48 protein-coding genes are annotated in these 56,762 nt (G+C 72.1%); 23 read left to right on the top strand and 25 right to left on the bottom strand.

The features are described from left to right. Window positions 1-470, bottom strand: a 470-nt coding sequence (locus JYK17_RS11260) for an AMP-binding protein (protein WP_222810282.1), incomplete at its 3' end; no start/stop codon positions are given. A 113-nt stretch (window positions 471-583) separates the two neighbouring features. Here JYK17_RS11260 and JYK17_RS11265 point away from each other — a divergent pair. From JYK17_RS11265 to JYK17_RS11275, 3 genes are all read left to right on the top strand, one after another. Continuing rightward, window positions 584-1,411: a response regulator transcription factor gene (locus JYK17_RS11265; protein WP_108006618.1), complete on the top strand. Its 828-nt coding sequence runs from the start codon at window positions 584-586 to the stop codon at window positions 1,409-1,411. 162 nt (window positions 1,412-1,573) lie between these two features. Further along, window positions 1,574-4,375 carry a helix-turn-helix transcriptional regulator gene (locus JYK17_RS11270; RefSeq protein ID WP_108006620.1) on the top strand — a complete coding sequence of 934 codons (2,802 nt, stop codon included), beginning with the start codon at window positions 1,574-1,576 and terminating at the stop codon, window positions 4,373-4,375. A 203-nt stretch (window positions 4,376-4,578) separates the two neighbouring features. Next, a complete protein-coding gene (locus tag JYK17_RS11275) occupies window positions 4,579-5,370 on the top strand; it encodes a S1 family peptidase (protein ID WP_108006624.1) in 792 nt (263 codons plus the stop codon). A gap of 255 nt (window positions 5,371-5,625) precedes the next feature. Here JYK17_RS11275 and JYK17_RS11280 read toward each other — a convergent pair whose 3' ends face one another. Then, window positions 5,626-6,492 (bottom strand): LysR family transcriptional regulator, encoded by an 867-nt coding sequence (locus JYK17_RS11280; RefSeq protein WP_108006626.1) that lies wholly within the window; start codon window positions 6,490-6,492, stop codon window positions 5,626-5,628. Window positions 6,493-6,557: 65 nt separating this feature from the next. Here JYK17_RS11280 and JYK17_RS11285 point away from each other — a divergent pair, with 65 nt between their 5' ends. Beyond that, window positions 6,558-7,205 (top strand): LysE family translocator, encoded by a 648-nt coding sequence (locus JYK17_RS11285; RefSeq protein WP_222810283.1) that lies wholly within the window; start codon window positions 6,558-6,560, stop codon window positions 7,203-7,205. A 73-nt stretch (window positions 7,206-7,278) separates the two neighbouring features. Here the strand turns inward: JYK17_RS11285 and JYK17_RS11290 are convergent, their stop codons facing one another. After that, window positions 7,279-8,430: a winged helix DNA-binding domain-containing protein gene (locus tag JYK17_RS11290; RefSeq protein WP_372465069.1), complete on the bottom strand. Its 1,152-nt coding sequence runs from the start codon at window positions 8,428-8,430 to the stop codon at window positions 7,279-7,281. A gap of 187 nt (window positions 8,431-8,617) precedes the next feature. Between JYK17_RS11290 and JYK17_RS11295 the strand changes: the two genes are divergently transcribed. Both JYK17_RS11295 and JYK17_RS11300 read left to right on the top strand, forming a co-directional pair. After that, the gene (locus JYK17_RS11295; protein WP_128801575.1) at window positions 8,618-9,757 is read left to right on the top strand and encodes a magnesium and cobalt transport protein CorA; all 1,140 of its coding nucleotides are present in this window, start codon (window positions 8,618-8,620) and stop codon (window positions 9,755-9,757) included. Between the two features lie 176 nt (window positions 9,758-9,933). Further along, a complete protein-coding gene (locus JYK17_RS11300; RefSeq protein ID WP_108006632.1) occupies window positions 9,934-10,374 on the top strand; it encodes an Immediate-early protein 2 in 441 nt (146 codons plus the stop codon). 48 nt (window positions 10,375-10,422) lie between these two features. Here JYK17_RS11300 and JYK17_RS11305 read toward each other — a convergent pair whose 3' ends face one another. The 4 genes from JYK17_RS11305 to JYK17_RS11320 all read right to left on the bottom strand — a co-directional run bounded on the left by JYK17_RS11305 (window position 10,423) and on the right by JYK17_RS11320 (window position 15,824). After that, entirely contained in the window at window positions 10,423-11,880 is a 1,458-nt protein-coding gene (locus JYK17_RS11305) for an NCS2 family permease (RefSeq protein WP_108006634.1), read from the bottom strand. A gap of 169 nt (window positions 11,881-12,049) precedes the next feature. Continuing rightward, entirely contained in the window at window positions 12,050-14,434 is a 2,385-nt protein-coding gene (locus tag JYK17_RS11310) for a xanthine dehydrogenase family protein molybdopterin-binding subunit (protein WP_222810336.1), read from the bottom strand. A 5-nt stretch (window positions 14,435-14,439) separates the two neighbouring features. After that, window positions 14,440-14,934, bottom strand: a complete 495-nt coding sequence (locus tag JYK17_RS11315; protein ID WP_108006636.1) for a (2Fe-2S)-binding protein — start codon at window positions 14,932-14,934, stop codon at window positions 14,440-14,442. Beyond that, a complete protein-coding gene (locus JYK17_RS11320) occupies window positions 14,934-15,824 on the bottom strand; it encodes an FAD binding domain-containing protein (protein WP_108006638.1) in 891 nt (296 codons plus the stop codon). The genes JYK17_RS11315 and JYK17_RS11320 overlap by 1 nt, the downstream gene beginning before the upstream one ends. A 345-nt stretch (window positions 15,825-16,169) precedes the next feature. On the opposite strand from JYK17_RS11320, the gene JYK17_RS11325 reads away from it, so the two are divergent. Together JYK17_RS11325 and JYK17_RS11330 are read left to right on the top strand one after the other, a co-directional pair. Continuing rightward, complete coding sequence (locus JYK17_RS11325; protein WP_128801580.1) at window positions 16,170-17,843, top strand: PucR family transcriptional regulator; 1,674 nt, start codon at window positions 16,170-16,172, stop codon at window positions 17,841-17,843. Window positions 17,844-18,009: 166 nt separating this feature from the next. Further along, entirely contained in the window at window positions 18,010-18,777 is a 768-nt protein-coding gene (locus tag JYK17_RS11330; RefSeq protein ID WP_164932139.1) for a hypothetical protein, read from the top strand. A 746-nt stretch (window positions 18,778-19,523) separates the two neighbouring features. On the opposite strand, the gene JYK17_RS11335 is transcribed toward JYK17_RS11330, so the two are convergent. Continuing rightward, entirely contained in the window at window positions 19,524-19,688 is a 165-nt protein-coding gene (locus JYK17_RS11335) for a hypothetical protein (RefSeq protein ID WP_222810284.1), read from the bottom strand. A 61-nt stretch (window positions 19,689-19,749) separates the two neighbouring features. Beyond that, the gene (locus tag JYK17_RS11340) at window positions 19,750-20,607 is read right to left on the bottom strand and encodes a GntR family transcriptional regulator (protein ID WP_108006644.1); all 858 of its coding nucleotides are present in this window, start codon (window positions 20,605-20,607) and stop codon (window positions 19,750-19,752) included. A 127-nt stretch (window positions 20,608-20,734) separates the two neighbouring features. Between JYK17_RS11340 and JYK17_RS11345 the strand changes: the two genes are divergently transcribed. Next, complete coding sequence (locus JYK17_RS11345; protein ID WP_234548219.1) at window positions 20,735-21,655, top strand: (2Fe-2S)-binding protein; 921 nt, start codon at window positions 20,735-20,737, stop codon at window positions 21,653-21,655. Window positions 21,656-21,958: 303 nt separating this feature from the next. Beyond that, window positions 21,959-23,002 carry a DUF2637 domain-containing protein gene (locus JYK17_RS11350; RefSeq protein ID WP_108006646.1) on the top strand — a complete coding sequence of 348 codons (1,044 nt, stop codon included), beginning with the start codon at window positions 21,959-21,961 and terminating at the stop codon, window positions 23,000-23,002. 124 nt (window positions 23,003-23,126) lie between these two features. Here the strand turns inward: JYK17_RS11350 and JYK17_RS11355 are convergent, their stop codons facing one another. After that, on the bottom strand, window positions 23,127-23,576 hold the full coding sequence (locus JYK17_RS11355; RefSeq protein WP_128801582.1) for an ATP-binding protein: 450 nt from the start codon (window positions 23,574-23,576) through the stop codon (window positions 23,127-23,129). A 181-nt stretch (window positions 23,577-23,757) separates the two neighbouring features. On the opposite strand from JYK17_RS11355, the gene JYK17_RS11360 reads away from it, so the two are divergent. Then, the gene (locus tag JYK17_RS11360; RefSeq protein WP_164932140.1) at window positions 23,758-23,913 is read left to right on the top strand and encodes a hypothetical protein; all 156 of its coding nucleotides are present in this window, start codon (window positions 23,758-23,760) and stop codon (window positions 23,911-23,913) included. 7 nt (window positions 23,914-23,920) lie between these two features. On the opposite strand, the gene JYK17_RS11365 is transcribed toward JYK17_RS11360, so the two are convergent. Together JYK17_RS11365 and JYK17_RS11370 are read right to left on the bottom strand one after the other, a co-directional pair. Further along, complete coding sequence (locus JYK17_RS11365; protein ID WP_222810285.1) at window positions 23,921-25,663, bottom strand: pyruvate dehydrogenase; 1,743 nt, start codon at window positions 25,661-25,663, stop codon at window positions 23,921-23,923. A gap of 75 nt (window positions 25,664-25,738) precedes the next feature. Then, entirely contained in the window at window positions 25,739-27,226 is a 1,488-nt protein-coding gene (locus JYK17_RS11370) for a protein phosphatase 2C domain-containing protein (RefSeq protein WP_108006650.1), read from the bottom strand. 444 nt (window positions 27,227-27,670) lie between these two features. Here JYK17_RS11370 and JYK17_RS11375 point away from each other — a divergent pair, with 444 nt between their 5' ends. From JYK17_RS11375 to JYK17_RS11385, 3 genes are all read left to right on the top strand, one after another. Then, window positions 27,671-28,660, top strand: a complete 990-nt coding sequence (locus JYK17_RS11375; protein WP_222810286.1) for a helix-turn-helix transcriptional regulator — start codon at window positions 27,671-27,673, stop codon at window positions 28,658-28,660. Window positions 28,661-28,719: 59 nt separating this feature from the next. Continuing rightward, complete coding sequence (locus JYK17_RS11380) at window positions 28,720-29,202, top strand: DUF456 domain-containing protein (protein ID WP_108006654.1); 483 nt, start codon at window positions 28,720-28,722, stop codon at window positions 29,200-29,202. A 117-nt stretch (window positions 29,203-29,319) separates the two neighbouring features. Beyond that, window positions 29,320-29,688, top strand: coding sequence for a PPOX class F420-dependent oxidoreductase (locus JYK17_RS11385; RefSeq protein ID WP_108006657.1), 369 nt, complete (start codon window positions 29,320-29,322; stop codon window positions 29,686-29,688). 40 nt (window positions 29,689-29,728) lie between these two features. On the opposite strand, the gene JYK17_RS11390 is transcribed toward JYK17_RS11385, so the two are convergent. The 6 genes from JYK17_RS11390 to JYK17_RS11415 all read right to left on the bottom strand — a co-directional run bounded on the left by JYK17_RS11390 (window position 29,729) and on the right by JYK17_RS11415 (window position 37,328). Further along, window positions 29,729-30,235: a methylated-DNA--[protein]-cysteine S-methyltransferase gene (locus JYK17_RS11390; protein WP_108006659.1), complete on the bottom strand. Its 507-nt coding sequence runs from the start codon at window positions 30,233-30,235 to the stop codon at window positions 29,729-29,731. A gap of 3 nt (window positions 30,236-30,238) precedes the next feature. Beyond that, a complete protein-coding gene (locus tag JYK17_RS11395) occupies window positions 30,239-31,636 on the bottom strand; it encodes a bifunctional transcriptional activator/DNA repair enzyme AdaA (RefSeq protein ID WP_222810338.1) in 1,398 nt (465 codons plus the stop codon). 143 nt (window positions 31,637-31,779) lie between these two features. Next, a complete protein-coding gene (gene rsgA, locus JYK17_RS11400) occupies window positions 31,780-32,904 on the bottom strand; it encodes a ribosome small subunit-dependent GTPase A (protein WP_108006663.1) in 1,125 nt (374 codons plus the stop codon). Window positions 32,905-33,106: 202 nt separating this feature from the next. Then, the gene (locus tag JYK17_RS11405; RefSeq protein ID WP_222810287.1) at window positions 33,107-34,597 is read right to left on the bottom strand and encodes a cellulose-binding domain-containing protein; all 1,491 of its coding nucleotides are present in this window, start codon (window positions 34,595-34,597) and stop codon (window positions 33,107-33,109) included. A gap of 217 nt (window positions 34,598-34,814) precedes the next feature. Next, on the bottom strand, window positions 34,815-36,152 hold the full coding sequence (locus tag JYK17_RS11410) for a radical SAM protein (protein WP_128801584.1): 1,338 nt from the start codon (window positions 36,150-36,152) through the stop codon (window positions 34,815-34,817). Between the two features lie 168 nt (window positions 36,153-36,320). Beyond that, window positions 36,321-37,328, bottom strand: a complete 1,008-nt coding sequence (locus JYK17_RS11415) for a hydroxyacid dehydrogenase (protein WP_108006669.1) — start codon at window positions 37,326-37,328, stop codon at window positions 36,321-36,323. Window positions 37,329-37,455: 127 nt separating this feature from the next. Between JYK17_RS11415 and JYK17_RS11420 the strand changes: the two genes are divergently transcribed. The 6 genes from JYK17_RS11420 (at window position 37,456) to JYK17_RS11445 (ending at window position 46,386) form a co-directional block, all read left to right on the top strand. Then, a complete protein-coding gene (locus tag JYK17_RS11420) occupies window positions 37,456-38,709 on the top strand; it encodes an FAD-binding protein (RefSeq protein ID WP_222810288.1) in 1,254 nt (417 codons plus the stop codon). A 166-nt stretch (window positions 38,710-38,875) separates the two neighbouring features. Beyond that, window positions 38,876-40,123: an ROK family transcriptional regulator gene (locus JYK17_RS11425; RefSeq protein WP_108006675.1), complete on the top strand. Its 1,248-nt coding sequence runs from the start codon at window positions 38,876-38,878 to the stop codon at window positions 40,121-40,123. 237 nt (window positions 40,124-40,360) lie between these two features. Then, window positions 40,361-41,626: an ABC transporter substrate-binding protein gene (locus JYK17_RS11430; protein ID WP_222810289.1), complete on the top strand. Its 1,266-nt coding sequence runs from the start codon at window positions 40,361-40,363 to the stop codon at window positions 41,624-41,626. Window positions 41,627-41,646: 20 nt separating this feature from the next. Next, on the top strand, window positions 41,647-42,615 hold the full coding sequence (locus JYK17_RS11435) for a carbohydrate ABC transporter permease (protein WP_222810290.1): 969 nt from the start codon (window positions 41,647-41,649) through the stop codon (window positions 42,613-42,615). Beyond that, window positions 42,612-43,481 carry a carbohydrate ABC transporter permease gene (locus JYK17_RS11440; protein WP_128801589.1) on the top strand — a complete coding sequence of 290 codons (870 nt, stop codon included), beginning with the start codon at window positions 42,612-42,614 and terminating at the stop codon, window positions 43,479-43,481. Before JYK17_RS11435 ends, JYK17_RS11440 begins: the two co-directional genes overlap by 4 nt. A gap of 25 nt (window positions 43,482-43,506) precedes the next feature. Next, on the top strand, window positions 43,507-46,386 hold the full coding sequence (locus JYK17_RS11445; RefSeq protein ID WP_222810291.1) for a glycoside hydrolase family 2 TIM barrel-domain containing protein: 2,880 nt from the start codon (window positions 43,507-43,509) through the stop codon (window positions 46,384-46,386). Here JYK17_RS11445 and JYK17_RS11450 read toward each other — a convergent pair. From JYK17_RS11450 to JYK17_RS11460, 3 genes are read right to left on the bottom strand one after another with little or no spacing between them, the layout of a single operon-like run. Further along, window positions 46,370-47,614 carry an MFS transporter gene (locus tag JYK17_RS11450; RefSeq protein WP_222810292.1) on the bottom strand — a complete coding sequence of 415 codons (1,245 nt, stop codon included), beginning with the start codon at window positions 47,612-47,614 and terminating at the stop codon, window positions 46,370-46,372. The genes JYK17_RS11445 and JYK17_RS11450 overlap by 17 nt on opposite strands. 53 nt (window positions 47,615-47,667) lie before the next feature. Further along, window positions 47,668-49,023, bottom strand: coding sequence for an MFS transporter (locus tag JYK17_RS11455; RefSeq protein WP_222810293.1), 1,356 nt, complete (start codon window positions 49,021-49,023; stop codon window positions 47,668-47,670). Beyond that, window positions 49,020-49,616: an ArsR/SmtB family transcription factor gene (locus JYK17_RS11460; RefSeq protein WP_222810294.1), complete on the bottom strand. Its 597-nt coding sequence runs from the start codon at window positions 49,614-49,616 to the stop codon at window positions 49,020-49,022. Before JYK17_RS11460 ends, JYK17_RS11455 begins: the two co-directional genes overlap by 4 nt. A 279-nt stretch (window positions 49,617-49,895) precedes the next feature. Between JYK17_RS11460 and JYK17_RS11465 the strand changes: the two genes are divergently transcribed. The 3 genes from JYK17_RS11465 to JYK17_RS11475 are packed head-to-tail and all read left to right on the top strand — an operon-like array spanning window position 49,896 to window position 52,921. Continuing rightward, window positions 49,896-50,714 carry an alpha/beta fold hydrolase gene (locus JYK17_RS11465; protein WP_222810295.1) on the top strand — a complete coding sequence of 273 codons (819 nt, stop codon included), beginning with the start codon at window positions 49,896-49,898 and terminating at the stop codon, window positions 50,712-50,714. A 50-nt stretch (window positions 50,715-50,764) separates the two neighbouring features. Beyond that, entirely contained in the window at window positions 50,765-52,153 is a 1,389-nt protein-coding gene (locus tag JYK17_RS11470; protein WP_146191684.1) for a prenyltransferase/squalene oxidase repeat-containing protein, read from the top strand. Between the two features lie 42 nt (window positions 52,154-52,195). Beyond that, window positions 52,196-52,921, top strand: coding sequence for a hypothetical protein (locus JYK17_RS11475; RefSeq protein ID WP_108006693.1), 726 nt, complete (start codon window positions 52,196-52,198; stop codon window positions 52,919-52,921). Window positions 52,922-52,991: 70 nt separating this feature from the next. Here JYK17_RS11475 and JYK17_RS11480 read toward each other — a convergent pair whose 3' ends face one another. The 4 genes from JYK17_RS11480 to JYK17_RS11495 form a co-directional block, all read right to left on the bottom strand. Further along, a complete protein-coding gene (locus JYK17_RS11480; protein WP_181362337.1) occupies window positions 52,992-53,411 on the bottom strand; it encodes an NUDIX hydrolase in 420 nt (139 codons plus the stop codon). An 82-nt stretch (window positions 53,412-53,493) separates the two neighbouring features. Beyond that, complete coding sequence (locus JYK17_RS11485) at window positions 53,494-54,270, bottom strand: isocitrate lyase/PEP mutase family protein (RefSeq protein ID WP_108006697.1); 777 nt, start codon at window positions 54,268-54,270, stop codon at window positions 53,494-53,496. Continuing rightward, entirely contained in the window at window positions 54,267-54,731 is a 465-nt protein-coding gene (locus JYK17_RS11490) for a hypothetical protein (protein ID WP_108006699.1), read from the bottom strand. Before JYK17_RS11490 ends, JYK17_RS11485 begins: the two co-directional genes overlap by 4 nt. Before the next feature lie 9 nt (window positions 54,732-54,740). Further along, entirely contained in the window at window positions 54,741-56,531 is a 1,791-nt protein-coding gene (locus JYK17_RS11495) for a DUF2264 domain-containing protein (RefSeq protein WP_234548214.1), read from the bottom strand. Between the last annotated feature and the right edge of the window lie 231 nt (window positions 56,532-56,762).

Here is a 56,762-nt window from a genome sequence, read left to right on the forward strand (position 1 = left end):
GGGACGTCGTCGAACTTGGCGGTGTCCTCGGCCCGTACGACGACGTGCTTGACGCGGCCCCGGTCGACGCGGTCGCGCAGATCGGCGGGGCCGAGCAGCGGGGTGGCCGGGATGACGACGGCGCGCAGCTTCATCGCGGCGAGCGCGGTCTCCCACAGCTCGACCTGGTTGCCGAGCATGACCAGGACCCGGTCCTCGGGGCCGACGCCCAGGTCGCGCAGCCAGTTGGCCACCCGGGCGGAGCGCTCGGACATCTCCGCGAAGGAGACGCGGACCTCGCCGCCGTCCTCCTCGACGATGTGCAGGGCGGTGCGGTCATTGCCCTCGGCGATGACGTCGAACCAGTCGAGCGCCCAGTTGAAGTGTGCGGGCCGGGGCCAGCTGAACCCTTCGTACGCGTTCGCATAGTTCTCGCGGTGCTCCAGCAGGAAGTCCCGCGCGCTGCGGAAGAGCTCCGTCGCCGTCGTCATCTCTCCTCCTCGTGCCGGACCATTGCCGGGCGCCTGTCTGTCATCGTGTAATCCGTGATGCAGGTCTCACTACCCCCGAACGGGGGTGTGTGCTGCAAGGAAAGGGCAAGCAGGTGACAGCAGACGCGGCCGCGGGCATCGAGATTCGCAGTGCGCTGGCACGGCTGCGGCGCACGACCCGGCTTCCGGTCGCCTTCGGCGGTCTGGTGGAGCCGGGGCGGCAGCAGGTGCGCATCAGCGAACTGAGCGGCACGGCCACGCTCGCGCTGAGCGGGCTGCCGGTGAGTTCCGGCAACGGCCTGGGCGGCCGGGCGGTCGCGCTGGCCAGGCCGTGCGCCGTGACGGACTACTCCTCGTCGCGGCAGATCAGCCATGAGTACGACATCCCGGTCGCCACGGAGGGGCTGCGGTCGATCCTCGCGGTGCCGGTGGTGGTACGACGCCGGGTGCGGGGTGTGCTGTACGGCGCCCTGCGCACCGCCCAGCCGCTCGGCGACCGCACGCTGGACGCGGCGATGGAGGCCGCGCGGGACGTGGAGCAGGCGCTGGCCGTCGGGGACGAGGCGCGGAGCCTGGCGGCGGCCGCCCAGGCGGGACCGGCTCTCGCGTCGGGCGCCGCCTGGGAGCAGGTGCGGGAGGCGCATGCGGCGCTGCGGGCGCTGGCCCCGCGGATCGCGGACCCTGGGCTGCGGGCGGAGCTGCTCGACGCGTGCGAGCTGCTGACGCCGGACGCGCCCGGCGGGGCGGTGCGGCTGGCGCCCCGGGAGCTGGATGTGCTCGCCTGTGTGGCGGCCGGGGCCACCAACTCCGCGGCGTCGGAGCGGCTGGGTCTGCGGCCTGAGACGGTGAAGAGCTATCTGCGGTCGGCGATGCGCAAACTGGGCGCCCACACCCGGGGAGAGGCGGTCGCCACGGCGCGGCGCACCGGGCTGCTTCCGTAGCCCGCGGCAACCTGCTGCCCGGGTCGGTTTTTCATTCGGCCGGGCTTTGAATTGGCATATGCTGCACCATTGTTATATCCCTCACCGTACAGTCCGTCCGAATTTCAAAGAGACATTGCCTAGAATTTGGCCCGGACACGACACGTGGAGGGGAGCGGACCCGTGCGAGGGGACTTCAAGGAGCCTGCCGGTCGCCGCTCCGACCTGGTCATCGGCAGACAGGAGCTGCTCGGCGCGGCGCGTGAGCAGCTCGGCCGCGGCGGGAGTGTGCTGCTGCACGGCCCCGCCGGAATAGGAAAGTCGACCGCTCTGCGGGCATTGGCCTCCGAATACGGGACAGCCGGCCGCACCGTGTTGCGCTGTTCGGCCACCGAGTCCGAATCCCATCTCCCGTTCCTGGCCCTGGCGGACCTGTTCGGCCTGGTGGCGGACGAGGTGTCCGGACGGCTGCCCGCCGCCCAGCGCACCGCCCTGGAGTCGGCCCTCACCGGCCGGGGAGAATCGACCCTGCAGCGGGACGGACTGGCCCTGCGCCTGGCCGTGCTCTCCGTCCTGCGCGCGCTGGCCGCCGAGGGCCCCGTCCTGGTCGTCGCCGACGATCTGCAGTGGCTGGACTCCGCGAGCGCCGAACTCCTCGGCTTCGCCGCCCGCCGCCTGGGCGACACCCCGGTCCAACTGCTGTGCGCGGTACGGACGGATGGCCAGGAGTACGACCAGCACCTGAGCGCATCGCCCCCGGACACCCTGGCCGTACGGCTCGGCCCGCTCTCCCGCGCCCAGGTCTCCACCCTCCTCGACCACCGCGGCTACACCGGCCTGCCCCGCTCCACGGTCCGCGACATCCACCGCACCAGCGGCGGCAATCCGCTCTTCGCCCTCGAACTGGGCCGCGCCCTGGCCGAGAACCCCACCCCGCCGCGCCCCGGCGAACCGCTGCCCGTGCCCACCTCGCTGCGCGCCCTGGTGCTCAACCGGCTGGAGATGCTCTCCGCCGAGGCCCGCCGCACCCTCCTGGTGGCCAGCGCCGGCGCCCGCCCCACGCTGGCCCTGCTGCACGCGGCGGGCCGCGACAACGCCGAGGCGGAGACGGCCCGGGCGGCCGAACTGGGGCTGCTGGCAACGGAGTCGGAGGGCCCCGCCGTACGCTTCGCGCATCCGCTGGTCTCGGCCGCGCTGTACGCGGAGGCGCCCGTGCAGGACCGGCGTGCCGCGCACGCGGCGCTGTCCACGGCGGCCTCCGACCCGATCGAGCGCGCCCGGCATCTCGCCCTCGCGACCACCGGCACCGACCCGGAGGCCGCGGCCCGGCTCGCCGAGGCCGCCGCGCTCGCCCGGGACCGCGGGGCGCCCTCGGTCGCCGCGACGCTCGGGCTGCTCGCCGCCCGGCACACCCCGCCCGAGGGCGAAGTCGATCCCGACGAGCGCCGGTTGCAGGCCGCGGAGGACGCGATCACCGCCGGCGAGGTGGACCTGGCCCGAGACATCGCCCGGGACGTGCTGACCCGGGCCACCGCGCCCGCGGACCGGGTGCGGGCCTGGATGGTGGTCATCGAGGCGGCCGGGCAGGCCCTCGGCGACGTCGACACCGTCTACCCGCAGGCCCTCGCCGACGCCGGCGACGACCCGGCGCTGCTGGCCCAGGTCCACTACCAGCTGGCCTGGCGCGGACTGGTCGTGGAGGGCGACTTCGCGGAGGGCCGGGAGGAGGCCGCGCACGCGGCGGAGCTGGCCGCGCGGGCCGGAGACCGCCGTACCGAACTGCTCGCGCTCGCCTTCCAGGCGCAGACCGAGACCCTGATGGGCCACCCGGACGCCCCCGCGACCATCAAGCGCGCGCTGAAGGAGCCCCAGGACCCGCAGGTGGCCTGCCATCACAACGGCGCGGGCGCCACCCGCTACCGCTGGCTGATCATGAGCGACCAGCTGCCCGAGGCCCGCAGCACCGTCAACGCGCTGCTGCGCGAGGTGCGCAGGCGCGGCATGGTCGAGAGCGAGGTGCACTTCGTGCGGCTGCTCGCCGAGACCGAACTGCGCTCCGGGCACTGCGGACGCGCCCTGGACCTGGCGCACGAGAGCATGCGGCTGGCCCGCGACTCCGGGATCGGCGAGATACCGTCCGCCGTGCTCGACTCCCTCGCCGAGGCCTCGGGCGGCGACCCGGACCGGGCGCTCGCGCTCGCCCGGGAGGCGGTCGAGCAGGCCGAGCAGGTCGGCGACCAGATGTACGTCTCCCGGGGACTGACCGCGCTCGGGCACGCCCAACTCGTCGCCGGGGACGCCGAGGGCGCGGTGCGCTCGCTGCGCCGGGTGCGCGATCTGGAGCACGGGCTCGGCATCAACGACCCGGCACGCGGCCGCTGGCACGGCGACCTCGCCGAGGCCCTCGTGCGGATCGGCGAGATCGACGAGGCGCAGCAACTCCTCGACGGGGCGCGCGCCCACGCGCTGCGGCTCGGGCGCGAGAGCGTGCTGGGGGTGCTCGACCGGGCCGAGGCACTGGTACGGGCCGCGCGCGGCGAGCACGACGCCGCGCTCGCCCAGCTGACGTCGGCACAGGACCGGCTGGCCAAGCTCGGGTACGGCCTCGAGGAGGCGCGCGCCGCGTTCGCGATGGCCTCGCTGCGCCCCGGCCGCCCCGGCCCGACGTCGTACGACGAGGCGGCCCGGCTCTTCCGCCGCTGCCGGGCGCTGCCCTGGGTGCGTCAGGTGGAGGCGGCCGCCGCGGCGAGCCTGACGGAACCGATCGCCCCCACCGGTGCGTCGGAGGGTCTGGAAGGGCTGGCCGCGATGGAACGGCAGGTCGCCGCGCTCGTCATGGAGGGCGCGACCAACCGGGAGATCGCCGCGCGCCTGTTCATCAGCGTCAAGACGGTCGAGGCGACCCTGACCCGGGTCTACCGCAAGCTGGGGATCCGCTCGCGCGTGGACATCGTCCGTTTGGCGGCTGCACGGCGCGCGAAGTGACGACGCGCCAGGTTAACTGAGGCGGACCGAGGGTTTTCCCTCACCCAACCCCCTAGGGGGTTCCCTCATTGGGGGCCGGGGGCTGCGGGTCCTAGCGTGATGGGCGTGCCGCTCGCCCGGGCATACGGGGGTCGGTCCCGCGACCCCCGTGCTAAACCCCCACCCGCGCGACCCCCCACCGGCAACCCCCACTGAGGAGACTCATGTCCGGGTCCAACCGTGCCAGAAAGACCGCAGCGGTCGCTGCGGCGGCCGCGACGGCGGCCGTCACCGCACTGCTCTGCGCGCCTTCCGCGGCAGCCGCGCCCCAGCCCATCGTGGGCGGCACCACAACCACCACAACGGCCTACCCGTTCGTCATGCAGATCACCGACGCCTCGCAGAACCAGTTCTGCGGCGGCACCCTCGTCTCGGCCACCAAGGTGGTCACGGCCGCCCACTGCATGGCCGGCGAGAGCCCGAGCGGTGTGCGGGTCGTCGGCGGCCGCACCTATCTGAACGGCACGAACGGCACGGTCGGCAAGGTCAGCAACATCTGGGTGAACCCGGACTACACGGACGCCACCAACGGGGACGACGTGGCCGTCCTGACGCTGTCGTCGCCGATGCCCTACACGCCGGCGTCGTACGTCAGGTCGTCGGACACCTCCGTCTACGCGTCCGGCACCAGCGCCCGCATCCTCGGCTGGGGCACCACCTCGGAGAACGGCAGCTCCTCCAACCAGCTGCGGACCGCGACCGTGCCGATCGTGGCCGACTCCAGCTGCCAGAACTCCTACGGTTCGGACTTCGTCCAGTCCGACATGGTTTGCGCCGGATACTCCTCCGGCGGCGTAGACACCTGCCAGGGCGACAGCGGCGGTCCCCTGCTCATCGGGGGCGTCCTGGCAGGGATCACTTCCTGGGGCGAAGGGTGCGCGGAGGCGGGTTACCCGGGTGTCTACACCCGGCTGACCACCTTCTCGGATCTGGTGGCCGAGCAGATCGGCTCGTGATCCGCCAGACCTCCTGAGCACCCCTCAGGTGAGAGACAAGGGGGCGTTGCGGGCTTCCACGAGCAGCCCGCAGCGCCCCCTTTCCATGTGGTCCGCCCACCCGGGGAGCGCCACTACCAACGCCTTCGTCGACACGTATCGCATCTAGGCATGACTGAACTCCCCTGAGCGCGGAGCCCGTTCGGCTTCTTCCCGGTGCGACCAGTCCACCGCGCCGGACGTCCGCGACCAAGAGGCAGACCGCGACCGCAGCGATCAGTTCCCGTGATCGCGGCAGGCCAGCAGCAGGGTTCGCAGATGCGGCGGCGGGTCGGCGGTGGGCACGGCGAGGCCTGTCGGCAGGGCGAGGCCGGGGGCGGTGAACCGTACGAAGGCGACGCGGGGGCTGCGCAGCACGCGCGCGTGGGAGGCGTAGACGACGGTCCACAGCGGCCGGACGCCGATGGCGGCGAGGGTGTCCTGCAGGGAGCCGCTCACCGGTCCCGGCAGCGGCTCGAAGCCGGCCTCGCGGCAGGCGCCGACGACTAGGTCGACCAGGGGCGGGTTGTTGCGGCGCTCGGTCAGGCTCAGGGGCAGCCGGGCCAGTTCCGCCAGAGCGACCTCCTCGCGCGCGGCGAGCGGATGCCCGGCCGGGAGCGCCGCCACCAGGGGGTCGGGCCACAGCGGCAGTACCCGTACGCCCGGCACCGGGTCGACCGCCCGGACGAACGCGGCGTCCAGCTGACCGCCCGCGACCCGGGCCAGGCGCTCGCCGGCCGGCAGCGAGAACAGCTCGATCGGCACGTCCGGCGCACGGCGCGCGAACGCGGCGAGCACCCGGTCGAGATGCGTGCCGAGCCCCGTACTGGTGCCGATTCTCAGGCCCGGCGGCGGGGCGACGGCGGCCCGTGCCTCCTCGGCCGCGGCCAGCACCGCCCGCGCCTTGGGCAACAGCCGCTCCCCGGCCGCCGTGAGCCGTACCCGACGCGGGGTGCGGTCGAACAGCTCGGCCCCCAGCTCCCGTTCCAGGCGCTGTATCTGCATGCTCACCGCCGACTGCACGATGTGCAGCCGCTCGGCCGCCCGCCCGAAGTGCAGCTCCTCGGCCACCGCGACGAAGTAGCCGAGCTGCCTCAGTTCCATGGGTCCGACTCTAGAGGGGACGGGCCGGCGGCTGTTTCAATGAGCGGCCGATGGGAGTGATGAGCATGGTGTCCACGGACCGTTTCCTCGCCTTCGCCGCGATGTCCCTGCTGGTGATCGTGATCCCGGGGCCCAGCGTGCTCTTCGTCATCGGCCGGGCGCTCGCGCACGGCCGCCGCACCGCCGTGGCGACCGCGATCGGCAATGTCTTCGGCTCGTACCTGCTGGTGGTGGCGGTCGCGGTCGGCATCGGCTCGCTGGTGGAGCGCTCCGTGACGGTCTACCTGGCGGTGAAGCTGGCGGGCGCGGCCTATCTCGTGTACCTGGGCGTGCAGGCGTTCCGGCACCGCAAGGAGCTGAAGGCGTCGATGATCGCCACCCGCCCGGTCCGGCCCGCGCGCGGCGATCTGCGGACCGTCCTCGACGGGATTCTGGTGGGCCTCACCAACCCGAAGGGGGTCGTGTTCTTCGCCGCCGTGCTGCCCCAGTTCGTCGACCACCCGGCGGGCCATGTCCCGGTGCAGATGCTCCTGCTGGGTCTGATCCCCATCTCCATCGGCCTGGTCACGGACACCCTCTGGGGCCTGACGGCCTCGGCGGCCCGCGCCTGGTTCGCCCGCTCCGACCGCCGTCTGTCACTGATCGGCGGCGCGGGCGGCTTCACCATGATCGGGCTGGGGCTGACGGTGGCGGTGACGGGGCGCGCGGACTGAGAGGCAACCGCGGAGCGGGAGTCGCACGCGGACCGGGAGTCGCACGCGGACCGGGAGTCATGCGGACCGGGAGTCAGGTGATCACCGTCCCGAACCGGATGTCGTACGACGACTGCGGATGCATGGCCGTCAGCATCCGCTCGCCCTCCCGCACCAGCTCCTCCCGCACCAACTCCTCCCGCGCGCCCTTGCCGAGCGCGCCGAAGGGCTCGATGAGCAGGGCGTCGTCGGTCAGCCTCCACACCCCGGCCAGGAAGCCGTCGACGAGGAAGGTGCGGTGGACCGTGTTGCCCACCCAGCTGCGGCCCCGGTACTCGGCGGGCACGACGCGGGTGCGGTCGGCGTGGGAGAGGAGCAGGTTGTCGAACTCGGGCAGGAAGCGCGGCGGGGCCGGGGTGTCCGCATCAGGGCGGGGCGCGTCGGGCAGGTCGAAGAGCTCGGCGCCGTTCTCGTCGCGGAAGGTGACGAGTTCGGGGCGCAGCCGCTCGAAGGCCTCGCGCAGCCGGGTCAGTCCGGCCCAGGTCTGCATGTCCTTGACGGAGGCGGGGCCGAACGCGGCCAGATAGCGCAGCACGGTCGCGTCAAGGCTGGGTGCCGGCCGGGCCGCGCGGCCCAGCCAGTGCTCGGCGGTGGTCAGGGCGACCTGCCCGCTTCTGCCCCACAGCCCGCGCGGGGTGACCTGGACCAGCGGCAGCCGGCAGCGCGCGGCGATGCCGAGGGACTGCGGGTCGGCGTCCGGCCACTCGGCGAGCAGGGCCTCGCGCAGTTCCTTCATCGTGCGCGGCTCGGCCTCGACCAGCTCCCGCGCGAGCCGGGCGAGCCGGTCCAGGTCGACGCCCTCAAGTCCCTTGCGGAAGGCGCTCAGTTCACGGTCGCGGGCCGGCTGGACGAGCGGGCGCAGGGTGAGGCAGTCGTCGGCGGTGTGGGTGTGGATGGTCGAGCGCATGGTGACGATACGGACGACGTTCCGGTCCGCCATCAGCGTGGACAGATCCTCGGGCCGGAAGCCGTCGAGGCGGGCGGTGAGCGCGTAGTAGGGCGGTTTGACGTTCTGCGCCTGGAGCCCGAGCAGATGCCCGACGGCGGCCTCTGCGCCGAGCGGGGACCGGCGCAGCAGCAACTGCCGTGCGAGGGTGGCGCGGTTGAGCTCGCGCCTGCCGAGCACGGGGCTCGCCGCGCTCGTCGTCCTCTGCATGGTCCGCTTCGTCGTGCTCCGCTTCGTCATGCTCCGAAGCTAGCGGCGCTTGCGGACACCTGCTGTCCGCAACGCTCACCGCGCTCCGGAGCAGCGGCTCCTCCGGCCGTCATTCGCCCCGTATATCCTGCCCCCGATCACGCCAGCCCCAGGTACGACCCGGGAGGCGGCCGCACGCCGAGGCGATGCGCCCTCCCCCCTGAGCGGGAGGTGCCCCATGGCCGCCGACAACGCGCGCAAGTCCGTCTGGCGCCGCGCACTGACCCCGCCGCAGCCGCCCTCGCCGCCGACGACCGGGCAGCCGACCGATCCGGCACCCGCGGAGCCGACGGAGGTGGCCAGCGTCGTCCAGGCGGCGCTGTACCGCGACGGCGTGCGCGTCTCCTCCCCGGCCACCCTCGCCGACACCTTCCGCGAACTGCGCGAGGAGCCCTCGGGTATGGCGTGGATCGGCCTGGCCCGCCCCACCGAGGGTGAACTCCTCTCCCTGGCCGCGGAGTTCGATCTGCACCCGCTGGCGGTCGAGGACGCCATGGAGGCGCATCAGCGCCCGAAGCTGGAGCGCTACGGCGACACCCTGTTCGTCGTGCTGCGGGCGGCCCGCTACCTCGACGCCCTGGAGGAGGTCGACTTCGGCGAGCTGCATGTGTTCGTCGGGCCCGACTTCGTCATCACGGTCCGCCATGGAGCGGCCCCCGATCTCTCCGCGGTCCGCCACCGCATGGAGGAGTCCACGGAGTTGCTGAAACTGGGCCCGGAGGCGGTGCTGTACGCCATCCTCGACGCGGTCGTCGACGGGTACGCCCCGGTCGTCGCCGGCGTGCAGAACGACATCGACGAGATCGAGACCGAGGTCTTCCGCGGCGACCCCGAGGTCTCCCGCCGCATCTACGAACTCTCGCGCGAGATGGTCGAGTTCCAGCGCGCCACCCGCCCCCTGGTCGGCATGTTGCACGGTCTGATCGCCGGGTTCTCCAAGTACGGCACGGACGACGAACTCCAGCGCTATCTGCGGGACGTGGCCGACCATGTCACGCACACCAGCGAGCGCGTCGACGGCTTCCGGCAGGCCCTCACCGACATCCTCACGGTGAACGCGACCCTGGTCACCCAGCAGCAGAACGCGGAGATGCGGGCGCTGGCACAGGCGGGCTTCGAGCAGAACGAGGAGATCAAACGGATCTCGTCGTGGGCGGCCATTCTGTTCGCGCCGACGCTGGTGGGCACGATCTACGGGATGAACTTCCAGCACATGCCCGAGCTGAGCTGGACCTTCGGCTATCCCTTCGCCATCGGCCTGATGGGCGTGGTCTGCTTCAGCCTGTACCTGATCTTCAAACGGCGCGGCTGGCTGTGAGCGCCCGGTGCGGCGGGCGCCCAGGTGGCCGCCATCCGCGGTGACGCACGGCACGGTCCTCGTGAGGGTGCCGTAGCCGTCCTTTCTACGCAGTCTGGCGCGCGCCGCGCTGGTCCAAGTGCGTGACGCGCGACTGAACCCCCCTGTGAGCAGCTCGGATTACTTACGATCGTCTCGTGGTCAACTTCCTTCTCCAGCGCACGGCTCCGCTCCCCCTCGACGAGGCGTGGCGCCGTCTCACCGCATGGCCCCGCCACGGCGACGTGGTCCCGCTGACCCGGGTCAGGGTGGTCACGCCCGCGCCGACGGACGTGGGTACGGTCTTCGTCGCCCGGTCCGGGCTGTGGCCGCTCGTCTTCGAGGACCCGATGGAGGTCACGGTGTGGCGGCCGCCGACGGAGACCGAGGCGGGGCTGTGCCGGCTGGAGAAGCGGGGGCGGGTGATCGCGGGCTGGGCGGAGATCGAGGTCGGGCCGGGGCCGGGGGGCCGTAGCCGGGTGGTCTGGCGCGAGGAGCTGGACGTGCGCTTCCTTCCCGGCTTCCTCGACGCGCTCGTCGCACCCGTCGCCCGGTGGATGTTCGGACGGGCGGCCAACCGCCTGCTGAGAACGCCGTGAGGCCGGCCGGCCGGCCGGCCGGCGGGGTCACCGCCGGCCGGGCCGCGGTCAGTGCACGCCCATCCAGCTCTCGATCGGGTTGAGGGAGAAGTAGACCAGGAAGATCACCGTCAGGCCCCACATGAAGGCGCCGATCTCCCGCGCCTTGCTCTGGGCGATCTTGATGGCGACGTAGGAGACGACTCCGGCCGCGACGCCCGCGGTGATGGAGTAGGTGAACGGCATGATCACGACGGTGAGGAAGACCGGGATCGCGGTGGCGCGGTCGGCCCAGTCGACGTGGCGGGCGTTCATCATCATCATGGCGCCGATGACCACCAGGGCCGCGGCCGCGACCTCGCCGGGGACGATCGCCGTCAGCGGGGTGAAGAACAGACAGGCCGCGAAGAACAGGCCGGTGACCACCGAGGACAGGCCGGTGCGGGCGCCCTCTCCGACGCCGGTCGCGGACTCCACGAACACGGTCTGACCGGAGGCGCCCGCGACGCCGCCGATCGCGCCGCCCGCGCCGTCGATGAACAGCGCCTTGGACAGGCCCGGCATCCGGCCCTGCTCGTCGGCCAGCTTGGCCTCGGTGCCGACGCCGATGATGGTGGCCATGGCGTCGAAGAAGCCCGCCAGCACCAGCGTGAAGACGATCATGCCGACGGTCATCGCGCCGACGCTGCCCCAGCCCCCGAACTCCACCTTGCCGAAGAGCGAGAAGTCCGGCATGGAGACCGCGCTGCCGTGCAGTTCGGGAGCGCCGCTCGCCCACTGCTTCGGGTCGATGACACCGAGGGCGTTGAGGACGACGGCGGCGACGGTGCCGCCGACGATGCCGATCAGGATCGCGCCGGGGGTGCCGCGGGCCTGCAGCATGAAGATCGCGAGCAGGGTGAGGGCGAACAACAGCACGGGCCAGCCCGCGAGTTCACCGGTCGCCCCGAGGGTGACGGGGGTCGCCTTGCCCTGGTGCACGAACCCGGCTTTCACCAGGCCGATCAGCGCGATGAACAGCCCGATGCCCATGGTGATCGCGTGCTTGAGCGCGAGCGGGATCGCGTTCATGATCATCTCGCGCAGGCCGGTGACGACCAGCAGCATGATGACCACGCCGTACATCACGCACATGCCCATGGCCTGCGGCCAGGTCATCTGCGGGGCCACCTGCGAGGACAGCACGCCGGAGACGGACAGTCCGGCGGCGAGGGCGAGCGGCACCTTGCCGAAGAAGCCCATGAGCAGCGTGGTGAAGGCCGCTCCGAACGCCGTCGCGGTGATCAGGGCCTTCTGGCCGAGCGTGTCCCCCGCCGCGTCCTTGCCGGACAGGATCAGGGGGTTGAGCAGGAGGATGTACGCCATCGCCATGAAGGTGGTGACGCCACCGCGCACTTCGCGCGCGACGGAGGATCCGCGCTTGGTTATGTGGAAGTAACGGTCGAGCCAGGACCGGCCGGCCGGGACGCGGGTTCCTTCACCCGCGTCGGCGGCGGCGGTCGCCGGCTTCAGGGACTGCTGGGTCATGTGGGGCCTACTCCCAAGGTTCACAGGGGCACCCGTCAACGCCTGCGGCGTATGCGGGATTTGGGATGGTGCTGCGGCCGCACGACCCGGGGGACGGCCCGAGACGAACGAACTGGGGTTTCCGGGCGGCGCGGAGTGTGTGACGTTCCGTGCGCCGCCCGGAGGTCTTTCACACGGTTCCGGTGAGGTGCTCGGGCCGGACCGGGGTCCTGTTCAGTTCGAGCCCGGTCGCGTCGCGGATCGCCGCGAGCACGGCCGGGGTCGACGACAGGGTCGGTGCCTCGCCGACGCCGCGCAGCCCGTACGGCGCGTGGTCGTCGGCGAGTTCGAGCACGTCGACGGGGATGGTCGGCGTGTCGAGAATCGTGGGGATCAGATAGTCCGTGAAGGAGGGGTTGTTGACCTTCGCGGTCGCGGGGTCGACGACGATCTCCTCCATCACCGCCATGCCCAGGCCCTGGACGGTGCCGCCCTGGATCTGGCCGAGGACGGAGAGCGGGTTGAGCGCCTTGCCGACGTCCTGCGCGCAGGCCAGTTCGATGACCTTGACCAGGCCGAGCGCGGTGTCGACCTCGACGACGGCGCGGTGCGCGGCGAAGGAGTACTGGACGTGGCCGTTGCCCTGGCCGGTGCGCAGGTCGAAGGGCTCGGTCGGGCGGTGGCGCCACTCCTGCTCCACCTCGACGGCCTCGCCCTCCAGGACGTCCACCAGGTCGGCGAGGACCTCGCCGCCGTCGGTGACCACCTTGCCGCCCTCCAGGCGCAGTTCGGCGGTGGCCCAGGCCGGGTGGTAGCTGCCGAACTTGCGCCGGCCGATCTCCAGCACCCGCTCGCGCACCAGCTCGCAGGCGTTCTTCACGGCGCCACCGGTGACGTAGGTCTGCCGGGAGGCCGAGGTCGAACCGGCCGAGCCCACCTGGGTGTCGGCGGGGCGGATGGTCACCTGCGCGACGCCCAGTTCGGTGCGGGCGATCTGCGCGTGGACGGTGACACCGCCCTGGCCGACCTCCGCCATCGCCGTGTGCACGGTGGCGACGGGCTCGCCGCCGACGACCTCCATGCGCACCCTGGCGGTGGAGTAGTCGTCGAAGCCCTCGGAGAAGCCGACGTTCTTGATGCCGACGGCGTAGCCGACGCCGCGTACGACGTCCTCGCCGTGGGTGGTGTTGGACAGACCGCCGGGCAGCTGCCGTACGTCCGCGCCCTCGCTGGACTCCCACTGGCGCTCCGGCGGCATCGGCATCGCCTTGACGCGGCGCAGCAGTTCGGCGACCGGGGCCGGGGAGTCGACCGGCTGCCCGGTCGGCATGAGGGTGCCCTGCTCCATGGCGTTCAGCTGCCGGAACTCCACCGGGTCCAGGCCCAGTTCCCTGGCCAGTTTGTCCATCTGTGCCTCGTAGGCGAAGCACGCCTGGACCGCGCCGAAGCCGCGCATGGCGCCGCAGGGCGGGTTGTTGGTGTAGAGGGCGAGGGCCTCGATGTCGACGTCGTCGATCACGTACGGGCCTGCCGACAGGGAGGCGGCGTTGCCGACGACGGCCGGGGAGGCGGAGGCGTAGGCGCCGCCGTCCAGGACGATCCGGCACTTCATATGGGTCAACTTGCCGTCGCGCGTGGCCCCGTGCTCGTAGTGCAGCGTGGCCGGGTGGCGGTGGACGTGCCCGAAGAAGGACTCGAAGCGGTTGTAGACGATCTTGACGGGCCGGCCGGTGCGCAGGGCGAGCAGACAGGCGTGGATCTGCATCGACAGGTCCTCGCGCCCGCCGAACGCGCCGCCGACGCCGGACAGCGTCATGCGCACCTTGTCCTCGGGCAGGCCGAGCACGGGCGCCATCTGGCGCAGGTCGGAGTGGAGCCACTGGGTGGCGATGTAGAGGTGGACGCCGCCGTCCTCCTCCGGGACCGCGAGACCGGACTCGGGGCCGAGGAACGCCTGGTCCTGCATGCCGAAGGTGTAGTCGCCCGTGACGATCACGTCGGCGCGCCTGGCCGCTGCGGCCGCGTCGCCGCGGACGATGGGCTGGCGGTGGACGATGTTCGGGTGCGGGACGTGTCCGGCGTGGTGGTCGTGGCGGTTCTCGTGGACGAGGACGGCGTCGGGCGCGGTCGCGGAGGCCTCGTCGGTGATGAGGGGCAGTTCGCGGTACTCGACCCTGATTTTCGCGGCGGCGCGGCGCGCGGTCTCCGGGTGGTCGGCGGCGACGATCGCGACCGGTTCGCCGTGGTGGCGCACCTTGCCGTGCGCGAGGACCGGGGTGTCGCGGATCTCCAGGCCGTAGTGGCGCACCTCGGTCGGCAGGTCGTCGTAGGTCATGACGGCGTGGACGCCCGGGGTGGCCAGGGCCTCGCCGGTGTCGATGGAGACGATCTCGGCGTGCGCGACGGTGGAGCGCAGGATCTGGCCCCACAGCATGTCCTCGTGCCACATGTCGGACGAGTACGCGAACTCGCCGGTGACCTTCAGGGTGCCGTCCGGGCGGAGCGTGGACTCGCCGATGCCGCCCTCGGCCCGCGAGCCCTGGGTGATCGTGGTGGGAGCCTTGTCGGAGGGCATGCGGGTCACACCGCCTCCTGCTGCCGGGCGGCCGCGAGGCGCACCGCGTCCATGATCTTCTCGTAGCCCGTGCAGCGGCACAGATTGCCCGACAGGGCCTCGCGGATGTCCTCGTCGCTCGGGTTCGGGTTGCGCTCCAGCATCTCGTCGGCGGCGACCAGCAGACCGGGTGTGCAGAAGCCGCACTGGACGGCGCCGGCGTCGATGAACGCCTGCTGGACGGGGGCGAGTTCGCCGTCCTCGGTGCGCCGCCCGGCGAGCTGCGCGAGGCCCTCGACGGTGACGACCTCGCGGCCCTCGGCCTGGCCTGCCGCGACCAGGCAGGAACACACCGGCACCCCGTCGAGGCGGACCGTGCAGGAGCCGCACTCGCCCTGCTCGCAGGCGTTCTTGGAGCCGGGCAGGCCCAGGCGCTCGCGCAGGACGTAGAGCAGGCTCTCGCCCTCCCAGACGTCGTCGGCCTGCTGCGGGCGTCCGTTGACGGTGACGTTGACGCGCATCATGCGGCTCCCTCCGTGAGGCGGCGGGCGCCGCGGTACGACTCCCACGTCCAGGTGAGCGTGCGGCGGGCCATGACGCCGACCGCGTGGCGCCGGTAGGCCGCCGTGCCCCGGACGTCGTCGATCGGGTTGCAGGCGCCGGAGCAGAGCTGCGCGAACTGCTTCACGACCGACGGAGGGACAATCCGTCCGTTGTCCCAGAAGCCGCCCTCGTCGAGCGCCGCGTTCAGGAACTCCTCCGCGGCCCCGGCCCGCACGGGCGTGGGCGCGGCCGAGCCGATGCCGGTGCGGACGGTGCGGGTCGCCGGGTGCAGCGCGAGACCGAAGGCGCACACGGCGATCACCATGGCGTTGCGGGTGCCGACCTTGGAGAACTGCTGCGGCCCGTCGGCCTTCTCGATGTGCACCCACTTGATCAGCTCGTCCGCGGCGAGCGCGTTGCGCTTGACGCCGGTGAAGAACGCGTCGATCGGGATACGGCGGCTGCCGCGCACCGACTCGACCTCGACCTCGGCGCCGGCCGCCAGCAGGGCGGGGTGGGCGTCGCCGGCCGGGGAGGCGGTGCCGAGGTTGCCGCCGACGCCGCCGCGGTTGCGGATCTGCGGGGAGGCGACGGTGTGGGACGCGAGGGCGAGCCCCGGCAGCTCGGCGCGCAGGTTCTCCATGATCTTCGTGTACGGGACGGAGGCACCGAGCCGTACGCTCCGCTCGCCGACCTCCCATTCGTAGAGGTCGGCGATGCGGGTCAGATCGAGCAGGTGCTCGGGCCGGCGGTGGTCGAAGTTGATCTCGACCATCACGTCGGTGCCTCCGGCGATCGGCACAGCGGCGGGGTGCTCCGCCTTCGCGGCGAGCGCCTCCTGCCAGCTGGCGGGGCGAAGGAAGTCCATGGCCGGCTCTCTTCTGCGTCTCGTGGTCGTACGGATCGAGCCAGATCCTGTTCGGCGGGCGGTCCGGCTCGTTCACGTGCTGTTCACGCGGAACGCAGTCAGTACACAGCGCCGTGCTCCGCCCGGGTCAGTCACGGAAACCATGAAGGAGTTGGCTGGCCAGGCCGGGCATCTTGTAGATTCGTATGAACGGAGGTCCTCAGCTACCTCTTCGTTCTCCTGTAAAAACGCAGGAAACAACCAGGCGATCGAGGGATGCGCCGCGCGCAGCGGTCGCCGGGCTCCTTCCACCGCACCTCCTCACCATCATCGTAGATTTCGAGACAAAGAACGGCGGCGACGAGAATGCGGCTGCGCGCACTGCTGGACACCGACGCGCTGGGCCTGCGGCTGCTCGGCGGCGAGGACGAGCTGGACCGCACCGTGCGCGGGGTGATGACCACCGACCTGAGGGACCCCAGCCGGTATCTGTCGGGCGGCGAGCTGGTCCTGACGGGGCTGGCCTGGCGCCGCGACGCCGACGACTCCGAGCCGTTCGTACGGATCCTGGCGCAGGCCCAGGTGGCGGCCCTGGCCGCCGGTGAGGCGGAGCTCAGGGGCATCCCGGACGATCTCGTCGCGGCCTGCGTACGGCACCGGCTGCCGCTGTTCGCGGTGGACGAGTCGGTGGCGTTCGCGACGATCACCGAGCATGTGGTGCGGCAGGTGTCCGGGGAGCGCGCCGGGGACCTCGCGGCCGTCGTCGACCGGCACCGGCGGATGATGACCTCGGGTCCCGCGGGTGGCGGCCCGGACGTGGTCCTCGACCTGCTCGGCTCGGACCTGGACCTGCGGGCCTGGGTGCTCTCCCCCACCGGCCGCCTCATCGCGGGCCCCAAGGCCGCGGGGCCGGGGATGCCCGCCGACCGCTGCGCCAAGCTGGCCGCGGAGCACCTGGCCGCCGCCCGCACGGGCCGGCGCGGACCGCACCGGGTGACGCTCGGCCCGGCCACGTACAGCCTCTTCCCGATCCGCTCCAGCGGACGGTCCGCGCAGGCCTCGCGGGACGTGCGCGAGACGGTGCTGTCGGACTGGCTGCTGGCCGTCGAGGCGGACGCCGGGGACTGGCCCGCGGAGCGGCTCGACCTGCTGCAGGGCGTCACCCAGCTGATCTCGGTCGAGCGGGACCGCAGGGACGCGGCGCGCACGGTGCGCAGACGGCTGGCGCAGGAGGTCCTGGAGCTGGTGCAGACGGGCGCGGCGCCCGCCGAGATCGCCGCCCGGCTGCGGGTGGCCGCGCCCGTACTGCTGCCGGGTCTGGGGGCCGCCCCGCACTGGCAGGTGATCGTGGCCCGCGTGGACTGGGCGGACTCGGACATCGAGGCCGGGCCGGTCGCGCAGTCGCTGCTGGAGGAGATCCTCGTCGACCCGCAGGCGACGGGCCCCGAGCCCTCCGACCGGATCGCCGTGGCCCACACCGGCGACGAGGCCGTCGCCCTCGTACCGCTTCCGGCCGTCTCGGCGGAGCACGACGGCTCCGAGACCGGCATCCTCGCCGACGTGCTGCTGGAGACCGTACGGGACCCGCTGTCGGCGGGCCTGGACGACGACGGGCAGGTCACGCTCGGCGTCAGCGCGGCCGTGCACTCGGCGGAGGGGCTGCGCGGGGCGCTGGAGGAGGCACGGCACGCCCGGCGGGTGGCCGCGGCGCGGCCCGGACGGGTGTGCGCGGCGGGGCATCAGGAGCTGGCCTCGCACGTGCTGCTGCTGCCGTTCGTGCCGGACGACGTCCGCCGCGCCTTCACCGCCCGGCTGCTCGATCCGCTGCGCGACTACGACCGCCGTCACCGCGCCGAACTGATCCCGACGCTGGAGGCCTTCCTCGACTGCGACGGCTCCTGGACGCGCTGCGCGACCCGGCTCCACCTGCACGTCAACACGCTGCGCTACCGCGTAGGGCGAATCGAGCAGTTGACGAGCCGTGATCTCTCGCGGCTGGAGGACAAGCTCGATTTCTTCCTGGCACTGCGGATGAGCTGAGGTCACCGGCACGTGACGGAGGTGGCACCAAGTGCCGTCACCGTCCCACGACTTTGTGAAATCCTTCACCCACCCCCTTGGCCGGGCCCCGGAATTCGTGCTGAGATGCCGCCACCACTCATAGCTCGATGGCGTGCTCGGGGAGGGCAACGTGGCGCATACCGCCATGTCTGGTAACGGAACGACCGCTGGTGACGATCCCCTCCAGACCGCGGTATGGCGGCTGCGCTCACGCGCCTGCTGGGCCGACGCGGCCGCGCTGCTCCAACCCGGTACCGCGGATGCCGCGTTGCAGCGGGCCGCGCTGCTGGTCGAACGGTGTCTGTACACCGAGCAGGGCTGGGAGGAGGCCGAGGACGCGCTGCGCACGGCCGAGGCGCTGGCCCACACCGACGACGAGCGGGGCGCGGCCGCTTGTGAAAGAGGGCACCTTGCGTACGCGGCAACACTGCACGGAGTGCGCGACCGGGTGGACGAAGCGCGCTCGGCGCTGGGCCGGGCGGCGGCGCTGATCGCTCCGGGCGCGGCGGGCCGCGCGATGCTGGACTTCCGGCGGGGCCTGCTCGCGGAGAACCTCACGGGATCGCCGCAGGCCGCCCGGGCGGCGTTCCGGCGGGCCCACGCGGCCGCCACCGCGCACTCCGACCCGCTGCTGCTGTCGTTCACCTGGCGCCATCTCGCCGGACTCGCCCTGCGGGAGGGCGAACTGGCCGAGGCCCGCCACGGCTTCGCCGAATCCCTGCGCATCCGCGAGGAGTTGGGCTACCTGGTCGGCACGGCCCCGGCCCTGGTGTCCCTGGCCGACACCGAGGCGGAACCGGAGGCCTCACGCCTGCGCGAGGAGGCGCGACGGCTGTTCCGACTCCTCGGGGGCGTACCGACCTGGCTGGCCCGGCAGTTGGCCCCACCGACGCCGGGGGCGGCCACGGCCTGACCGGCCGGGCGGCGGGCTGAGCTGACCGGCAGCGAGCTCGAGTTGCCCGGCAGCGGCCTGACCGGCCGGGCGGCGGCCTGACCTGCCGGCGGCTAGCTTGAGTTGCCTGGCCACGGCCTGAGTTGCCCGGCGGCGGCCTGACCTGCCCAGCCACGGCCTGACTGCCCGGCGGCGGACCTGAGCTGCCCGGCGGCGACCTGACCTGGGGCAGCGGCCTGACCGGACCGGCGGCGGGCCTAAGCTGCCCCGCCACGGCCTGACTGCCCGGCGGCGACCTGAGCTGCCCGGCAGCGAGCTTGACTTGCCCGGCAGCGACCTGACCTGGGGCGGCGGCCTGAGCTGTCCGGCCACAGCCTGACCGACCCGGCGGCGGGCCTGAGCTGCCCAGCCACCGCCTGACCGGCCCGGCCACAGCCCGACCGGCCCGGCCGCGAGCTTGAGCTGCCCGGCCACAGCCTGACCTGCCCGGCAGCGGCCTGACCTGCCCGGCGGCGGACCTGAGCTGCCCAGCCACGGCCTGACCGGCCCGGCGGCGGGCCTGAGCTGCCCCGCCACAGCCTGACCGACCCGGCAGCGGCCTGACCTGCCCGGCGGCGGCTCGGCGGCCTTGGCGGCTGCGGGTCTTCACCAGCGGCTGCGAGCCTGCCGCAGCCGCTGCGCGACGGCCGGCCGGCGGCCACGGACCTGCCCCAGCTGCTGCGCGCCTGCCCCAGCGGTCGCGGACCTGCGGCGGCAGGTGCCTGGAGCTAGCCCAGCACCCAGTCGCGCACTGCGGTGTCGCGGGCGAGGACGACGACCACGACGACCAGCAGGAGGAACGGCACGAGGCCGCCGCCACGGCCCCGGTGCCCGGCGGGAACCGCCCCCGGCGCCGGCGACGGCCTGACCGGCCCCAGGTTCTGTACCCGCACCGGGGCTCCTCAACGGGCGCACCGAGCGGCCCGCCTGCCGCTGAGCGGCGGTCTCAGTCGGTCACAACGCCCCGGTGAAATGCTCCCCCACCAGTCCCCGCACCACGTCGAGATCGCGGGCGATCAGCGCGTCGAGCAGGGAGGTGTGTTCGGCCGCGTCCGCGACGAGGTCGGCGCGGCCGCGGGTGGCGGGGGCGCCGACCAGGGGCCACTGGGCGCGGCGGTGGAGGTCGTCGGCGATCCGGACGAGTTGTTCGTTGCCGCAGAAGGACAGCAGTGCGCGGTGGAAGGTGCGGTCGGACTCGGCGTAGGTGGCGCGGCAGCCGGAGGATGCGGCGCGGACCGTCGCGTCGGCCAGCGGCCGCAGCTCCACCCAGCGTTCGGCCGGGACCGTACGGGCCAGGCGCAGCACCACCGGGACCTCGATCAGCGCCCGGACCTCGGCCAGTTCGGCCAGTTCGCGGGTGCCGCGCTCGATCACCCGGAAGCCCCGGTTGGGGATCACCTCGACCGCCCCTTCGAGCGCGAGCTGCTGCATCGCCTCCCGGACGGGCGTCGCGGAGACCCCGAACCGCTCGCCCAGGACCGGCGCCGAGTACACCTCCCCCGGCGTCAGCTCGCCCGCGACCAGCGCGGTGCGCAGCGCGTCGAGGATCTGACCGCGCACCGAGGACCGCTGCACGGGGCGGGGGCGGGGGTAGGGCTGCTCGCTGTGGGTGTGCTCGCCGCGAGTGGCGGCGGCGACTTCCGCGCCCCGGTCGCGCCGGTCCCGGTCGCGCCTGTCCCGGTCACGCCGGTCCCGGTCACGCCGGTCCCGGTCGACGTCCGCCGCGGCGGGTTGCTGCGGCACCCTGGGCGCGGCGGCCGTCCAGCCGTCCGGAATCCCCGTCACCGCCGAGCCCGGCGTACTCCGCCTCACGGGTCCTCCTCCGGACGTGTCGGTACTTGGGGTCATTACGACGGGTTGTTACTCGTCCGTCAAGCACCATAAGCGCACGAGCCGTCAGTTCAAACCTCCACGATCTTGGGTAAGGTAAGGCTCACCTATGAACGACCTCGATCGGCGGTCCCGCATGCCCGTGCACCCACCCGTGCCCCGCTCGGCGCTCACGGACGCGTACACCCGGCTGACCGAGGCTTTTCCGGCCCTGGGGATCACGGAACTCGGAGCGGAGGACCCGACGCCGCGGTCCGGCGGCTGGATCACCACCGCCTCGCTCGCCGAGGGCGGCACGGCCCTCGACGCCTTCCTGGAATGGGACGACGCACAGGTACGGCGCGACTACGGAACGCGGGCGCGGCCGGACGTCGTGGCGAGCTTCGGACTGCACCGGTACGCCTGGCCGGCCTGCCTGCTGATCACCGTGCCGTGGTTCCTGCAGCGCCGGGTGCCGCGCCTGCCGGTGGCCCGAGTGTCCTACGACCGCACCGCGCCCGGCCTCCCCATGGGCCGCATGGCGGTGCGGCCGGCCGGCCTCGCCTGTCTGCCCGGCGACCCGGCCGCCGCGCTGCCCGGCGCGTACGTCGTCGCCGACGAGGAGGCGCTGCGCACGCAGGTGCGCTCCGCCGTGGCCGAGCACCTGGAACCCGTCCTCGCCGCGTTCGGACCGCGGATGCGCAGGCGCGGGCGGGCCCTGTGGGGCATGGCGACCGACGAAATCGTCGAGGGCCTGTGGTACGTCGCCCATCTGCTGGGCGAGGAGCGGCGGGCGATGCGCGAACTGGAGGCGCTGCTGCCGGGCGCCACCGAGCCGTACGCCGGCTCCGCCGCCTTCCGGGAGCTGACCGGACCGGACGGCGAGACTCCCCCGGTGCCGGACAAGGCATGGGGGGACCCCGGGCTCACCCGGGACCGCACGAGCTGCTGCATGTTCTACACGGTGCGCCCCGAGGACACCTGCGCCACCTGCCCGCGCACGTGCAACGTTAGCCGAGCCACCAAGTCGCTGGCCGCCGCCGCGAGTTGAGGCCCCCTCAGGCAGGTCCGGCGCCCGCCGTCCCGTAAGATCAACGACGCACGAGGCACCCTCCGGGTTACAGGTAATTCACAACTTCCTCACTTGCCGCAGGAACTTTCCGTGGAACCACCCGTACGGGTAGTCTTATTCGAACTCAACTCCCGCCCCTCAAGCGGCAGTTCGAGCAGAACGCTGCCATGGGCATCCCCTTGCACTTCCTTGGCGGCCTCTTGCCCCGAAACCCCCTGAGGGCCGGAGGGATTGGGCCACTATGGCGGGCGTTACGCCCTATCCCAATGCAAGGGACCCCAGATGAGACTGACCGACATATCGCTGAACTGGCTGCTTCCGGGCGCCGTCTTGCTCCTGGGCATGCTGGCGGCGGTGGCGGTGCTCGCGCGCAGCAAACGGTCGGGGGAGCACGCGAAGACGGACGACTCGTGGGAGCGCAGCGAGGAGCGCCGCAGGCGCAAGGAAGCCGTATACGGCACCGCCTCCTATGTCCTGCTGTTCTGCTGTGCGGCGGTCGCCGCGGCACTCTCCTTCCACGGTCTGGTCGGCTTCGGCCAGCAGAACCTCGGCCTCGCCAACGGCTGGGAGTACCTGGTGCCGTTCGGCCTGGACGGCGCGGCCATGTTCTGCTCCGTGCTCGCGGTGCGCGAGGCCAGCCACGGTGACGCCGCCCTCGGCTCCCGGATACTGGTGTGGACGTTCGCGGGCGCCGCGGCCTGGTTCAACTGGGTGCACGCACCCAGGGGCGTCGATCACGCGGGCGCCCCGCAGTTCTTCGCCGGCATGTCGCTCTCGGCGGCCGTGCTGTTCGACCGCGCGCTGAAGCAGACCCGCCGCGCCGCACTGCGCGAGCAGGGCCTGGTCCCGCGTCCGCTGCCGCAGATCCGTATCGTCCGCTGGCTGCGGGCCCCCCGCGAGACCTACAAGGCCTGGTCGCTGATGCTCCTGGAGGGCGTGCGCAGCCTGGACGAGGCGGTCGACGAGGTGCGCGAGGACCAGCGCCAGAAGGAGGCCAACCGGCTGCGCCGGCGCGAGCACGACCGTCTGGAGCGCGCCCAGCTGAAGGCGATCAGCCGGGGCCACCGCGGGCTCATCGGCCGCGGCGGCGGCCGCCAGGCCGAGCCCCAGGCGCTGGAGCGCGCCTCCGCCTCGGTCACCGCGGAGCCTGCCATATCGACCCCGGAACCGCTGCCCGTACGCTCTCGTCCGTCCCTGCAGCCGGTCCGCAAAGGAGCCGCTGAGCCGGTGACCGTCGACCTCACCGCGGAGGACGACACCCAGGCGCTGCCGCGCCTGGACTCCCTGGAGCGCAAGCTCAAGGACCTGGAGCAGCAGTTCGGCTAGGAACGGCCGACACGGGAAGGGGCGTGACCCGCGGGTCACGCCCCTTCCCGTTGCCCGGGGAGTCCACGCCCTTCCCGTTGCCCGGGGGTGTCAGGTGCCCCGGGCAACGGGACGTTCAGGCCGCTCAGGCCGCCCCGGCGTCCAGTTCGAACCACACGGCCTTGCCCACCCCGTGCGCCCGGACCCCCCATGCGTCCGCGAGGGACTGCACCAGCACCAGGCCTCTGCCGTGCGTGCCGTCGTCGGAGTTCGCCATGCGCAGCCTGGGTCTGCGGGCCACGAAGTCCCTTACCTCCACCCTGAGTCCACGGGGTGAGACCGTGGCCGTCAGGATCGCGTCGGTGTCGGTGTGGATGAGTGCGTTGGTGACGAGTTCGCTGGTGAGCAGCTCCGCCACGTCGGACCTGCCGGGCCTGCCCCACTGCCGCAGCAGGTGGCGCAGCGCCCTGCGCGCCTCCGGTACCGCCCTGAGGTCCGCCCGTTCGAGTCTCTGCCGCAGCTGGGCCGTTCGCGCCTGCCCCGTGCCGTCTGCCGTTTCCTCCGCCGTTTCCGCCGAGAAGGCCCCGATCGCCATGGGACCGCCCCCTCGCGCCTGCCTCTTCATGACCCCCGCCCGCGTGCCGATGTCGGTCCCCTCCGTGTCGAACACGTTCACGAGGATGCTTGCCCCTCTGAGCGCGCGGCAGTCATGTCGAACGCTGAACGACCAGGCGTTCGGCCACGGATGCGCCGATTCCGGCCGGGTGACCGACAGTGTGGGCACTCCTGTCCGAGCGTCGAGCGGGCCGCCGTACACGAAGGGACTGCCCTACGACGCCCCGGACGTGCCGTTGAAAGGCCTCTTCGGCTGCACCGCCGCCTTCCCGCAGCTCGCGAAACTGGCCGGAATCCGTTGGTGGAAGGGCAGCTGAGGCACCGTCATGGCCGGGGCATGTTGCGGATGTTGCTGCGGGCCATCTGCACCATGCGGCCCACGCCGCCGTCGAGGACGATCTTGGAGGCGGAGAGCGCGAAGCCGGTCACCATCTCGGCGCTGATCTTCGGCGGGATGGACAGGGCGTTGGGGTCGGTGACGATGTCGACGAGGGCCGGACCCTTGTGCTTGAAGGCGTCCTTGAGGGCGCCGGGCAGGTCCTTGGGCTTCTCCACCCGCACGCCGTGCGCCCCGCAGGCGCGGGCCACGGCCGCGAAGTCGGGGTTCTTGTTGGTGGTGCCGTAGGAGGGAAGACCGGCGACCAGCATCTCCAACTCGACCATGCCGAGGGAGGAGTTGTTGAAGAGGACGACCTTGACCGGGAGGTCGTACTGCACCAGGGTCAGGAAGTCACCCATCAGCATGGAGAATCCGCCGTCCCCGGACATCGACACGACCTGCCGCTCACGGTCGGTGAACTGGGCGCCGATCGCCATCGGCAGCGCGTTCGCCATCGAGCCGTGGGAGAAGGAACCGATGATGCGGCGGCTGCCGTTGGGCGAGATGTAGCGCGCGGCCCAGACATTGCACATGCCCGTGTCGACGGTGAACACCGCGTCGTCGTCGGCCAGTTCGTCCAGCACGGAGGCCACGTACTCGGGATGGATGGGCACGTGCTTGTCGACCTTGCGCGTGTACGCCTTCACCACCCCCTCCAGCGCGTCCGCGTGCTTCTTGAGCATCCGGTCGAGGAAGCGCCGGTTGCCCTTCGGCTTCACCCGCGGGATCAGACAGCGCAGCGTCTCCCGTACGTCTCCCCACACGGCCAGGTCGAGCTTGGAGCGGCGTCCCAGGTGCTCGGGCCTGACGTCGACCTGGGCGATCCTGACGTCGTCGGGGAGGAACGCGTTGTACGGGAAGTCGGTGCCGAGCAGGATCAACAGGTCGCATTCATGGGTGGCTTCGTATGCGGCGCCGTAGCCGAGCAGGCCGCTCATGCCGACGTCGTAGGGGTTGTCGTACTGGATCCACTCCTTGCCCCGCAGCGCGTGTCCCACCGGTGACTTGATCTTCCCGGCGAACTCCATCACCTCGGCGTGCGCACCCGCCGTGCCACTGCCGCAGAACAGAGTGACCTTCTGGGCCTCGTCGATCATCTCGACGAGGCGGTCGATCTCGCTGTCGCCGGGGCGCACGCTGGGCCGTGCGGTGACGAGCGCGGTCTCGGCGGACTTCTCGGGGGCGGGCCGGCCCGCGATGTCGCCGGGCAGGGACACCACGCTGACGCCGCCGAGCCCGACGGCGTTCTGGATGGCGGTGTTCAGCAGTCGCGGCATCTGCTGCGGGTTGGAGATGAGTTCGCTGTAGTGACTGCACTCCCGGAACAGCTGGTCGGGGTGGGTCTCCTGGAAGTAGCCGAGGCCGATCTCGCTGGACGGGATGTGCGAGGCCAGGGCGAGGACCGGCGCCATGGAGCGGTGGGCGTCGTAGAGGCCGTTGATGAGGTGGAGGTTGCCGGGGCCGCACGAGCCCGCGCAGGCGGCGAGCTTCCCGGTGATCTGGGCCTCCGCACCGGCAGCGAAGGCGGCGGTCTCCTCGTGGCGGACGTGCACCCAGTCGATGGCGGAGTTGCGGCGTACCGCGTCCACCACCGGGTTGAGGCTGTCGCCGACGACGCCGTAGAGTCGCTGGACTCCGGCGCGGGCGAGGATGTCGACGAACTGCTCGGCGACGTTCTGCTTGGCCATGGCTGTCTGTGCCCTTCGGTCTCCGCGGTCCGACTTTCGGATCCCTCCGGGTCCATCAATCCACAGCGCGGGCGCTCACGCCTCCCAAACGGCGGCAGCCGTACGGTCGTCCGAGTAACCCTTGACCCTGACTTGGGTGTCGGCGAGGAACGTGGCCAGTCCGGGCGGGGTGGGGCCGCACCACCGGGTCGCCAGGTGGCGGCACAGGTCGGGCTCGCCGCGCAGCGGCTCCGCGAGACCTCCGGTGCACATCAGCAGCACATCACCCGGGTGGGCCACGGAGGCACGGAACCGGAAGGGCTCGTGGGGCGGTTCGGGCGCGGGCTCGTAGGGGCTGGGCGGTGTCGGGATGCCCAGGTCCATGGTGAGACGGTCGCCCTCGGGCGTCTCGGGGGGCAGTGAGCCGAAGCCGACCACGGGGTCGCCGGTGGCCTCGGAGACCCGCGGCTCGATGTCCTGCCAGTCGCCGTCCCGCAGCCGGAACAGTCCGCCCGCGCCCACCCCGAAGAACACGCGGGTACGGCACTGCGGATCGGCGGGCAGCAGCAGGCAGCGCAGGGTGGCGGCGTACTCCTCCGGCTCGATGCCCTGCTCGGCGGCGCTGGCGCGCAGCTTGCCGAGGCTGCGGTCGGTCAGCCGGTGCAGACCCGACTTGAGGTCGCCGCGCCTGGCCGCCCCGATGTCCTCCGCGAGCCGCGCGTGACTGCGGCCGACGGCCCGGCCGATCCAGTGGCAGGCCTCGGCGGCGGCCCGGTGCGCGCCCGGTGTGGCGCGGGCGCCGGTGGCCATCGCGACGAGGATCAGCGCCTGGTCGCCGGTGCCGAAGCGGGCGGTGAGCAGGGAGTCGCGGCGTGGCTCGCCGCGGTAGCGCGCGGAGTCGCCGCGCACGGAGGCGGCGCGCACGGTGCAGGCGCCGTAGCGGGCGCCGTCGAGAACGGTGTCGGCGACCAGGTCGTCGAGGTCGTCCGGGTCGGCGGGCGGCAGCGCGGTGGGTTCGGCCTCGTAGGTGGGCGGGCCCGAGCCGACGTAGTCCACCGGGTCCGGCGGGAGGGCGGGCAGGTCGACGCGGGTGGCGGTACGGGGGGTGTGCGGTGCGGGGGCGGGGGCGTCGAGCAGGTCGTCCTCGGCGCGTTGTGTCGTCGGGGTGCCCGGGGCGGCGTCCGTCGTCGATGTGGCGGGCGGGGCCGTCGCGGCGGGGGTCTCCCTGGACGTGTGGCCGTCGGCCGGGGCGGCGAACGTCGTCGGGCCGGTGGGGGCGGCCGGTGCGGGCTCGTCCACGGTCATGGCCGGCGAGGGCTCCCACGGTGTGCGCTGCGGGACGATGCCGGCACGGGGCGGCGGCGAGGTCGCCTCGGCCCTGCCGTTGTCAGGCAGGTCGTAGTCATCCCCGCTGTTGTTGATCCCGCCGTTGTCCGCCCCGCCCACGGCTCCCGCCGCCGAGGCGAAGCGGTCGTCCAGGGTGTCGGGCACGGGTGTGGGGCCCGTGTCCTCGGTGGTCTCGTCGTACAACTGCCCCCACCAGTCGTCCTCGTGACCCGTGGGACTTCCCCCCTGCTGGCTCATGCCCCCAATTGTCCACCGCGCGGGCCGGATGAAAACGGGGCATCAGGAAAATCCAGGAGTGAGTGGTCGAACTGCGGTGCGTCAAGGCCGCCGGGCGGTTCCACCCCCCACGGGAGAACCGCCCGGCGACGCCGAGTGATCCGGGCCCGGATCCCCTTCGCGCCGACGGAGCGCGTCGGCACGTCTCGGGCCCGGATCACGTCCGGGGGTGACCGGATCGCGCCAAGAACGCGATCGATCCGGCTCCGAGCGTGACCGAAGTCCCTGGAGATCAGCTGTGCGTCGCCGTCCCGTCCCCCGTCGGACACAGACGCTGATCAACACAGGCGTGACCCCACCTTGGCAGAGTGCCGGGTGATACGGCGATGATGTGCCGAGGCGGGTTTGCGCCGTGGCTGTTTTCCGCCACGGCGGTGCACCGAGGACGTGGGAGGGCGGCGGCCGATGCTGGGCGTGCTGGGGCTGGACAAGACACACGAGTCGGCGTACCGGGCACTGGTGTCCGTGGGCGCGGCGGATCTGCCCGATCTCGCCCGGCGGCTGGCCCTCGGCGAACCGGACACCGAGCGCGCGCTGCGCCGCCTGGAGCGGCACGGCCTCGCCGCCCAGTCCTCGGCCCGGCCGGGACGCTGGGTCGCGGCCCCGCCCGGGGTGGCGCTCGGCGCACTTCTGACCCAGCAGCGGCACGAGCTGGAGAAGGCGGAGCTGGCGGCGGCCCTGCTCGCCGAGGAGTACCGGGCGGCGGCGGCCGAGCCCGCGGTGCACGACCTGGTCGAGGTGGTGACCGGCGCCGCCGCTGTCGGCCGGCGTTTTCTGCAGCTGCAGCTCGGGGCGAGCGAGGAGGTCTGCGCCCTGGTCACCGGCGCCCCGGCCGTCGTCACCGGGGCGGACAACGACGCGGAGGAGCAGGCGGCCGGGCGCGGGGTCCGCTACCGCGTGGTCGTCGAGCGCTCGGTGCTCGACCTGCCGGACGGCATCACCGAGCTGTCCGCCGCGCTCGGCCGGGACGAGCAGGTGCGCGTGGTGGACACGGTGCCGACCAAGCTGGTGGTGGCGGACCGGACGCTCGCCCTGGTGCCGCTCAGCACGCACACGGCGGAGCCCGCGGCGCTCGTCGTCCACGAGAGCGGGCTGCTGGAGCTGCTGTCCGGGCTGTTCGAGTCGGTGTGGCGGGACGCGCTGCCGCTGCGGATCGGCGCCACCGGTGTCACCGAGCAGGAGCCCGACGGCCCCGACGCCACGGATCTGGAGGTGCTGTCCCTGCTGCTGGCCGGGCTGACGGACGCGAGCGTGGCGAAACAGCTCGACCTGGGCCTGCGGACCGTGCAGCGCCGGGTGAAGCGGCTGATGGAGCTGACCGGGGTGACGACCCGGCTGCAGCTGGGCTGGCACGCGTACGAACGGGGGTGGGTGGCCCGCGACCGGGAGGCGTGAGTCACCGGGTGCGGCCTTGTTGAACTGCGGCTTCTCCCAGTCTCCTGCACCCTGGTCAGATGGGACTGTGGGACCTCCTCCTGGTCGGCCTGGTCCTCCTGCTCGGCCTGTGCGGAGTGCTGGTGCCCGGGTTGCCGGGGTCGTGGCTCGTGTGGGCCGCGGTGATGTGGTGGGCCCTGAAGGATCCGCAGCCGGTGGCGTGGTGGGTGCTGGTGGGGGCCACCGTCGCGCTGTTCGTCTCCCAGGTGGTGCGGTGGGCGCTGCCGCCCAGACGGCTGCGCGCGGGCGGTGCCACGCCCCGCATGGCGGTGTTCGCGGGGGTCGGGGCGTTTGCGGGGTTCTTCCTGATACCGGTCCTCGGCGCGATCCCGGGCTTCCTGGGCGGCATCTACCTGTGCGAACGCCTCCGCCTCGGCCGCCACGGCGAGGCCATGGCCGCGCTGCGGACCGCGATGCGCTCGGGCGGCTCCAGTGTGCTGGCGGAGCTGTTCACCTGCCTGCTCGTCGCCGGGGCGTGGCTGGGGGCGGTGATCTGGGGGTGACGTAGGGCAGTGTGTGACATAGGACTGTGCGTGGCGTGGGGCAGTGTGTGACGTAGGACAGAGGAACCATGGCGTGGGCCCGATGTGCTTGCGGGGCGGGCGTGTTTGGGTGGGGGCATGAGCGGATTCAGCGAGGCCGAGCGCGCGTATCTGAAGTCGCAGCGGCTGGGGCGGCTGGCCACCGTCGACCCGCACGGACAGCCGCAGGCCAACCCGGTCGGCTTCTTCCCGCAGGACGACGGCACCATCCTGATCGGCGGTGTGGCGATGGGCCGCACCAAGAAGTGGCGCAACCTGCGGCAGAACCCCAAGGTGGCCCTGGTCGTCGACGACATCGTCAGCCTGCGCCCCTGGAGGGTGCGCGGTATTGAGATCCGTGGTGAGGCCGAACTCCTCGTCGGGCCGCACGAGTTGGGCCCGCACTTCAGCGAGGAGGTGATCCGCGTCCACCCGCGGCGGATCCACAGCTGGGGCCTGGAGGACTGACCCCCCGGGGCGCCGGGGGGCGGGACCCCGGGCGCGGGCTTCAGAGCACGTCAGGCACGCCCTGGAGGCTCCCCTCCAGCGTCAGCAGCCGTACCTTCCGTTCGAGTCCGCCCGCGTAACCGGTCAGCGAGCCGTTCGCGCCGATCACCCGGTGGCACGGGCGGACGATCAGCAGCGGGTTGGCGCCGATCGCACCGCCGACCGCGCGTACGGCGGCCCGGGAGGCGCCGATACGGGCGGCGATCTCGCCGTACGTCGTGGTCGCCCCGTAGGGAACGGAGTCCAGGGCGGCCCAGACCTGCTCGCGGAACTCGCTGCCCGCGGTGCTGAACTCCAGCCGGAATTCCTTCAGTTCACCGGCGAAGTAGGCCGCCAGTTGTTGCTCGGCGGCGGCGAAGGGCGCGGGTTCTTGGCGCCAACCGTCCTGCACCGTACGGCCGTTCTTCTGTCCGGGCACGGAGACTGAGGTCAGGGCGCCGTCGGGGTCGGCGGTCAGGAGCAGGGGGCCGACGGGGCTGTCGACTCGGGTCCAGAGCGTGGTCGTCACAGGTCAGTCCAACTCTCCTGCTGCGCGCAGGTGTTGCAGGGCGTACGAGCGCCAGGGGCGCCAGCTGTCGGGTACGTCGAGGCCGGGCGGGGCGACGTCGGGGTCGGCTAGGGCACGGGCACGGATGACGGCGAGCGTCTCCGCGTCCATCCCGGGCAGTGCCGACAGCGCCGCCTGCGCGTCCTCGCGGTCGGCGCCCGGGTCGAGCCGCAGGGCGCCGTCGGCCAGGGCGGCGGTGAGGGCGCCGAGCACGCCGTGGGGTTCGGCGCCGGCGAGGACCGCCGGTTCCGGGAAGAGATGGGTGAGGCTGCCGGAGGGCGCGTCCAGCGCCTTGCCGTAGCGGGCCACCAGCCGCTGCGCCCCCGCCGTCCCCGTCATGGCCCGGACCGCCACCTCCTCGGCGTCGGCGGCGCCGGGCGAGCGCAGCCCGGGGCGGGCGGCGACCAGCGGGGCGAGCCGTTCGTCGGCGCCGAGCCGCTCGTCGACGGCGTACGGGTCGGCGTCGAGGTCGAAGAGGCGCCGCAGCCGGCCGACGGCGGTGGTCAGGTCGCGCGGGTCGGTGAGGTGCAGGCGGGCGTCCAGCCAGCCGCCGGGATGCGAGCCGGAGGCGGACTTCACGGTCCCGGCCCGCTCGTCGACGGCGACGATGCCGGTGCCGTGCGGCAGCCGGAGCGTACGGCGGTAGGTGCGGCGCCCCCGCTCGCCGCTGACCTCTTCGACGCCGGGCACCGCCTCGTCCGCCAGCAGGTCGAAGACCGTGCCGGACTGGTACGGCCCCCGGAAGGCGAGCCGCAGCGGGATCTCCGCGCTCGGGGCGGCGGCGCGCCGGCCGCCGCGCCCTCCGTTCGGTGCGGTGGCCCGCAGTTCGCTGGGCGTCGCCGCGTACACCTCGCGGATGGTGTCGTTGAACTGCCGCACGCTGGCGAACCCGGACGCGAACGCGATCTCGGTGATCGGCAGGTCGGTCGTCTGCACCAGCACGCGCGCGGTGTGCGCCCGCTGGGCCCGCGCGAGGGCGACGGGCCCGGCGCCGAGCTCGGCGGTGAGCTGGCGCTGCACCTGGCGGGCGCTGTAGCCGAGGCGGGCCGCGAGCCCGGCCACACCCTCTCGGTCGACGATTCCGTCCCCGATCAGCCGCATGGCCCGGCCCACGACATCCGCACGCACGTTCCAGTCGGCCGACCCGGGCACGGCATCCGGACGGCACCGCCGACAGGCCCGGAACCCCGAGCCCTGCGCAGCGGCGGCCGTCGCGAAGAACCGCACATTACGACGCTTCGGCGTCACCGCCGGACAACTGGGCCGACAGTAGATCCCGGTCGTCTCGACGGCAAAGAAAAACTCCCCGTCGAACCGACCATCCCGGCTCCGCACGGCTTCGTACCTGGCGTCTTCGTCCATCACACGTCCAGTCTCCGTCAGCCCGCCACCGCGAGCTGGCGGAAATCGGACACGACGGTGCGGGGGCACGGGACGTGGCCTTGCCGGGCGGGACGGCAGTCCTCCCCGGCCATAGCCCCGCAGGGATCCCCCCTGGGGGCCCGTCAGCGGCGCCCCCGTTTGGCTTCCATTGCCGCCCTGCCCTCCGCCCCCTTGCGCTTCCAGTCCCGTCGGAGTTCTGCGCGGGCGCGGGCGTCGGTCTTGGCGACGATCCACTGGTTCTCGCGCAGGAGTTTGCGGTAGCTCTCCAGGCGGCGGACAGGGAGCTCTCCCGAGTCGACCGCGGCGAGCACCGCGCAGCCCGGTTCCGCGCCGTGGGCGCAGTCGTGGAAGCGGCACTGGGCGGCGAGCTCCTCGATCTCGGCGAAGACCTGGCCGACGCCGGTCTCGGCGTCCCACAGGCCCACGCCCCTGAGCCCGGGGGTGTCGATGAGGACGCCGCCGCCCGGCAGGGCGAGCAGGTTGCGGGTGGTCGTCGTATGGCGGCCCTTGCCGTCGACGTCCCGAGTGGCCTGCACGTCCATCACGTCCTCGCCGAGCAGGGCGTTGGCGAGGGTGGACTTGCCCGCGCCGGACTGGCCGAGCAGCACGGACGTACCCGCGCAGACGAGCGCGGCGAGGGTGTCGAGCCCGTCGCCGTCGACGGCGCTGACCGACAGCACGCTCACCCCGGGCGCCGAAAGCTCCACGTCCCGCACCAGATGCGCGCACGTGACCGGGTCGGGCACCAAATCGGCCTTGGTGAGCACGACGAGCGGCTGCGCACCCGACTCCCAGGCCAGGGCGAGGAAGCGCTCGATACGGCCGAGGTCGAGCTCGGCGGCGAGGGACACGGCCACGATCGCGTGGTCGACGTTGGCGGCGAGGATCTGCCCCTCGGACCGCTTGGAGGAGGTGGAACGCACGAAGGCGGTACGGCGCGGCAGATACGTCCGTACGTAGCGGGGGTTGCCCGCGGGTTCGACGGCGACCCAGTCGCCGGTGCACACCACCCGCATCGGGTCGTGCGGGGTGACGAACGCGGTGTCGGCGCGTACGAGCCCGTCGGCGGTGACCACGTCGCACTGGCCGCGATCGACCCGGATCACCCGCCCCGGCAACAGGCCTTCGGCGCCGTAGGGGGCGAACTCGTCCGCCCACGCGTCGTCCCAGCCGTAGGGCACGAGCGCGGAGTAGGCGGAGAAAGCTGAAGTGGTGGAGCTGGAGCTGGAGTTGGAGCTGGAAGTCAAGACAGACCCTTCACAGGGGCGGCCCCGGCACAGCGGTCTACGGAGTCAGCCGGCGGCCACGGAGGTGGACTTGATGAACTGGATGCGGGCACTGCTCATCGCCATGACAGCCATCGGTCGACACCTCCTCGCGTCGTTGAGTTCCCGGTTCAATTCCGGTCGTCGAGCCGTCGCAACGGTATCCCGTCGCGACGGCAGCGCGTCAACCGGTTTTCGTGCAGGCGTGGCCGTTCAGCGTGAAGCCGTACGGCGGGGAGTTCTTGCTCTGCCAGGACGCCAGGAAGCCGAAGGTGAGGGTGCCGCCGGCGGAGACGGAGCTGTTGTAGTCGGCGGCGGTGGCGGTGACCCGGGAGCCGGTCTGGGCGACGGTCGCGTCCCACATCTGGCCGACCTGCTGGCCGTCCGGGAAGGACCACGCCACCCGCCAGGTGTCGAGGGCGTCGGTGGTGGTGACGGAGACGGTGGCCTGGAATCCGTCGGGCCACTGGCTGTCCAGCCGGTACGCGACCGTGCAGGCGGCCGGTTCGCTGCGGTCGGGGACCGGCTTGCCCGTGGCCGTCGAGGAAGTCGAGGAAGTGGTGCCCTGGGGTTCCGGGTCGGAGTTCCTCGCGCCCGAGGCGGTCTTCGGCTCGGCGCGCGTGGTGGACGGTGACGGGGTGACGGACGGCGACGCGGTGACGGAGGGCAGGGACGGCCGGGGAGCCGCCACAGGGGAGCTGTCGGCCGGCGAGTCCCCCGCCGCATCGTCGTCGCCGGAGCCGAACGGCATCAGCGACACGGCCAGCGCGAGCAGTGACACGGCGACGGCGGCGGCGAGCAGGCCGCCGCGCAGGACGCGCACTCGGTTCGTACCGTTCTTCGGCTCGCCGCCCTCGCCGTCGGCCGGTTCCGGGCGCCCGGCGCCGAGCCGCACCTCGGCCGCGCGGCGGCGGCGCTCCAGATAGGCGAGCGCGCCCCAGCCGATGACCCCGCCGGCGAGGGCGGCGGACAGTCCGCCGCCCTGCGGGCGCAGACCGGCGGCGGTCTCCGCGCAGTCCACGCAGGTGGCCAGGTGCCGCGAGAGGTCGGCCGGGACGTCGGCGGCGGGTGAGCGGGTGACCGCGTCGAGGAGCCGGGCGTAGCTGCGGCACTCCGTGTCCATCGGTGTGTCGCGCTGGGCGCGGCGACAGCGGTCGCGGAACAGGCCGCGCACCTGGGTGAGTTCGTCGGCCACGGAGGCGGGGTCGAGGCCGAGCCTGCGGGCCGCCACGGGCAGCGGCAGCGCCTCCACCTCGGCCAGCCACAGCAGCGCCGCGTCCGGTTCCTGCAGATCGCGCAGCGCGCGCAGGGCGAGCGGGCGGCGCAACGGGAGTCCGGTGTAGCGCGCGGGCTTGTCCGAGTTGAGCCACAGGCGCAGGTCGGGGTCGAGGTCGTGTCCTCGTCCGCCGGCCTCCCAGGCCGCCGCCGTGGTGCGTACGGCGGTCAGCAGCAGGGGTATCGCGGGCAGGCGGGGCGAGCGGCGGCCGCCGCTGCGGGCGCCGCTCGCCCCGGTGGCGCGGACCTCGCCGATGCCGAGCGCGAACGCCTCGGTGGCGAGTTGGGTGGCCGGGGCCGAGCCCGCGGTGCACAGGTCGGCGTAGGAAAGGACCGCGTCCCAGCACTCGGAGAACAGCGCGGCCTCGGCGGCGTCCTTCGGGGTCGGCAGGTCGGGCATGGGTCTCCTGCATTCACAAGCGAGGTCAACTCACCATGTCGGCAAAGGAGTTGGGGGGAACCTCGCGGCAGGCAGGAGCCTTGCACGTATCTCTCGCGACTGACAAGCGCTGTGTTCGGTTGTCCCGGCAGACACCTGCGCGGCCCGTGGCGCGGCCCAACTCCAGCCTCACGTACGCAAGGAGACCATGTTTTGACTCACCGTGCCCAGGGGTCGCTCAGACCTCCGCCGCCTTCGCCGACTCCACCTCGTCCCGGGCCGGAAGGCTGTCCATGAAGGAGCTGACGGAGAAGACGGCGCGGCCGGGTCCGGGCGGGCCGTAGCCGGGGGGCGAGGACAGGCCGAAGTCCTCCATGGTCTGGCGGTAGGCCTGCAGCAGCCGGATGTGGTACTCCAGCGGGGCGCCGTCGGGGTTGGTCTTGCCGAGCGGGGTGGTGGGCTCGGGGCACCAGGTGGTGAAGCGGGGCGTGATGCCGTGCGACATGAAGAACCGCAGTCCCTCGGTGGTGGAGGCGATGGCCTCGTCGACGGTCTTGAAGCCGAAGGGTTCGGCCATCTCCACGCCCGCGACGAAGTTGGGGATGACGTTGCGCGCGCCGAAGACGTCGGCGGAGTCGAGGATGCGCTTGTGCCACTCGTCCCGGCCGACGTACCGCTCCTTGCCGGGGCAGTACATCTTGAACAGATACTCGTCCCACACCTCGAAGTTGGGGTGGTAGATCTGCACACCGTAGTCCTTGAACCGCTGCACGTCGTCCTTGGGCAGCGCCTGTGCGACGACCTTGCCGATCCAGCGGCCCGGGAAGCGCTCCTCGATGGCCTTGGCGTAGTGCCCGTAGAAGTCGGCCTCGTCCCGTCCGGAGACGGTCTTGGTGATCGCGCCGCCGGTCAGCGTGTAGGCGGTGGACGCCTTGGCGGTGTCGTACCGGTCGATGATCTCCAGCGCCTCCAGGACCTCTTCCACGTCCTTGACGCCGGTGTACGGCCGCCCGGCCGCCTTGTGCTGGCGCCAGTTGTGGTTGATGTCGCAGTACTGGCACTCCTCCTTGGCGCCGAAGTACTGGCAGACGCGGAAGACGGTGAGGTAGATGAGGTAGCCCCACTGGATGGTGGGGGCCACCTCCATCACGGACTTCCCGTTGGAGAGGGTGTGCCGGTAGTACTCGGGCATGGGCGGCACGCCGACGTCCGAGATCCGCTTGCCGTCCAGGTAGAGGCCGAGCACGCCGTGCTCGTCGGCGGCGACGCGGTAGGGCGAGGCCGGGTTCACGCGCACGGAGACGACGGTACGGCGCAGGTCGTACGGTCCGCCGGTGAGGATGATCTCCTCCGGCGGGCGCCGCAGAGCGGCCTCGCCCAGCTCCGGCAGTGTCTGGTGGTCGAAGGAGAAGATGAAGTAGGACTTCGGCTTGACCTCGCCGGACTCGTTGTCGCTCAGCGCGGACGGGTCGAAGGCCACGCCTCCTCGCAGCAGGTCCTCCTTGAAGACGGCTTCCCGCGGTACATGCGGGAACCGCTCCATCAGATCCTCGACCAGTGCGGTACGGCTGCCCATCCCCACGCTCCTCCCGGTTCGGACGTACGACTCCTCACGGTATGCCCTCGCCCGTGCGTCAGCCGTGGCGGGGCCCCCGACGGTGCGCAACATGTCCCGGTACGGGAGGTTTGGCGGGAGCAGCGGGCCGGGCACGGGGGTGCCTCAGGCCCAGGTGAGTGGCAGGGCTCACGCCTCCCGCTCCAGCGCCTCCGGATTCACCGCGTACGCCAGCTCCTCGCCCCGCACGAAGCGTGCCGCCTCCTCGGCGACCACGCGGCCGAGGCGGGCGACCTCGTTGCCGAGGGAGCCGGCGAGGTGCGGGGTGACGAAGGCGTTCGGGAGGGTGTGGAGGGGGGAGTCGGCGGGGAGCGGCTCGGGGTCGGTGACGTCGAGGATCGCCGCGAGGCGGCCAATGCGCAGTTCCGCGGTGAGCGCCTCGTGGTCGACCAGGGCGCCGCGGGCCGTGTTGATCAGGACCGCGCCGTCGGGCATCAGGGCCAACTCGCGGCGGCCGATCATGTGCCGGGTCTCGGGGGTCGCGGGTGCGTGCAGCGTCACGATGTCCGAGGTGCGCAGGAGGTCGTCCAGGGCGAGCAGGGGGACGCCGAGGGCGGCGGCCCCGGCCTCGTCCACGTACGGGTCGGTCAGGCTCGGGCGCAGGTCGAAGGGGCGGAGCAGCTCCAGCAGGCGGCGGCCGACGCGGGAGGCGCCGACGACGCCCACCCGGCGGCCGTGGTTGCCGATGCCCCGCACGAGCTCCCAGCCGGGGTGGGCGCCCCCTGTCCGCAGCCGCTCCCGGGAGGCGAAGGCGTCCTTGCCCGCCAGCAGGATCATGGCGAGGGTGTACTCGGCGACCGGGACCGCGTTGGCGGCGGCCGCCGAGGAGACCGCGATGCCGCGCCGCCACACGTCGGGGGTCGTGAAGCCCTTGACCGAGCCGGCCGAGTGCAGGATGGCCCGCAGCTTCGGTGCCGCGTCGAGGACGGCGGTGTCCAGGCGGGGGCAGCCCCAGCCGGTGACCAGGATCTCGGTGCGGGCCAGGACCGCCCGGACGCTGGGGTCGCCGAAGTCGCGGACCACCGTGTCCGGGTCGATGTCCACGCTCTCCCGGAGCTGTGCGAGCACCTCCGGCGGGAAGACCTGCGGGACGTTCTCGGCGGTCATCGCGAACAGCGCCTGGGGACGCTCGGGCAACGGAGTGGCCTTCCCGCTGGGCGGCCCATGGACCACGGCACGTGAGCCATGGGGAAAACGCTCTCTAAAGTAGGCGGGTGCGCAGGGAACGGTCAACGCGCACATACTCCGCGGAGGGGCGGCAGGCATGACGGACACGGTCACCAACTGGGCGGGCAACATCACCTACCGGGCGAAGGAGCTGCAGCGCCCGCGCTCGCTCGACGCGCTGCGGGCCCTGGTGGGTGCGAGCGCGAAGGTGCGGGTGCTGGGCAGCGGGCACTCGTTCAACGAGATCGCCGAGCCCGGCCCCGAGGGTGTCCTGGTCTCGATCGCCGACCTGCCGCCGGTGACGGACGTGGACACCTCGGCCCGTACGGTACGGGTCAGTGGCGGGGTCCGGTACGCGGAACTGGCCCGCGCGGTGCACTCGCGCGGGCTCGCCCTGCCCAACATGGCGTCCCTGCCGCACATCTCCGTCGCCGGCTCGGTCGCGACCGGCACCCATGGCTCGGGGGTGCTCAACGGCTCCCTCGCGTCGGCCGTACGGGAGGTGGAGCTGATCGTGGCGGACGGCTCGACGGTACGGATCGCCCGGGGCGACGACCGCTTCGAGGGCGCCGTGACCTCGCTGGGTGCCCTGGGCGTGGTGACGGCCCTGACTCTCGACCTGGAGCCCGCCTACGAGGTCGAGCAGCATCTGTACACCGAACTCCCGCTGGACGGAATGGACTTCGGGACCTTCGAGACGATCATGGCGTCCGCGTACAGCGTGAGCCTGTTCACCGACTGGCGCGCGCCGGGTTTCCGGCAGGTGTGGCGCAAGCGGCGCAGCGACCAGCCCCTGCCCGACTTCCCGTGGGCCGCGCCCGCGACCGAGAAACTGCACCCGGTGCCAGGCATGCCGGCGGTCAACTGCACCGAGCAGTTCGGGGTGCCCGGGCCCTGGCACGAGCGACTGCCCCATTTCCGGGCCGAGTTCGTCCCGAGCAGCGGGGCGGAGCTCCAGTCGGAGTACCTCCTGCCCAGGCCCCTCGCCCTGGACGCGCTGCACGCACTCGACGCGATCAGCACGACGCTCGCGCCCGTGCTCCAGACCTGCGAGGTGCGCACCGTGACCGCCGACGCGCAGTGGCTCAGCCCCGCGTACGGACGGGACACCGTGGCGCTGCACTTCACCTGGATCGAGGACACCCGAGCCGTACTCCCGGTGGTGCAGCGACTGGAGCAGGCCCTGGACACCTTCGAAGCACGGCCGCACTGGGGAAAGGTGTTCACCGCCCCGGCACCCGCCCTGCGCGACCTCTACCCCCGGCTGGACGACTTCCGCACGCTCGCCCGGACGCTGGACCCGGCCGGGACGTTCACCAACGCATTCCTGCGGGACGTGCTGGAGGGCTGAACTCCGGTGATCCGGCGGTGATCTCGGGCGACTTCGCGCAGGCCGCGCTGTCCGGCGGCCGGGAAGCGGACTTCCTCGCACCCCTTTCGTAAACCCTTGTCGAAAGTCTCCCGCAGAACATAGCCTTGCGCAGCGCCGGAGGAGTGCCGGCGGGGAGGGGAGTTCGATGAGGCGCGGCACATCGCGTGACATCCGTACGGCGAACCGCTACGAGGTGCTGCGCCAGATCATCGCCCAGTCTCCCACCTCACGGCAGGAGTTGGCGGCCGCCACCGGGCTGAGCCTGGCCACGGTCGCCACGCTCGTCGGCGAGCTGCTCGACCTGCGGATGATCACCGAGGTGGGCTTCGAGGACTCGGCGGGCGGCCGCCCCCGCGGCCTGGTCGCCGTCAACGCCTCGGGGGGCGCGCTGATCGGCGTCGACATCGCGGAGACGTACGTCCATGTCGAGCTGTTCGACCTGGCGCTCAACGTCCTGGCCCGCGCCGACGAGGACGTACGCCCCGGCGAGAGCCTGCCCGAGCAGGTGGTCGGCCATGTCGCCGCCGCCGTCGGCTCGGTGGTGGCGCAGGCCGGGATCGAGGGCGCCCGGGTGCTCGGTGTCGGGGTGAGCGTTCCGGGGCAGGTCGACCGGGCGACGGGCATCTCGGAGTACGCGCCGAACTGGAACTGGCACGACGTGCCACTGCTGGAACTGCTCACCGAGCACATCGCCTACCCGCTGTATCTGGACAACCCGCTGCGCGCCTCCGCGGTGGCGGAGCTGTGGTTCGGCGCGGTGCGCGGGCGCGGGGACGCCGTGGTGGTCAACCTCGGCACCGGCGTGGGCGCCGGACTGGTTCTCGGCGGCGCGCTGCACCGGGGCGTCAGCAACAGTGCCGGCGAGTGGGGCCACACCACGATCGTGCTGGACGGCAGGCTGTGCCGCTGCGGCAAGAACGGCTGCGTGGAGGCGTACGTCGGCGCGTCCGGGATCATGCTGACGCTGCGGGAGCTGAGCCCCGACAGCCCCCTGCTGCACACCGAGGACCAGACGGCCACCATCGACGCGCTGGGGCGGGGGCTGCGCGCGAACGACCCGGTGGCGCTCAAGGTGGTCCGCGAGACCGTCAAGTACCTCGGTGCCGGCATCGCCGACCTGGTCAATCTGTTCAACCCCGAACTGGTGGTGCTCAGCAGCTGGGTCGCGAGCGCGCTCGGCGAACCCCTGGTCGCCGAGGTGCGCGAGGGCGTGGCCCGGCATGCGCTGCCGCGGCCGATGGCGGCCACCGAGATCGTCCTGTCCCCCATCCCCACCGACCCGGTGTGCCTGGGCGCCGCCACGTTCGCGCTGGAGGGCGCGCTGCAGTCCGTGGGGCAGCGCCCCGCGCCGCAGCGGGCACGGCCCGGCAGGAACCGCACCGTGGCGTCGTAGCACCCGCGAACCGAGGGCCGCCGTCCGCAACCGATCCGGCGGCCCTCAACCCCCTTGCGTCACTGCCGTGTTCGGCATCCCGAACCGCAGACAACGCTTCATGCAGCCTTCGTCCAACCCCTTGCCGAAGGATTGGCCGAAGGCTAACGTCCCGGCACCGCACAGCACGTCGCGCCCCATGGCGCCGTAGCGCTGAAGGCGTGGAGCCGCAGCAGCACTCGAGACAAGGACGTCAGCATGTCGGCAATGAGCAACAGCAACTTCTCCCGCCGATCCCTCTTCAGGGCCGCCGCGGGCATGGCGGCCGCCGGCACGCTGGCCGCGTGCGGCAGCAACAACGGGCGCGGGGGCGGATCGGGGTCGGGCAAGCAGCTGGTCCAGTACTTCCACGCCTACGGCGAGGCGGGCACGGAGCAGGCCATCAAGCGGTACGCGGCCGCGTACAAGGACGCCCACGTGCGCACCAGTTGGATCACCGGCAGCAACTTCGAGGCGAAGCTCTTCGCCGCCCTGCTCACCAAGCAGGCGCCCGACGTCTTCGAGTTCCACCCGCAGATCCAGCTCGTCAAGAGCGGGCAGGTGGCCGACCTCAGCGACCTCATCGACCCGGTCAAGTCCGACTTCAACCAGGCCGACATCACCTCGCACACCGTGGACGGGAAGATCTACGGCGTCCGCATGATCGACGACCCGCAGTTCTTCTTCTACCGCAAGTCGATGCTGGCCAAAGCGAAGGTCGAGGTGCCGACCACGCTCGACGAGCTGATCGAGGCGGCGGCCAAGCTCACCACGGACAAGGTCAAGGGCGTCTACCTCGGCAACGACCTCACCGCGGTCATCAATCCGCTCATCTGGTCGGCCGGCGCCGACACCCTGACCGCCGACAACAAGCCCGCCTTCCACACGGACGCGGTCGTCGCCGGCATGAAGCAGCTGCGCCAACTGTTCACCAGCGGCCACCTGCTGCTGGACGCCCCGGCCGACTACTGGGACCCGTCCGCGATCGACCAGGGCCTGTGCGCCATCCAGTTCAGCGGCATGTGGGCGATGCCCGCCATGCAGAAGGCGCTCGGCGACGACCTCGGCATCTTCCCGTTCCCCAAGGTGGGCAGCGCCGGCAAGCTCTCGGTCTACAACGGCGGTTGGTCGATGTTCGTCAACGCCAAGGGAAAGAACGTCGACGCGGCCAAGGAGTACGTCAAGTGGCTGTGGATCGAGCAGAAAAAGTACCAGGAGGATTGGGCGACTTCGTACGGCTTCCACATCCCGCCGCGCACCTCCATCGCCCAGTCCGCCACCAAGCTCCACTCGGGTCTGCCCGCTGAGGGCGTCAAACTCTTCAACACCTACGGGCACTTCGACAACATCGGCTGGACCCAGGCCATGATCACGGCGGTCCAGGACGCCTTCGCCAACAGCGTCCGCAAGAACGGCGATCCGGACGCCGCGCTGACCACCGCGGAGAAGAAGGTCGACGCCGAGCTCAAGAAGCTGTTCGGCTAGGCCGGCCCGGAGACGACGCCATGTCGACCACGACCACGCGCGGGGTCTCCCGCCCCGCCCCGGCCAAGGCCCAGCGGGCCCGGCCGCGGCGGGCCCTGCGGGGCAGCCCGACCTTCAACTTCTGGCTCTTCACCGGGCCGTTCCTCATTGGCCTGGTGATCTTCGTCTTCGTGCCGATCGGCTGGAGCATCTGGCTCAGCTTCTTCGACGCCCGCTTCACCGTCACGCCGAGCAAGTTCATCGGCTTCGACAACTACACGAGCATGCTGGAGAACTCCAACTTCACCGGTTCGCTGGTGACGTTCACGGTGTTCGCCGCGCTCATCGTGCCGCTCACCTGGGCGCTGTCGCTGGGGCTCGCGCTGCTGGTGCACCGGCTGCGGTTCATGCGGGCGTTCTTCCGGTCGGTGTTCTTCCTGCCCACCGCGGTCTCCTACGTCGCCGCCGCGCTGATCTGGAAGATGTCCGTCTTCACCGGCGTCCGCTTCGGTCTGATGAACACGGTGCTCGGCTGGTTCGGCGTCGACAACATCGCCTATCTGTCCGACCCGAACCCGCCCTGGTACTGGCTGGTCATCGTGACCGTACGCCTGTGGCTGCAGGCCGGGTTCTACATGATCCTGTTCCTCGCGGCCCTGCAGAACATCCCGCCGGAGCTGTACGAGGCGGCCGCGATCGACGGTGCCCGGCCCGGCTGGCAGACCTTCCGGTACATCACCCTGCCCCAGCTGCGCGCCACCTCGACCGCGGTGATCCTGCTGCTGCTCATCGCCGCCTACCAGGCGTTCGACGAGTTCTTCAACATCATCACGACCAGGGCGACCTGGGGTCAGACACCGCTCATGGTCCTGTACAAGACAGCCCTCGGCGAGAACCAGGACTACGGCGCCGGCAGCGCGGGCGCCGTCATCCTCACGCTGCTGATCTGCGTCGTCACGCTCTTCCAGGGCAAGATCATGGGCTTCGGAAGAGGGGAGGAGTCCCAGTGACCACCACCGCACCCCAGGCCGGGAAGCCGGGCCGCGCCAAGCGCGGCAACGTCATCGGCAACACCGGTCTGTATGTCGCCGTAGGCATCGCCGCACTGCTCTTCCTCGTCCCCTTCTATCTGATCCTGCGCAACGCCCTGTCCACGGACCCGGAGATCACGGGCGAGAACTGGAAGCTGCTCCCCTCGTTCCAGTGGGGCAACATCGGCGAGCTGTTCGACGACACCACCGTCGACTTCGGCAGGGCCATGTGGAACTCGACGGTGATCGCCGTCTCCATGACCGTCGGCACCCTGCTGATCTGCTCCCTGGCCGGCTACGGCCTCGCCCGCATCCCCTACAAGCACGCCAACAAGGTCTTCTACGCCGTCCTGGCCACCTTGATGGTCCCCACGGCCGTCACCTTCGTGCCGAGCTTCGTGCTGGTCTCCTCCCTCGGCTGGGTGGACACCTACCGCGGGCTGATCATTCCGGGCCTGTTCAGTGGTTTCACCTGCTTCCTGTTCCGGCAGTACTTCCTGGGATTCCCACGGGAGTTGGAGGAGGCGGCACGCGTGGACGGGCTCGGCTACTGGGGCGCGTACTGGCGGATCGTCGTACCCAACTCGCTGAACTTCTTCGCGGCGATCGCGACGATCACCTTCATCAGCGGCTGGAACGCCTTCCTGTGGCCGCTGGTCATCGGCCAGGACCCCGGCTCCTGGACGGTGCAGGTCGCGCTCTCCTCGTACATGACCAACCAGACCGTCAACTTCCATCTGATCTTCATGGCCACCGCCATTTCCATCCTGCCGCTGGTGTTCGTCTTCCTCTTCCTCCAGCGCTGGCTGGTCCAGGGGATCGCGCAGACCGGCATCAAGGGCTGACCGTCCCTTCACGACCTGGAGACCGATGACTGACCGCACGACTACGGCCGTCGACCACGTCGAGGACCTCTCGCCGGGCAGCGGGGCGCTGCCGCCCCGCGCCTGGTACCCGTCCTCCGACGCGAAATCCCTTTCGCTGAACGGTAGTTGGAGACTCCGGGTGTCGCCGACCGCCGACGCCGAGGACGACTCGTTCGCCGAGCCGGGATTCGACGCCGGCGACTGGGCCGAGGTCACGGTCCCGGGTCACTGGGTGCTGCAGGGCGACGGCGCCTTCGGCCTGCCGATCTACACCAACCACCTCTACCCCTTCCCGGTGGACCCGCCGCGCGTCCCGACGGAGAACCCGACCGGCGACCACCTCCGCGTCTTCGACCTGCCCCGGGACTGGCCGGGCGACGGCGGTGCGGTGCTCCGCTTCGACGGGGTCGAGTCCTGCGCCCGGGTGTGGCTGAACGGCACGGACATCGGCGAGTTCAGGGGCTCGCGGCTGCCGCACGAGTTCGCGGTCGGGCATCTGCTGAAGCCGGCCGGCAACGTCCTCGCCGTCCGGGTGCACCAGTGGTCGGCCGGCTCGTATCTGGAGGACCAGGACCAGTGGTGGCTGCCCGGCATCTTCCGTGATGTGACGCTGCTGCACCGGCCGGCGGGCTGCGTCCTCGACTTCTTCGTGCACGCCTCCTACGACCACCGCACGGGCGAGGGCACCCTGCGCGTCGACTCCGACGTCGACGGACGGGTGTTCGTGCCCGCCCTGGGCATCGACGTGGCGACCGGGGAGGCGGTGACGGTGCCGGTCCGGCCGTGGTCGGCGGAGGTGCCGACGCTGTACGACGGCGAACTGGTCACCGAGGGCGAGCGGGTGCCGCTGCGCATCGGCTTCCGCACGGTCGAACGGGACGACGGCCTGATCAAGGTCAACGGCAGGGCGATCCTCTTCAAGGGTGTCAACCGCCATGAGTGGCACCCGGACACGGGCCGCGCCCTCGATGCGGAGACCATGCTCGAGGACGTACTGCTGATGAAGCGGCACAACATCAACGCCGTGCGCACCTCGCACTACCCGCCGCACCCGGCCTTCCTCGACCTGTGCGACGAGTACGGCCTGTGGGTGATCGACGAGTGCGATCTGGAGACCCACGGCTTCACCGAACAGGCGTGGCGGGACAACCCTGTTGACGACGACCGCTGGACCCCGGCGCTGCTCGACCGGGCCGCGCGCATGGTCGAACGCGACAAGAACCACCCCTCGGTGGTCGTCTGGTCGCTGGGCAACGAGGCCGGCACCGGACGCGGCCTGACCGCCATGGCCGAGTGGATCCACGACCGCGACTCCTCGCGCCTGGTGCACTACGAGGGCGACATCGACTGCCGCGACACGGACATGTACTCGCGGATGTACGCCGATCACGCCGAGGTCGAGCGGATCGGCAGGGGCCTGGACGGGGGCACGCACCGGCGCCGCCAACTCCCCTTCATCCTCTGCGAGTACGGCCACGCCATGGGCAACGGTCCCGGTGGACTGGCCGACTACCAGCGGCTGTTCGAGGCGTACGACCGGCTGCAGGGTGGCTTCGTCTGGGAGTGGATCGACCACGGCATCACCCACCCCGAGCTGGGTTACGCCTACGGCGGCGACTTCGGCGAGGAGCTGCACGACGGCAACTTCGTCTGCGACGGGCTTGTCTTCCCCAACCGGCGGCCCTCCCCCGGCCTGGTCGAGTTCAAGAAGGTGATCGAGCCGGTCGGGATCGAGGGGGACGGCACCGGCAGCACCGACGGCACCGTGCGCATCACCAACAAGCGTGACGTGGCCGACCTGTCCGACCTGGTCTTCGAGTGGTCGTACCAGGTGGACGGCGAGACGGTCGAGACGGGCACCCTCTCCGTGCCCTCGCTCGCGCCCGGCGCGTCGGCCGAGGTGAAGCTGCCGCAGCCGGCCGAGGAGGTGCAGGGCTTCGAGAGCCACTGGACGGTACGGGCCCTGCTCGCGGCGGACACCTCCTGGGGGCCGCGCGGTCATGAGGTCGCCTGGGGCCAAGGCCCGCTCGCCGCACGGCGGTTGCCCTCCGTGGCCGCGAGCGACGCCCCGGTTCTCGGTGAGCGGGCGATCACGCTGGGCCGGGCCTCCTTCGACGTCCGCACCGGCGCGCTCAGGACCATCGGCGGGGTCGAGATGAGCGGGCTGCGCCTGGATGTGTGGCGGGCGCCCACCGACAACGACGAGGGCGCCCCGTGGCAGTCGGACACCCGCTGGGCGACGGTCTGGCGCACGCACGGCCTGCACCGCATGCGGCACCGCATCGACTCCGTGGAACCGGGCGACGACGCGCTGACCGTGCGGACCCGAGTCGCGCCTGCCGCGCGGGAGTTCGGCCTGCGCACGGTGTACCGCTGGACGTCGGACGGCACCCGGGTGAAGCTGACCGTGTCCGTGGCACCGGACGGCGACTGGACGATGCCGCTCCCCCGCCTCGGCATCCGCTTCGGCCTGCAGCGGGCCGACGCCGTGAAGTGGTACGGCGGAGGCCCGGGCGAGGGATATCCGGACACCAAGGCCGCCTCCCGAACCGGCCGTTGGGAGTCCACCGTGGACCGACTCCAGACCCCGTACGTACGCCCCCAGGAGAACGGCGCCCGCCCCGACGTCCGCTGGGCGGAGATCGGCGGCCTGCGCATCGAGGGCGACCCCAACTTCGTCTTCACCGCCCGCCGTTGGACAACCGAACACCTCGACGCAGCCACCCACCTGACCGACCTCACCCCCGGAAACACGGTCTGGGTCAACCTCGACCACGGACTGCACGGCATCGGCACGGGCTCCTGCGGCCCGGGGGTGCTGCCGCAGTATCAACTGAGGCCGGAACCGGCGGAGTTCTCGTTCATCTTCACGGAGTTGGGCTGAGTGATCCGGAGCCGGGGATCTCGCGGCGTATCGGTGTGAACAGGGCGGCGACCGCGATCAGTACGCAGCAGCCGCCCGCCACCAGGGCCACCGGTGCCGTGCCCCGGTGTTCGGCCGACCAGGTCAGGACGGCCGCACCGACTGGGGCGGCGGAGTACTGGAGGGTCCAGAAGGCGGAGGTGACGCGGCCCAGGAGGTGCTCGGGGGTGACCTCCTGGCGCAGCGACATGGAGCAGGTGCCGGCGACGCCGACACAGGCGAGGTACGCCGCGCTCAGGGTTGCCACGAGCGGTACGCCCTGAGCTCGCCCCAAGCCCGCGAAGGCCAGTCCGCACACCGCGACGGCGCCCGTCCAGGTACGTCCGAAGCCGAGCCGGCGGCGGACCCGCGCGACCAGCAGCGATCCGGCGATCGTGCCGAGCGCTCCGCAGGCCATGACGGTGCCGACCGTGCCGTCGTCGTGGCCGAGATCGTGCTTGAGGTGATAGATGACCAGGTCGGTCAGGCCGAGGGTGAGGAAGCTGAAGAAGCAGAGCAGGACGGTCAGGGCGCGCAGGACCGGGTGACCGCGGAGGAAGGAGATCCCGGCGCGCAGGTCCTCCCGCAGGCCGGTGCGCTGCGCTGCTCGGTCGTCGGCCGGGCGGGCGCGGAAGCGTACGAGGAGCATGCAGGCCGCCGACACCCCGAAGCTGGCGGCGTCCACGCCGACGGCGGCGGCCGGTCCGGTCCAGGCGGCGACGAGGCCGGCGCCCAGGGGGCCCAGCACCCCGGCAGCGGCGGCCGTCGCGTTCAGCCGGCCGTTGGCCTCCGTCAGCCGTTCACCGCCGACCAGGCTGCGTACGACGGTGACATAGCCGACCGCGAAGAGCATGCCGACGGCCTCGCACAGCGGCAGCACGACGTACAGCAGCCAGATCCGCGGCCCGAACAGCCACACCACCGGGATCACCCCGTACAGCACCATCCGTACGAGATCGCAGGCGACGAGGAGCCTGCGGCGGTCGGCACGGTCCACCAGCGCCCCCGCGAACACCGCCGCCACAACGGCCGCGACCGACCCCACCCCCGTCAGCAGCCCCATGCGCGCCACCGAGCCGGTCGCCTCGAGAACCAGCAGGGGCAGGGCGATCAGGGCGAAGGAGTCACCAAGGACCGACAAGGTCTGCGCAGCCCAGAAAATCCCGAAGTCCCGCTGCTGCCACAGCGATTGCCCCCGCCCAGCGGACAAGATCCGGAACCGCGAGCTACCGGGCTCGCGACCACTCGTACGAGCCCCGCGCGTCACACACTCCTCCGCTCCCCGTCGGCACCCGCCAGCCCACCGGCCACCTTACGCCCGCGCCCGACCTCCTCCTGGGCTGCTGCGGACGGCAGTTGATCCAGGGAACGCAGGCGGGGCACGGGCGAAGGCAGCAGCCACAACAGGGACAGCACGCCGCCGCCCGCGGCGACGACAAAGGTCGCCCTGAGGCCGACGGTCTCGGCGAGCGCGCCGCCCGCGAGGGCACCGAGAGGCCGTACGCCGTAGTTGACCGTGCTGTAGGCACCGGCGACACGGGCGCGTAGGCCGTCCGGGATCACCGCGGCCTTGAGGGAGTTGAGGCCGACGTCGAAAAGCATCACGCCGAGGCCCATCAGGAACTCGGCACCGCCGAGCACTCCGACGCGCACCCAGACGGGCCCGCCGGCCAGGGCCATGGCGGCGAAGGGCGCGGGAAAGAGCACCGCGCCCACCATCACGACGCGTCCCACACCGATGCTCCGGGCGAGCCGGGGTGCCGCCAGCGCGCCGACGAGGGATCCACTCGCGCCCACGCCCAGGGCCAGTCCGATGACGCCCGGGGACAGCCTCAGGTCGCGGTCCGCGAACAGCACGACCAGGCCGGTGCCCGTAAGGAAGGTGAAGAAGTTGAGGGTCGTCGCACAGCCGAGGCCGGCGCGCACCACCGGCTGACGGGCGACGAAGGCGAACCCCTCGCGCGCTCCGGGCAGCAACGAGCCCCGCACGGAGCCGCGTTGGCCGGTCGGCTTCGGCGCGTCCGCCGTGATGCGGCGGAGCAGCAGGGCGGACCCGAGGAAGGACAGGGCGTCGGCGGCGACCGCGACCGGTGCGGTCAGGGCCTGCACCAGCCCGCCGCCGAGCGCGGGCCCGGCGACGAACGAGAACGAACGGGCGGCGCTGAAGCGGCTGTTGGCGTCCACGTACGCCGCGCGCGGCACCAGATGAGCGAAGAAGGGCGCCCAGGCGCAGCTCGCCGGCACGCCCGCGAGACCGACCAGCAGAGTCACCGCGTATAACTGACCGAGCGTCAGAACGCCGCACCAATAGGTCACGGGCACCGTCAGCAGGACGCCCGCGCGAACGAGATCCGTGACGATCAGCAGCCGCCGCTTGCCCGGCAGGCCGTCGACCCAGACGCCGAGCACCGTCGCGAGGAGGTTCGGCGCCCAGGCGAGGGCGGTCAGCCACGAGACCTGGGCAGCCGAGGCGTGCAGCAGGCCCACGGCGATCAGCGGCACCGCCACCTCGGAGACCCGGTCGCCCATCTGCGAGACGGCGCTGCCCGCCCAGCAGCGGACGAACTGCGGATCACGCCACAGGGACGCCGGGGCAGGCCCTTTCGGCCGCCACCTCACGCGTCGGCGCCGGGCTCGTCGAACGCCTCCGGAAGCAGGTAGCGCAGCAGCCGTACACCCCGGGCGCCCGGCGGTCGCTGCGCCGGATCCCGGGTGACGTACGGAGCGAGCACCGCCTCCACCGCGTCCTCGATCGCGGCGAGTTCGTCGGCCGAGACCACGATCCGGGTATTGGCGAGCCCCGCCGTTCGTCGCCACGACGGGTCGAGTTCCGGTTCTGTCTCGGTCGCCCAGCGTTCCGGAAGCTCGGCGGCACGGGCGAACATCTCCCAGGACAGCGCCCGCGCGGCCGAGGCCCCGTCCTCGTCCTCCGGCGACCGGAACCGGAAGCCACGCGCAACCGCCTCCCACCGCCGCTCCCTGCGGTCCGTCCCGCCCTCGGCGTCACGGACCAGCCCGAAGCCCGCGAGATGACGCAGATGCCAGCTGGCGACGGACGGGGTGGCGCCGACATGAGGCGAGAGCTGGGTGGCGGTGGCGGGCCCGTACCGCTGCAGCCGCTCCAGGACAGCGAGCCGCACGGGGTGCGCGAGCGCCCGTATGGCCTTCGGATCGGTGATCTCCAGGTCGCCGAGACGGTTGCCGGAATCCATGGTGTGAGAGTGTCCTCTCACATTTTGTGAGAGTCAACTCTCATACCTGCCCTGGATAGTTGTACTCGCACGTGAGGAGCTTGCAGGATCTGCGGACTCGGATGGCGCTGCTTGCCGGGGGTGAGAGGATCGAGCGGATTGCCGTGGCTGTGGCCGGGGCGGTATGCCACGATGCAGACCCGTGCCGATCAGGCCCTCGTGGTCGACTCCCCGGTCATGCGCCGCACCGCCGAGATCACCTCTCGCTCGAGCACTGGCCTCGTGAGGAGACCGACCACGATGACTGACCTTCACTACGACGTGCGCGGCACCGGGCCCGTGCTTCTCGTCCTTCCCGGTGGTGCCGGGCATCCCATGGGGCTTGACGCAATGACCGACGTGCTCTGCGATCGGTTCACCGTCGTCACCTGCGACCCCCTCGGGCTCGACCACGGGCGGCTCGGTGAGCCCGTGGGCGATCAGCGGGTGGAGGACTGGAGCGACGGGGCGGACCGGGTGCTCGACGAGGTGCTGCCCGGGGGTGAGAGTGCGTACGTCCTCGGTGCGAGTTCCGGTGCCATCGCCGCTCTCGACCTGCTCGCCCGGCATCCCGAGCGGCTGCGCCACGTCGTGGCGCACGAGCCGCCGTGCGTGGGGGTGTTGCCGGACGGGGCGCAGCAGCAGGCCGCGTTCCGGGAGGTGTACGACGTCTATCGCGCGGCCGGGCCGCGGGCGGCCGGTGCGCGGCTGGGCGCCGTACTGACCGGGGCGGAGACCGTGGCGGAGTCGAGCGAGCCCCAACCCCTTTCCCGCGAGCAGGAGTTGGGCAGTCCGATGGCTCTCTTCCTCGCCCATGTGCTGCGGCCCTTCACCACCTACGTGCCCGACCTGACCGCGCTGACCGGCTCCTCCGCGCGTCTCACGCTCGCCGCCGGCGTCGATTCCCGTGCTCAACTCCTCCATCGCACCGCGCACTTCCTCTCCAGGCACACCGGAAGCAGTTTCGTCGAGTTCCCCGGCGGGCATGTCGGCGTGGCCGAACATCCCGCGGACTTCGCCGGGCTGCTCGCGGAGACACTCGTTCCGGTCGGCGACTCACCGGCCCCGTGGACCACTTAGACTGGAATCTTCGCGGAAGTCACGTGCCGCCCCGGGGGAGGGAGCACGCCTTGTCTCAACAGCAGCTGGGACGCCGTCCCTTGAGATCCGACCACCCGGCACCACCGGAACCCGGCGGGCCCGGCGAGACCGCACGCTTCGTCGGCTGGCTGGGCAGTCTCGGGTGCGCCGCTGCCGGGTACGGCGTGTTCCAGTTCCTGTTCGGAGTGCTGCCGCAGTCCCTGGGCGGGGAGGCCGCCCGGTATCTGATCTCCGGGGTCAGCGGGATCGGGACGGGAGTCGCCGCCTGGCTGGCGGCGGCCCTGGTCCGGGCCCGCGCGGCGGCCGGTCCGGACCGGCCCGGCATCCCCGCCCCCCGCGCCGCCGGCCGTGTCTCGCCCGGTCCGCTCCCCGATGTCTTCGCGTCCGCGTACACCACGCTCGTCGAGAAGTTGGCCGTCGTCGACGACCCGAACCGCGGCCGCCTCACCGGCTGGTCGCACTCGCTGAGCGAGTCCGGCCCCGTCCGGCCCACCTCGGTCGGCACCGCGTACGGCCTGCACATCGTGCTCGACCTCGGCATGCCGGACGGCCGGCTGCACGGCGGGGACCTGGTGGACACCCTGTGGCGGCTCAGGCTGCCGGAAGGGGGCTGGTCCGCGCGGTCGCAAGGGGCAGAGGCCCGGCCGGAGGTCACGGCACTCGTGCTGGGCGCGCTCGGCCGGGCCGGTGTGTCCCGCGAGCGGCTGGCGCAGGAGGTGGAGCGGTGCACGGCCGCTTTCACGCATGAACTCGACCGCGCCGGGCGGCAGTCGACCCATGTCGTGACGACCGTGCTGCGCGGGCTGCTGCGCGCCGCGCCCGACGCCGCCGTACTGCCCCAGCTGCGCGAGGCCCTCGCCGAGGGCTCGATCGGCGACGCCGGCCGTGAGCATCTGCGCTGCTGGGGCTACCGCCTCGACCCGCCGCGCGGCCTGCCGTCCTCCCTGCACACCGCGCAGGCCGTGGTGGCCCTGGACCGGGCCGCCCGGGTGCTGGGCGAGGACGAGTCGGTGCGCGCCCTGCGGGAGGACGCCGTCCGCTGGCTGCTGACCTGCCCGGACGGGTCTCATCACCAGTGCCGGGACCTGCGCAACCTGCACGAGGAGGTGCGCCGCCCGCGCACCGACGACCCCTCGCGCCACGAGGTGCTGAACGTACGGCACTTCACCGCCTCCTGGGTGGTCCGCGCCCTGATGACGCCCGGAGCCCGGGAGGTCGCCGCGCAGGACGGGCTGCAGGAGGCGTGGCGGGAGCGGCTGGACGGTGCGGCCACCGCGGTGTGGGCCGGGCAGACCGGCGGCATCTGGTCCTGGGGCGTTCCCGACGGCGGTGAGCTGCGGCAGCCCATCTGGATGACCTATCAAGGTCTTTCGGCGCTGCGGGCCCATGCCGTATGGATGTATGAGCCAGAAGACTGAACCAGGCCCCCGGTGACGGGGACCGGAAGTGGGAGCACGTGCATGGGCGGTCGTCAGGTTCTGGAGGCACGGCGGCTGCTGGCCAGGACGCTGGACGGTGATCCTCCCGAACACGAACTGGCCGCCGCGGCCCGCTCCGTCGTCGCCGAACTGGGTTCCCCCGAGCGGCTGTTGGAGCTGATCGACGAACTCGTCTCCGGCGAGGGCGATCCGGAGGGCTGCGCACGGCTGTCGTACCGCCATGTCCTCGGCTTCGACAAACTGCTGCTCGTCGACGCCGGACCACGCCATATGCTCCGCGCCCACCTGTGGCACCGGCGCTCCGGCGCGATCGGCGAGGAGGACATCCACAACCACCGCTCCGCTCTCGCCTCGTACATCGTCCGCGGGCGGATCGCGATGGAGTTGTACGAGGTCCGCGACGAGGGCGGGATCGGCACCGCCCGGTACCAGGAGTCGCTGGCACGGCAGTCGGCCGACTGGCTGCTGGAGCCGGCCGGTCCGGCCCGGCTGCGGATGACGCATGTGGGGCAGTACGCGGCCGGCAGCTCCTACGCCCTCCCGGCGCACACCCTGCATCGGGCCTGGTGCGACACGGACGCGCCGACGGTGACGCTGTTCCTGGAGACGGGGAGCGGGCGCCGTGCCCACACGGACGTGTTCACCCCGGCGGGCCCCCATCCGGGGGCGGTGGCGAAGGTGCCGCTGGACGTGGACGGCTATCTGGGTGCGCTGAGCGGGCTCGCCGAGCTGCTCAGGAACTCATGAAGGCGCCGAGCTGCTCAGGAACCCATAAAGGCGCCGAGCCGCTCAGGAGCTCATGAAGGCGCCGGACTGCTCAGAGGCTCGTGAAGGCCTGGTCGACGATGTCGAGGTTGTAGTCGTCGATGTCGACCGTGGTCAGCTCGGAGCGCGTCAGCCAGATGTGGGCCTGGTCGGGCAGGGGCAGCGTGATCTGCCGGGTCAGCGGCCTGACCAGGAAGTTCTCCTGCCAGTTCTTGACCTCGTGGCCGCCGTACTCACTGACGAAGGACGACTCGCCGACCTTGCGGACGATCTCGCCGAGGAGCCCGGTCTCCTCCTTCAGCTCGCGCAGGGCGCCGTCGGGGGCGCTCTCGTCCGGTTCGAGCTTGCCGCACGGCACGCCCCACACGCGGGGCAGGAACCTCTCCGTCTCACTGCGGCGCACGAGCAGCACCCTGCCCGCCTCGTCCATCACGACCGCGGCCGCCAGTCGCTTGTCGCCGGGGATGTCCATGTCCATGGTTCCTCGGTCCCTCGCCGGAGATGAGTCCAAAGGGTCTGATACCCACGAAAGCACCCACCGTACCAAGGACTCGTCACCCGGCGCTGTGAACCGCATCGCACCGCCGGGCGAACGCATCGACGTCCGCGTACGAGGGCGCCGCGCCCCGTGGGCTCCGGCCTGCGCGGATGTCGGCGAGCGTCTCCAGGGCCGCCCCGAGGGCCCGGCGGTACAGCAGCGAGCCGAGGCTCACCCGTCGTACGCCGAGGTCGGTGAGGTGGGGGACGGTGGGACCGGTGGGCGAGTAGAGGATGTTGAGGGGCGTGTCACCCAAGTGACGTACGAGCGCGGCGATTTCGGCGGGATCGGTCAGGCCGGGCACGAACACGCCGTCGGCGCCCGCCTCCCGGTAGGCGTCGAGACGGTGCAGCGTGCCCTCGCCGTCGCCCAGCCAGTGGGTGTCGGTACGGGCGTTGACGAAGAGGTCCGGTGCCGCGGCCTTCACGGCGGCGATCTTCGCGGCGTGCCGTCCCACGGGGCCGAGGCCGTCCTCCAGGTTGATGCCCACCGCTCCGGCGGCCGCGACCTCGCGCGCGAACTCCCCCACCTCGTCCGGGTCTTCACTGAAGCCGCCCTCCGCGTCGACGGACAGCAGGAACGGTGCCGTGCCCAGGGCGCGGGCCAGCCGCAGGGTCTCCTCACGGGTTGCCGAGTCGCCGTCGGGCAGACCGGCCGTCGCGGCGACACCGAGGCTGGTGGTCGCGACAGCGCGGAACCCCTCGGCGGACAGCGCCATGGCGGAGGCGTGGTCCCAGGCGTTGGGCAGGAGCAGCGGCTCGGCGGCGCGGTGCAGTTCGGCGAACCGCGTCATGACAGATCGCCCACCGAGTCCGCGTAGTACGTCGATCCCTTGAGGTGCAGGGCGAGTTCGCGGAAGGTCCAGCCCTCGCCCGGCGAGTGGTCGAGCTGTTCGGCGGTGAGGGCGTCGAGGCGGTTGGCCCAGATACGGGCGAGGCGGCTCAGACGGCTGCGGGCCTCGTCCAGGTCGGCCCGGGTGAAGGGCGCGAGATCGGCCTCGGTGGTCACCATGGACGCGTGCCAGTGGTCCGGCTGCGGCTCCTCGCCGGCCAGCCGGGCCTCCAGTTCGGCGAGGTGGTCGACGAGATGGTCGGCGACCCGGCGGATCGCCTTGTGCGGGGTGTAGACGCGGTCGTCGACATGGGCGAGCGTGCCGTCCCAGTTCAACCAGGTGGCGGCCAGTTCGAGAGTGTGATCCACCATGCCGGTGACGGCCTGGGCGGGGGTCTCCTGCGAGGTCTCGGTCTCGGTCATACCGGCACGCTAGAACCCTGTTGCTTCGGTCCCGGCCGAAGTGTCCCGTTCGGTCCCGGCCGAAGTGTCCCGTTCGGTCCCGGCCGAAGTTTCCCGGCCGACGTGTTCGAGCGACACACCGGAGTCCCCCCACCGGACCCGCACCTCGGGCCCCTCGCTCCAGCGCACGGTCAACTCCCGCTCTCCGTCGGCCCGTACACTCACCGTCTCCTCCAGCGGCACCGGGTCCGGCGCGCCGGTCAGCCGTGCCAGCGCGACGAACAGGGTGGCGCCGTCGCCGGTTTCGCCCTTGAGCGCGTCGGAAAGGCCCACGGCGGGCAGCAGTTCGGCCCGTAGGCCGTCCCGCGCCGCCCAGCCCGTCACTCGTACCGGCGTCCCCGGTTCGGCGCCCTCGACCAGATGCGCCCGCACCTCCGCGGCGCCCTGTGCGAGCACCACGCCGGTCACCCGCGCTCCCCCGCCCGCAGTGTGCCGGGAGGCCGCCCAGCCCTCGCCGACGCCCAGCGGTTCGATCCCCGTACGGCTCGGATCGCCGCCGACGATCACGCTGTTGTCGGGCACGCTGTTGTCGTACGACGAGACCGGCTGCGTGACCGTGGAGTAGGCGAGGCGTGTGTAGTAGGGGTCGTAGCGGACGTCCTCGCTGCCGTGGTTGTGGAGGCGGACCACGCCGTCCGAACTGGTTGACTGGAGCAGCCAGTTGGGGGCGGCGAGGGCCGTGAGCGCGTCGGAGCGCTCCGCCGGGCCCGCTTCCTCGGGCTCCGTCCACACCGGGTGGTCGTCGGGCAGGAGCAGGCCGAGGAAGCCCTTGCTCGCCCAGTACGGGGACGCGGGGCCCGAATAGCCTTGCAGGACCGCGGAGTCGGGGCCGTGCCAGCCGAGCGTGAGCAGGCCGCGGGAGTCCACCGCGCCGCGCTCCAGAAAGTACCTCAGCGCCCCGGAGGCCAGCCTGCGTGTCTGCCCCGGCGGCAGCGGGGTGTGCCCGGTCAGCGCTCCCAGCCACAGCGGGACCGTCGCCGCGAACCGGTAGGTCAACGAGCGGCCCTGGTGCATCGGGGCGCCGTCGGCGCCGAACAGGCGGGCGTAGTCCGCCAGATGGCGGGAGAGCCTGCCGCCGTAGAGGTCCAGCAGTTCCGCGTCGTCGGCGAGCCAGGCGTGCAGCACCGGGTAGAGATGCATCGCCCAGCCGTTGTAGTAGTCGAACTTGCGGCCGTCGCCGTCGGTGTACCAGCCCTCGCCGACGTACCACTCCTCGATCCGCCCCAGGCCGCGCTCGATCGCCTTGCGGGAGGCCTCCGGCTCGTACCCGACCTCCTGGAGGAAGCCGCCCACGGTGACGGGGAACAACTCCCAGTTGCACGGCCAGGCTTCGGCGGTGAGCGCGTCCGCGAGCCAAGCGGCCGCCCGCTGCCGCACGCCGTCGTCCAGTCGGTCCCAGAGCAGCGAGCGGGTCAGCCGCAGCGCCAGGGCGATCGACGCCGCCTCGACGAGGGGTTGGCTGCGGTCCTCGATGCGCGGCCAGACCCTGTCGACACCGGCCGCGAGTCCCTCGGCGTACCGCTCCAGCACGGTCTCGTCCCGGCGGAAGGCCGCGGCGAGCAGCGTACGGGCGTAGCCCTCCAGGCCGTCGGAGAGGCGGCCGGACCAGCTCGTCCGGTCGCCGGGGAGGTGGTAGAGCGCGCCGCCCTGCGCGGCGTACGGCTCGACCGCGGCGAGCAGAGCGTCCGCCGCGGCCTCCCAGTGGGCGCGGGTGTATCCGGTGCGCGGGCTGAGGGCGCGGTCGTCGGGCGGCAGCTGCATGGGCTCTCTTTCACGGCGTACGGCGGCCAACGAGCGGGCGGACCTGGGGCGCCCCGGTTCCGGTCGAGACGCCCCAGGGGTTCATCCCGGATGACAGCAGGATGGTCCACACCGCGGCCGTTGACCAGCGGGCCGGGGTCGTTGCTTCTCCGGATTCCCCGATGCATCGCCTCGAACCCGGGCCGCCGGGCCGGATCACCGCCGCCGGCGAGCGATGAACATGCCGCCGCC

Origin of the sequence: Streptomyces plumbidurans, assembly GCF_019857225.1 — a bacterium.
Lineage (GTDB): Bacteria > Actinomycetota > Actinomycetes > Streptomycetales > Streptomycetaceae > Streptomyces > Streptomyces plumbidurans.

What these genes read in the sequence shown, in the direction of transcription:
- JYK17_RS11275 (WP_108006624.1), top strand. Translation starts at nt 4,579, where the DNA reads ATGTCCGGGTCCAACCGTGCCAGAAAGACCGCAGCGGTCGCTGCGGCG.
- JYK17_RS11280 (WP_108006626.1), bottom strand. Translation starts at nt 6,492, where the DNA reads ATGGAACTGAGGCAGCTCGGCTACTTCGTCGCGGTGGCCGAGGAGCTG.
- JYK17_RS11285 (WP_222810283.1), top strand. Translation starts at nt 6,558, where the DNA reads ATGGTGTCCACGGACCGTTTCCTCGCCTTCGCCGCGATGTCCCTGCTG.
- JYK17_RS11290 (WP_372465069.1), bottom strand. Translation starts at nt 8,430, where the DNA reads ATGACGAAGCGGAGCACGACGAAGCGGACCATGCAGAGGACGACGAGC.
- JYK17_RS11295 (WP_128801575.1), top strand. Translation starts at nt 8,618, where the DNA reads ATGGCCGCCGACAACGCGCGCAAGTCCGTCTGGCGCCGCGCACTGACC.
- JYK17_RS11305 (WP_108006634.1), bottom strand. Translation starts at nt 11,880, where the DNA reads ATGACCCAGCAGTCCCTGAAGCCGGCGACCGCCGCCGCCGACGCGGGT.
- JYK17_RS11310 (WP_222810336.1), bottom strand. Translation starts at nt 14,434, where the DNA reads ATGCCCTCCGACAAGGCTCCCACCACGATCACCCAGGGCTCGCGGGCC.
- JYK17_RS11315 (WP_108006636.1), bottom strand. Translation starts at nt 14,934, where the DNA reads ATGCGCGTCAACGTCACCGTCAACGGACGCCCGCAGCAGGCCGACGAC.
- JYK17_RS11320 (WP_108006638.1), bottom strand. Translation starts at nt 15,824, where the DNA reads ATGGACTTCCTTCGCCCCGCCAGCTGGCAGGAGGCGCTCGCCGCGAAG.
- JYK17_RS11325 (WP_128801580.1), top strand. Translation starts at nt 16,170, where the DNA reads ATGCGGCTGCGCGCACTGCTGGACACCGACGCGCTGGGCCTGCGGCTG.
- JYK17_RS11330 (WP_164932139.1), top strand. Translation starts at nt 18,010, where the DNA reads ATGTCTGGTAACGGAACGACCGCTGGTGACGATCCCCTCCAGACCGCG.
- JYK17_RS11345 (WP_234548219.1), top strand. Translation starts at nt 20,735, where the DNA reads ATGAACGACCTCGATCGGCGGTCCCGCATGCCCGTGCACCCACCCGTG.
- JYK17_RS11350 (WP_108006646.1), top strand. Translation starts at nt 21,959, where the DNA reads ATGAGACTGACCGACATATCGCTGAACTGGCTGCTTCCGGGCGCCGTC.
- JYK17_RS11355 (WP_128801582.1), bottom strand. Translation starts at nt 23,576, where the DNA reads ATGGCGATCGGGGCCTTCTCGGCGGAAACGGCGGAGGAAACGGCAGAC.
- JYK17_RS11365 (WP_222810285.1), bottom strand. Translation starts at nt 25,663, where the DNA reads ATGGCCAAGCAGAACGTCGCCGAGCAGTTCGTCGACATCCTCGCCCGC.
- JYK17_RS11370 (WP_108006650.1), bottom strand. Translation starts at nt 27,226, where the DNA reads ATGAGCCAGCAGGGGGGAAGTCCCACGGGTCACGAGGACGACTGGTGG.
- JYK17_RS11375 (WP_222810286.1), top strand. Translation starts at nt 27,671, where the DNA reads ATGCTGGGCGTGCTGGGGCTGGACAAGACACACGAGTCGGCGTACCGG.
- JYK17_RS11380 (WP_108006654.1), top strand. Translation starts at nt 28,720, where the DNA reads ATGGGACTGTGGGACCTCCTCCTGGTCGGCCTGGTCCTCCTGCTCGGC.
- JYK17_RS11385 (WP_108006657.1), top strand. Translation starts at nt 29,320, where the DNA reads ATGAGCGGATTCAGCGAGGCCGAGCGCGCGTATCTGAAGTCGCAGCGG.
- JYK17_RS11395 (WP_222810338.1), bottom strand. Translation starts at nt 31,636, where the DNA reads ATGGACGAAGACGCCAGGTACGAAGCCGTGCGGAGCCGGGATGGTCGG.
- JYK17_RS11405 (WP_222810287.1), bottom strand. Translation starts at nt 34,597, where the DNA reads ATGCCCGACCTGCCGACCCCGAAGGACGCCGCCGAGGCCGCGCTGTTC.
- JYK17_RS11410 (WP_128801584.1), bottom strand. Translation starts at nt 36,152, where the DNA reads ATGGGCAGCCGTACCGCACTGGTCGAGGATCTGATGGAGCGGTTCCCG.
- JYK17_RS11420 (WP_222810288.1), top strand. Translation starts at nt 37,456, where the DNA reads ATGACGGACACGGTCACCAACTGGGCGGGCAACATCACCTACCGGGCG.
- JYK17_RS11425 (WP_108006675.1), top strand. Translation starts at nt 38,876, where the DNA reads ATGAGGCGCGGCACATCGCGTGACATCCGTACGGCGAACCGCTACGAG.
- JYK17_RS11430 (WP_222810289.1), top strand. Translation starts at nt 40,361, where the DNA reads ATGTCGGCAATGAGCAACAGCAACTTCTCCCGCCGATCCCTCTTCAGG.
- JYK17_RS11435 (WP_222810290.1), top strand. Translation starts at nt 41,647, where the DNA reads ATGTCGACCACGACCACGCGCGGGGTCTCCCGCCCCGCCCCGGCCAAG.
- JYK17_RS11445 (WP_222810291.1), top strand. Translation starts at nt 43,507, where the DNA reads ATGACTGACCGCACGACTACGGCCGTCGACCACGTCGAGGACCTCTCG.
- JYK17_RS11460 (WP_222810294.1), bottom strand. Translation starts at nt 49,616, where the DNA reads ATGGATTCCGGCAACCGTCTCGGCGACCTGGAGATCACCGATCCGAAG.
- JYK17_RS11465 (WP_222810295.1), top strand. Translation starts at nt 49,896, where the DNA reads ATGACTGACCTTCACTACGACGTGCGCGGCACCGGGCCCGTGCTTCTC.
- JYK17_RS11475 (WP_108006693.1), top strand. Translation starts at nt 52,196, where the DNA reads ATGGGCGGTCGTCAGGTTCTGGAGGCACGGCGGCTGCTGGCCAGGACG.
- JYK17_RS11480 (WP_181362337.1), bottom strand. Translation starts at nt 53,411, where the DNA reads ATGGACATCCCCGGCGACAAGCGACTGGCGGCCGCGGTCGTGATGGAC.
- JYK17_RS11485 (WP_108006697.1), bottom strand. Translation starts at nt 54,270, where the DNA reads ATGACGCGGTTCGCCGAACTGCACCGCGCCGCCGAGCCGCTGCTCCTG.
- JYK17_RS11490 (WP_108006699.1), bottom strand. Translation starts at nt 54,731, where the DNA reads ATGACCGAGACCGAGACCTCGCAGGAGACCCCCGCCCAGGCCGTCACC.
- JYK17_RS11495 (WP_234548214.1), bottom strand. Translation starts at nt 56,531, where the DNA reads ATGCAGCTGCCGCCCGACGACCGCGCCCTCAGCCCGCGCACCGGATAC.